Here is a 57,671-nt window from a genome sequence, read left to right as displayed (position 1 = left end):
ACCTTCTGGCGTCATGATAAGTGTTCCGGCAGCAAAGCACGGCACGTCAATGATGGCAGCAGGGTCAGTTGTGTCGGGCGCATTGGTCGGCGTGACATTCACGATGTTCATCGAGTAGGTCGTGCCGGGCACAAGAGGTTCAGAGGTAATATAGCCGCCCAATATGCCGTCAACTTCGACGCGATATACAGTAATTGTGCCTCCGCCTGGTTTGGACAGCACGTACGATTCTTCTAAGTATATTGGGCCGCTTAAAAAGGTGGTCGAACCATCGAGGGTGGTGATAGTACCGGTCTGCGTCAGGTCATCGCCGTCTTCGTCGTCAAAGCGGTCACCGTTGAAAACATCCCCTGTATCGACAACAGGTGCTCCACCTCCGTTTTGAATAAAACCACCAGCTGCGTCAGTCACACTAAACAAACGTCGATCCGTGTCGGGATCAAAATTGACATCCAACGTAACCGTGTCCGGCCCAATCGTATTCACCGTGATTACACCAGGGGTATAACCGATATAGGAATAGTTCGCCATTTTCACCCATCAATCATTGAAACGGAATTTTTCACCTTTTTCTCAGGTGGTTGAATAGGTCCTTCATGTCAAAAAGTCGACGCGAAAGTGTTCACAATTGCCTCAGATTTAAAGGCAATCCCAAGGTCATTTCGTTATTTTCGCTGTTTGCGGATGTCTGATCTCGTTCCTGAGGATACTTTAGAAGTCTTGACTTTCGTTAAGGCAGCCCTGTGACCTGCACGTCATGTTGCCTGCACTAGCTAATCTGCGCAAAGGAGAGCGCGATGCGAGAAGTCATGACAAAGAGCATGGCTCGCAATATTTTCTATGGCGGGTCACTGTTCTTCATCCTCATCTTTCTGGCTCTATCAGCCCATTCACACCTGTATATCGTCAATTCTGAAAATGCCGCGAAGCTCGACGAAAGTGTGGTTCGGGGTAAACATGTTTGGGAAAAACACGCCTGTATCAACTGCCACACGATCCTTGGCGAAGGGGCGTACTTTGCCCCTGAGGTCGGCAATGTGATGACACGTTGGGGCGTGTTGGACGACCCGGAATCGGCCTTTGAATCTCTCAAGGGCTGGATGGAGGCACAACCCACCGGCATTCCCGGTCGTCGGCAGATGCCGCAATTCAACCTCAGCGACGAAGAGATCCGGGATCTGACCAACTTCCTGATCTGGACGGACAATATCGACGCTCAGGACTGGCCGCCCAACGAGGCTGGCTGAGAAGGGGAATGGAGCAATGAAATACGAATCCCAAAAAATCGCCTATGCCTACTTTGCGGTAGCCATGGCACTGTTCGCGATACAGGTGATCGGCGGCCTGCTGGCCGGCTTCATCTATGTATTCCCGAACTTCCTGAGCGAGCTTCTGCCGTTCAACATCGTGCGGATGCTGCACACCAACGCGCTGATCGTCTGGTTGATACTGGGCTTCTTCGGTGCAGCCTACTTCCTTATTCCGGAAGAAGCCGAGCGTGAAATCCATTCGCCCAAGTTGGCGTATCTGCAGCTGATCATCCTTGTGGTCGGTACGTTGGGCGTGGTTCTGACCTATGTCTTCAACCTGTTCGAAGGCAACTGGCTGCTGGGCAAAGAAGGGCGCGAGTTCCTTGAGCAACCCAAATGGGTCAAGGCCGGTATCGTCGTCGCCGCGCTGATGTTCCTTTACAACGTGTCGATGACCGTTCTGAAGGGCAAGAAGACTGCAATCACCAATATCCTGTTGTTGGGCCTGTGGGGTCTGGCGCTGCTGTTCCTGTTTGCCTTCTACAACCCGGGCAACCTGTCCCTGGACAAGCAATACTGGTGGTATGTTGTCCACCTGTGGGTCGAAGGTGTGTGGGAACTGATCATGGCCTCAATTCTGGCCTACCTGATGCTGAAGCTGACTGGTGTGGACCGTGAGGTGGTTGAAAAATGGCTCTATGTCATTGTCGCCGCCGCGCTGTTCTCGGGCATTCTTGGAACAGGTCACCACTACTATTGGATCGGTACCCCCGGTTACTGGCAGTGGATTGGGTCGATCTTCTCAAGCCTCGAGGTGATCCCGTTCTTCGCAATGATGGCCTTTGCCTTCGTCATGGTCTGGAAGGGCCGTCGTGACCATCCCAACAAGGCCGCTCTGCTATGGTCTCTGGGATGTGCAACGCTTGCCTTCTTTGGTGCCGGCGTCTGGGGCTTCCTGCATACGCTGCACGGGGTGAACTATTATACCCACGGCACACAGATCACTGCGGCCCACGGTCACCTGGCCTTCTACGGTGCCTATGTCTGCCTCAACCTAGCGATCTTCAGCTATGCGATGCCGATCCTCAAGAACCGTGATCCTTACAATCAGGTGCTGAACATGGGATCGTTCTGGCTGATGACCAGCGGTATGGTCTTTATGACCTTCGTGCTGACCTTCGGCGGAACCGTGCAGACGCACATGCAACGTGTGGTCGGAGATTACTTCATGGACGTACAAGACCAGATCGCAATCTTCTACTGGATGCGTCTGGGTTCCGGTATCGTCGTGGTCCTTGGTGCGCTGCTGTTCATCTATTCGATCTGGGTTCCCCGGAAAGAAGTTATTGAACCCGGCGCCGCTGAAACCCCCGCGGAGTAATGGATATGGATGGCTCCATAAAACTGAAAGAGGGGGCGGCAAACGCCCCCTTCTACCTGCCCCAAGGCGATGAATGCGATGTGTTCACCGCGGCTTATAACAACGACTTGCCAGTTCTGCTGAAAGGTCCGACGGGCTGCGGAAAGACCCGCTTTGTGGCCCACATGGCCGCAAAACTTGGCCGCCCGCTTTATACCGTCGCCTGCCATGATGATCTGGCGGCTGCCGACCTGATTGGCCGTTATCTGCTGAAAGGCGGGGAAACCGTCTGGGTCGATGGCCCGCTCACCCGCGCAGTGCGCGAAGGGGCGATTTGCTACCTCGACGAGGTGGTCGAGGCCCGTAAAGACGTCACTGTCGTTCTGCACCCGCTGACCGATGACCGGCGCATCCTGCCAATCGACCGCACCGGCGAAGAGCTTGAGGCCGCACCTGGCTTCATGCTGGTGGCGTCGTACAACCCCGGTTACCAGAATATCCTGAAAACCCTGAAACCTTCGACTCGGCAACGCTTCATCTCTTTGGAGTTCGATTTCCCGTCCGCGCAGATGGAAGCCGAAGTGGTTGCACAGGAAAGCGGTCTGCCGCTGGAACGTTGCAAGCCGCTGGTGCGGCTGGCGGGAAAGCTGCGCGGGCTCAAGGGTCAGGATCTTGAGGAAGGCGTTTCCACCCGACTGGTTGTTTATGCCGCGACACTGATCGCACAAGGCATGTCCACCGACCGCGCCATTCTTGCCGCTATGATCGAACCTCTGACAGATGACGAGGATATCAAACGCGGGCTCCTCGATCTTGTTACGGCTGTCTTTGGGTGAGGCCGGCCGATGGTCAAGATCGATTTTGAGCCATGGGAACCCGAAGAAACGATCGGGAAACTGTGGCACACCCTTGCCAGCCGCCTCGATGCACCCCTGGTGCACGATGGAGCCGCGGTCGACCTCTCTGAGGTCGCGGGGCGGCTGGCCGTCCTCTTTCGAGGGCTGGGCGGTGGTCCGGGCGTAGAATTGCGCCCGGTCTCGCCCGAGGTTTCACACCACCGTCTGGGTTGGCGTCGTCGTCTGGCGACAGAGGCAGAACTGATGCCACGCGCCTCGTTCGACGGTGAAGTTCTGCGCCTACCGGACCGGCTGGCGGTTTTTCCAGCCCGCGAAGCAAACGGCGCGCTGTATGTCTGGCTGGCCGCCGCGGCTGCCCATGCTGGAACGCGAATTGATGAAGACGATCCGCTGCGCGCCGACTTGCGCGCACTGATCGCCGCGCAGAGCATGGTTGATGCGACCCTGGACGACGCCCCCGGCCTGCGTCCGCTATATACCGAGCTTTGCAAGGGCGTGCTGCATCAGCGCGATATCCCCAACCTGCCACCGGTTGAGGCGGCAGTCGAAGAACTTATCCAACATAGGCTGGGTGACCCTCAACCGCTGTCGGCGAAAGCCGAGCAGCTTCTGACACTGGACGAAGACCTGATCGCCCCCCGCGGCTATCAACCTATGCGCCCGGTTCCCCTATGGCCCGAACTGCGCGCGGTTGGCTTTTCCGAACATAACGAGGTGGAAAACCCCGAAACCGAAGGTCCGCCCGAGGAATCCGGTGAGAAAACCCACCGCGCCCGCCGTCGCAAATCGGATCAGGCCGAGCGCAGCGACAGTTTCATCCTGCACAAGTTCGAAGCCATCCTCAGCTGGGCCGAGTTCCTGAACATCAACCGCCGCATCGACGATGACGATCCCGACAACGCCAAGAAAGCGGCCGATGATCAGGAAGAGATTGGCCTGGGTCAGATATCAAAAGCCCCCCCAACGCGGCTGAAGCTGCACCTTGATCTGGCACCCGAGGATGTGAATCGCGAGCGTCTGTCCGGTCGCATCCTCTACCCCGAATGGGACGTGCGCTCGGGCCGGTATCTGCCAGATCACGTCAACGTCCTGCTGTCGGATGCAGATATCCGCGACGATGCTGCCGCGTTTGGCAAGGACCCAGCCACCGCTCGCCGCATCCGCGCGGTCAAACGCCAGTTCGAGGCGCTGCGCCCCGGTCGTGTGATGACACGCGGCCATCTGGATGGTGACCAGCTGGATATCGAAGCCGCCGTGCGCGCCGAAACTGACCGCATGGCCAGTGGCGAAAGCAACGACCGCATTTGGCAACAATCCCGCCCCGAGGCGCGCGACCTGGCAGTCTCGATCCTGCTGGATGTCAGCCGTTCCACTGAGAGTGCCGTAACCGGTCGCGCCGTGATCGACATTGAACGTGAAGCTCTAGCCGCTTTGGCCTGGGGCCTGAACGCCTGCGGCGACGATTTCGCCATTCATGCCTTCAGTTCGCTGAAACGCCAGCGCGTCTATATTCAGCGATGCAAGCGGTTTGATGAGCCGATGGGTGCCAAAGTTGAACAACGTATCGCATCGCTGCGACCCGGTCATTACACACGACTTGGGGCCGCGATCCGCCACTGTTCAAAGGATCTGGCAAGCCAGACCCGCAAACGCCGCCTGTTGCTGGTGATCACCGATGGCAAACCCAATGACCTTGACCATTACGAAGGGCGCCACGGTATTGAAGACACCTGCATGGCCGTGCGCGAAGCACGCCGCGCCGGGCAATCGGTTTTTGGCGTCACCATCGACAAAACCGGCAAAAGCTGGTTCCCGCGCATGTTCGGACAGGGTGGGTTTGCGGTTATTCCTGACCCACACCGCTTGACCATGGCCCTACCGCAGATCTACCGCCAACTGGTCGGAGCATGAGCGAAACTTCTTTCATCGACGAGCTTCCGGGCGAATTGCTGATGTGGGTTCTGATTATCAGTGAGCTGCTGGTTTTTGGTGCCGGGCTGATCGCGTTCATGGGCGTTCGCCTGACCGACCCTGCAGGCTTTGCCGAGGCGCAGTCGCATCTTTATCGAACAGGGGCAGCCTTCAATACTGCAATACTGGTCACATCTGGTTATCTGGCCGCACAGGCCCTGAACTGGCGCCGCGCAGCATTCCGGTTCAAGGCCAGGCTGGCCCTGACAGGTGCGGCTGTACTTGGGATTGCATTCCTGGTTGTCAAAAGCGTGGAATACGCTGGAAAGGCGGGGCAAGGCATTACCTATGAAACCCACCCGTTTTTCATGTTCTACTACCTGTTGACGGGGTTTCACGCGGCGCATGTTCTGGCCGGGGTGGGCATTCTGCTGCTGGTCGCGTGGCGCGATGATCCTCGTAACATCGAGGCGGGCGCACAGTTCTGGCACATGGTTGACCTGGTCTGGATCCTGCTGTTTCCCGTTATTTATCTTCTGGGATAACCAAGATGTCGGCAATTTCATCTTTTGCTAAATACTCCCTCCGGAGGCGTCCGAACTCACTCACCAGCGCATGGCTGGTGCTTCTGGCACTCAGTCTGGCCTCAACGCTTTTAACCCTGATGAAAACGCCTGGCGAACTCATTGCAGGTGGTATCCTGCTCCTTGCCTTGATCAAAGCCCGTGTGATCCTGGCCCGATATCTGGACCTGACTGAAAGCCCGGGCTGGCTGCGGGGTTTCACCATAGTTTTGACGGGGTTTTCTGCCGTGATCTTCGCACTTTACCTGATCTGAAAAAAGCCGCCCCAAAAGGGGCGGCAGGTTACCAAGCAAAGGGACGCTTAGGTTATTGTGCGGCCATTGGCATCCGCGCGATCTGACAGCGCTGCCACAGCGCCGACAATGCGCCCACCAGATGATCGATATCCTCGTCCGTATGAACGGGTGACGGTGTGATCCGCAGGCGCTCGGTTCCTTTTGGAACTGTGGGATAGTTGATCGGCTGAATGTAGATGCCAAACTCCTCAAGCAGCGTGTCCGAAATGAATTTGCACTTCACCGGGTCGCCAACCATCACCGGGATGATATGGCTGGGGTTGGTCAAATGCGGAATGCCTTCTGCATCCAAAAGGGCGCGTACCTGCGCCACACGGGTTTTTTGCAATTCACGCTCGGCACTTGAATGCTTCAAATGCCGGATCGATGCGGCGGCGCCGGCTGCAATCGATGGGGGTAGGGCAGTGGTGAAGATGAAGCCACTGGCAAAGCTGCGGACAAAATCACACAGCGCGGCTGAGGCTGCGATATACCCACCAACCACGCCGAACGCTTTGCCCAACGTGCCTTCGATGACCGTCAGGCGATCCATCAATCCTTCGCGTTCGGCAATTCCGCCCCCGTGCGGGCCGTAAAGGCCGACGGCATGAACCTCGTCCAGATAGGTCATCGCGCCGTACTTGTCCGCCAGATCGCAGATTTCCTTGATGGGGGCGATATCGCCATCCATGGAATAAACCGATTCAAAGGCGATCATCTTGGGTGCGTTGGGATCAGCTGCGGCCAGTTTGGCGTCCAAATCCGCCAGGTCGTTATGTTTCCAAATCACCTTCTGGGCACGCGAATGCCGGATACCTTCGATCATCGAGGCGTGGTTGAGCGCATCAGAAAACACGATCAGCCCGGGAATTCGCGCGGCCAATGTTCCCAAAGCAGCCCAGTTCGACACATATCCCGAAGTGAACAGCAATGCCGCTTCTTTCCCATGCAGATCGGCCAGCTCAGCCTCAAGCAGAACGTGATCATGCGTGGTGCCCGAGATATTGCGCGTACCGCCAGCGCCTGCTCCACAGCGATCCAGAGCGTCGTGCATGGCAGAGATCACCGAAGGGTGCTGCCCCATGCCCAGATAGTCATTCGAGCACCAGATCCGCACATCCCGCTGGACCGGTCCGTCGGTTTGGCGCGCGTTCGGAAACGCGCCACAGCGGCGTTGCAGGTCGATGAAAATCCGGTAGTTGCCTTCGTCTTTCAAAGTGTCGAGGCTGTGGCTGAAAAATCGCTCGAAGTCCATCTGGCGTGCTCCCCGGATAACTGAAATTTCGTTGAACCTATGCCAGTGGTTCGCGCCCTTACATGACAATAGTCAAGTTGGAGACCGAGAAAAGGGTGGCACCCCCGCGCTGGCTTTGGCATAGCATGTCACGGGGTTGATCATCCGGGGGTGTTCCCGGAACGGACGAATAAGGGGCTGCCTTCTTGTCACACGAGGCACAAAAGATAGTTGCACGGCAGTCACTGCTCTTGCGAAGCCTGCCAGAGCAACATGTCGATACTTTGCTGCGTCAGGCCGTCTGGCGGCAATACGATCGGGGCGAGACAATCTTTCTGCAAGAGGAAGAAGCCAGGGCTGTACATGTTGTACTGGCTGGTTGGGTCAAGCTGTTTCGCATTTCCCCGACCGGTGCCGAAGCCGTGGTGAGTGTTTTCACGCGCGGTGAAAGCTTTGGTGAAGCCGTTGCGCTGCGCAATGTGCCCTATCCCGTTTCGGCCGAGGCGGTATCTCCCTGCGAGATCATGCACATTCCAAGTCCGGTGCTGCTGTCGCTGATGAAGCAAGATCCGGAAATCTGCGTGTCGATTCTGGCGGCCACATTCACGCACCTGCATTCCCTTGTGGCGCAGCTCGAACAGCTCAAGGCCCAGACAGGTGCGCAGCGTGTCGCGGAATTTCTGCTGAATCTGTGTGATAGCGATGCCGGCCAGTGCGAAGTTGAACTGCCGTATGACAAGATGCTGATCGCCGGACGTCTGGGGATGAAACCCGAAAGCCTGAGCCGAGCGTTTTCGAGGTTGAAACCAGTCGGGGTGAAGATCAACCGAAACCACGCGGAAATTGCAGACATGGATGTATTACGGAATTACGCGGAAAGCGACCCGAGCGAGAAATAGAGCCGTGTGGCTGTTTCTCTGGGCAGTAAACTGGCCATTTCCGGTCTGCGATCTTTCCGGCAATCACTATCCTTACTATTCTTGCTGGATATGCCCTATTCGGCGCGATCCTGAATGGGTGAGGTGATGGAACGCAGACATGACGATTGAACAGAAACTAGCCGGTTATCCCCGCGCGAGACTGATGACAGCTGCCACGCCGGTCGAACGGCTTGATCGTTTGTCCGACCAGCTTGGTCTGGAATTGTGGATCAAACGGGATGATCTGACAGGGTTGAGCTTTGGCGGCAACAAAACCCGGCAGCTTGAGTTCTATATGGGCGAGGCACAGAAACAGGGGGCAGACACCATTCTGATCACCGGCGCTGTGCAGTCCAATTTCGTGCGCACGGCTGCCATGGCTGCGTCGAAGCTTGGGATGGAGGCCGTACTTCAATTGGAAGAGCGCGTGCCCGATATGGGAGAGCACTATTATTCCTCGGGGAATGTTCTTCTGGCCCGGATTCTGGGTGCCGAGCACATGCACTACCATACCGGAGAAGACGAGGCCGGGGCCGACAATGCCCTTCACGTGCGGGCAGATCAGCTGATCGCTGAAGGCCGAAAGCCATATGTAATTCACTTGGGCATCGATCATCCGCCCTTGGGGGCGTTGGGTTATGTGGCCGGGGCTGCCGAACTACTGGATCAGATCGCCGATTTTGACGTCGCAGTGGTGCCATCCGGCAGCGGTTCGACCCACGGCGGGTTTCTGGCCGGGCTGCGTCTGACTGGCAACACGGCACCTGTTTACGGCATCTGCGTTCGCCGCGACCGTCGCCAGCAACATGCGCGGTTGCAAAAGGTATTGGAACGGTTGGCGGGTATGATGGAGTTTGACCCGGCTCTGGTCATGAAAGACATCCTCACATGGGACGGCGCATTACCTCCTGGATATGGGCGGATAGGCCCGTCCACACGGAAGGCGCTTGCACTGATGGCGCGCGCCGAGGGTATTTTTCTGGATCCGGTCTACTCGGCCAAAACATTTGCGGGTTTGTTGGAATTACGTGAAAACGGCACCATTCAACAGGGTCAGAAGGTTGTGCTGTTGCATACGGGTGGGCAACCGGCGCTGTTTGCATATCAGGAAGAGCTGATCCCGGCCTGAGAGCCATCCGAGAAGCCACTGTATACTAAGTCGCGATTAGCCAGCCAACCCGTGGTTTCGAAGCGCGCCACACGGTGACACGTGACCTATGTCAATGACAGTACCGCGGATGTCGTGTCGGTTGAGCGAACCTAGCCCACCTTAGAATGGGTGGAAGATATGTTCGCAGAGTTGGAGGCTGGATATGGCTGATGGATGCGGCTGTGATCGACACGTGCATATGTATCTGAGCGTGGATGAGGCCCTGCACCGTGGCCTGTCCGCTGCTGATCCGATCACAGAAACGGAAACGCTGCCTTTGGCCGCTGCAATAGGGCGAATATTGGCCCGCGACTGTTTCAGCAAGGTCGATATGCCCGCTTTCGACAATTCGGCAATGGATGGTTATGCGGTTCGAACCGCAGATCTTGGCGATGACGACCTGTTCCAGATGCCGGTGGAGGGTCGCATCGCGGCGGGGGACAGCGGGTCTCATGCTGCACCTGTCGGCAGCGCGGTGAGGATTTTTACCGGAGCGCCTGTTCCTTCTGATTACGACGCCATCGTCATGCAGGAAGATTGTGATGTTGTAGAGGGGCAAATTCGCTTCAGCCGCCGTCCAAAGCCCGGGCAACATATCCGGCGTGCCGGTGAAGACCTTCATGCCGGAGCGTCGATCCTGCGGCGCGGCTGCGAGATTGGCCCGCGCGAGGTGGCAGCCCTTGCATCCGCCGGGTATGGCGAGGTCGTGGTTCTCCGCAAGCTGAAGGTTGCGATCTTTTCAACCGGCAGTGAGTTGCGCCAACCGGGTGAGCCCCTTGGCCCGGGGCAGATCTATAACTCGAACCGTTACATGCTGCTTGCGCTGTTGCAGAAGCCCTGGATTGAACTCACGGACCGGGGGCCGGTTGAAGATGACCCCGCGCTTTTGAAACAGGTCTTGCTGGACGCGACTGAAACCTCTGACCTGATCATCACGACCGGTGGTGTTTCTGTCGGCGATGAGGATCATATGCCGCGTCTGTTCACTGAGATCGGTGGCGTGACGGATGTGATGAAAGTCGCAATGAAACCGGGCAAGCCGATCATGTTTGGTCGGCGTGGCGGTGCACTTTACATCGGCCTTCCAGGTAACCCGGTTTCTGCTTTTGTGACCTGGCAGATAATCGGATCGCAGATGATGGCGCGCCGCGCCGGTCTGCACCACACCCCGCAGGCAGCCGTACAGGCAGTTCTGTCGGAACCCTTGCACCGCACCGCGGGCCGTCAGGAATATCGCCCGGTTCAGATTGACGGTCACACACCGGACGGACGGCCCCGATTGCGTCTGATGGAACCGTCCTACAGTGGTCGTGTTGCTTTGCTTGCACAAGCGGATGGATTGGCGATCATCCCGGCAGAGGTGACGGAATACCCCGAAGGACAAGGCCTTGAGCTATTGCGGTTTTAAGCCCTAAGCGCTTTTCCCGCGGCATCAAAGGGCGGTTCATGCAGGATCGTGGCCCTGTGCGGTCGCCCCAGAACCATAACCTCGACCTCATCACCTGGCTGGGCGTTTTTTACATATCCCAAGGCCAACGACATTCCGACAGTGTAGCCATAGGTGCCCGAGGTCACTCGGCCGATCCCTTCACCGTTCTTGAAGATCGGCTCACCACCTGTTGCATCCGCGTTAGATGCTGTCACATCCGCTTCGTTCAGGTGTAGAACCACCAGGTGTTCCCGGGCCGGGTTCTGCAACACTTTCTGCGCAGCCGCTTTGTTGAGGAAGTCCTTTTCGAATTTGCAGAGGCGATCAAGACCCACTTCATGCTGCCAGTACTCCGGGCTGTATTCGCGGCTCCAAGACCCATAGCCCTTTTCGACCCGCATAGACATCAGTGCCCGGCTGCCAACAGGGCCAGCCCCGAACTCTTTGCCTGCCTCAATCAAGGCATTGTACAGTCGTGCTTGATCTTGGGTGGCGCAATGCAGCTCCCACCCCAGGTCGCCAGTAAAGGAGACGCGCAGGGCAAGAACCTGAACTCCCGCCAGCTCAATCTTGGCGGACCGCATGAACGGGAAATCTTCGGTTGCGAGCGATGTGTTGGTCAGAAGTTGCAGGATGTCGCGGGACCTAGGGCCGGCCACGTTAAAGCCGCACATCGTTTCGGTTTTGCTTTCGAAAGTGGTTCCCTCAGGCAGCGGAACCTGTTTGAAGAAGCGCTTGTGATACCGCTCTGCCATGCCCGAGCCAATCACCCAGAACTCGTCATCAGCTACGCGGGTAACTGTAAAGTCGCCTGCAATACCGCCGCGTTTCGAGATCAGCGGGGTCAGGCAGGATCTGCCGACGGTTTTGGGCATGGTATTGGCAAAGACGGCGTTCAACCAGTCTGCCGCACCCGGACCCTTGCAGAGATACTTGGCGAAGTTCGAGATATCGATGATCCCGGCACGGTCGCGCAACATCCTGCATTCCTCACCCACCGGTCCCCACCAGTTCTGACGGGTAAAGCCATTGGTATCTTTGGTGCCGGGCGTTGCGGCAAACCACAGCGGATGTTCCCAACCGGCGTTCAGGCCAAAAACCGCACCCATGGCCTTCTGCGCCTCGTAGATCGGGCGAACCCGTGCCGGACGACCGGCGCTGCGTTCTTCATTGGGGAAATGGATCGCGAACCGATGACTGTACTGATCTGCCACGCGCGCTTTGGTGAACGCCTTGGTGGCCCAGTTGTCAAAACGCGCCAAATCCCAGGCGAACATATCGTATTCCGTTTCACCCTCGATGATCCACTGCGCCGCCATCAGGCCCATGCCGCCCGATTGCGAGAAGCCGGGGATGATACCGTTGCAGCAGAAATAGCCGTCGACCTCAGGCACCGGCCCCATCAGAACATTTGAATCCGGTGACCAGATCATCGGGCCGTTGATGACACGCTTGATCCCGGCTTCACCAACCGCAGGCAAGCGTTCGATGGCGTTCATCATGTTCTCTTCGATCCGCTCCAGATCATCAGGGAACAGGTCGTGGGCAAAATCCAGCGGCGTGCCTTCTTCGGCCCAGAACCTCATATCTTTCTCATAAGCGCCGACCAGCAGGCCGTTGCCTTCCTGACGCAGGTAATACTCGCCATCCCGGTCTGATACAGATGGCAGACGGGTGCCGTGGCTTTTCACATCAGCCATGGATTCGGTTACGAAATACTGGTGCTCTGTAGGTTGCAGCGGCAGTTCGATTCCGGCCAGTGCCGCAACCTCGCGCCCCCACAGGCCCGCTGCGTTCACCACCCAGCGTGTCCTGATGTCACCTTTTGGCGTTCTGACGATCCAGCTGCCATCCTCCTGCTGCTCGGTTGCAGTGACCGGCGTGAAACGGTGAATCTGCGCCCCGCGTTGACGTGCGCCGACCGCATAGGCGTTGGTCACACCCGACGGGTCCACATTGCCGCCATCGGGTTCGAACATCACGCAACGGATGCCGTCGTAATTGACCAGCGGGTTCAGCTTTTGGGCTTCTTCGATGCTGATCTCATAGAAGTTCATGCCATACAGTCTGGCCTTTGCGGCCTGTAGCTTCAGCTGATGTTCGCGCTCTTCTGTCTGGGCCAGGTATAGCGAGCCGGGCTGGAATACGCCGCAGCTTTGACCGGTTTCAGCTTCCAGCGCTTTATACAGGCTCATCGTGTAATGCTGGATGCGGCTGATATTGGTACTGTCGTGCAATCCATGAATGTTGGCGGCTGCGTGCCAGGTTGACCCCGAGGTCAGCTCGTCCCGCTCCAACAGAACTACATCGGACCATCCCAGTTTGGTCAAATGATACAGGATCGAGCACCCGATCACTCCTCCGCCGATGACCACGGCCTGAGCTTCGTTTCGCATTTTGGCTATCTCGCGCGTTTTCGTTCGCGCTTGTTCTTTCATGAAGACTGACCCATCGACAATGTCGACAAAATTCGAGATCGAATGAAGTCAGCTAAACTCAAATTTGGAGAATGCCTGACGGCGCAATACGCTTAAGCAAACGAATTCGTCAGAACGTCAATCGGTGTGCGCGGCCACGTTCAAACAGCTTTAGGTTCAACTCATCTGCTTCCGGCGCGCCATATTCCAACGCAAACACAAATGCGTGGGTCAGGTAGAAACACGAGGCTTCATGATCCTGACGTTGTTCGGCCAGAATCGCTGCTTCGTGATACAGCCGGATCAATGCGGGTACATCTTTTTCCTCATGGGCTCGCAAGAGTTGTTTATCGAGTTCGTTCAGATCCACTGTGATCCTTTCAGCGAATTCACACCAGCTGTCCTCTAGGAGACAAAAGACGCAACGCGGTCCCGTCTGCTGTTGTTACAACCGATCCGCAATCTGGTCAGTCAGGCCTAACCAGATCGACTTTTCAGGATTGCTTACGCTTCAGCGCGGGCTTTTTCGATCTGCGTGGCCACCCAATGGTGAAAACAATGGGTCGGGCCGTCCATCGCGGGCGAGAAACGACCGCCATCGAATTTCACGCCGTGACGGCCTTTCTGCATGCCTTCAACCACAAAGACGTCTTCCTCGAACACCGTCTTCCACAGTTGCGCGTTCTTGGCACGCAGTGCTTCGTGTTCGGGCGCGTCTTCGGGTTTTTTGGCGTAGTAGAGCTCAATCCGTTCGTTCGAACGCTCATGCGTGATCGGATCGATGAGGAAAGCAAAGCCGTGGTCACGCTGAACACCCAGCAGGGTATTCGGGTAAACGACGATATATTCCGCGCCGTCAGTCCACTGCTCACTCAGGTTCTCGAAATCATCCAGCTTTTCGCCATCGTGACCCTCGAACTGGCGGTAGACATAGGTGCCCTGACCCGAATACTTGCCCAGTTCGTTGATGTTGTAGTGATCTTCCAGACGCGAATAGCTGTTCAGGCCGGGGTGAACCCAAGGCAGGTGATAGCTTTCGCAGTAGTTTTCAACAGCCAGTTTCCAGTTCGAGTTCAACTCAAGATAAACCGATGCGCCAGCGCCACCGTGATACATTGGTTGATCGAATTCTTTCCAGCGTTCCATCAACTCGCCATGGACATTTTCGAATTCCGGAGCATCGCCGCTGACATTGACAAAGACAACATCCCGCCAGACATACGAGCGGATGCGGATAAGGCCCAACTCGGCGAAATCTAGATCCTCATGGGTGTTCTGCCCGGGGCCACCGACATGAGGGGCAGTCCGCAGTTCACCATTCAAGCCATAGCACCAGCTGTGATAGGGGCAGCGGATCGCGCCGCGGATTTTTTGCGGCTTGTCGACCAAAATCATGCCGCGGTGGCGACAGGTGTTCTGGAACACGCCGATCTGACCGTCGCGATCGCGTACCATCAACAGCGGCACACCCAGGAAATCGATCGGATACGCATCTCCCGCCTCTGGAATGTCTTTGCCAAAGCCGATGCCGGACCAGTTCGCAAACAAGACCGCATCCCGTTCTTCGGCAAAAACTGCGGGATCAATATAATGCTCGTTCGGCAGACCCTTTGCGGTGTTTACCGGTGTCAGAACAGACGAAAGCGGTGCGTGCTTGTTCATCGGCCACTCCTGAGTGATTTGAATGAGTTTATCGCTGCATCCATTGGCGGCCGAGGCCGCCCACGTTCAATACTAAAAAACCTAATGGCAAATTGAGGCAGGCTAAACCGAACCTTCAGACAGTTCGTTAAGCAACCAATTCTTGAGAGCCAGCGCCCCTTCCGAAAGCTGATCGTCCGGACGACCGACAAGATAGAAATTATCCGGGGCGGGCAGGCTGAATTCCTCTAATGCGACGAGTTTCCCTGATGCGAGCATGGGCTGGACCAGACGTTTCCACCCCAGCGCAAGACCCGCCCCTTTACGCGCCACCTGAAGGGCAAGCGCATAGCTGTTCACCCGCGATTCCACGGGAACAACCCCAGAAAACCCGAGGTCGTGGAACCAGGATGACCAGGTCGTCCAGGTACTGTCCTGCGTTTCAAGATGGATCAGCCGCCGCTGCACGAGGTCTTCAAGGCTGGCCCCTTTAAGGTCCGCGGCCATCTGGGGGCTGCAAACGGGTGTCAGGATATCGCGATACAGTTTCGTGTGCGTGAGTTGCGCGTTCGCGTCCCGGCCATAGCGGATGAACAAGTCGATATCCGGCCGGTCCGTGAACGCCTTGTCCTGCGCCATCTGGTTCACTTTCACGTGCGGATAATCTTGCCAGAACCGGATGACAGACGGCGACAGCCAAAGTGCGGCGACGGCAGTGGTTGACCCAACGGTTACGTGGTTCTCGACATCGTTGCTGCGAATCTTTTCAAGTACCTTTGAAATCTGCTGGAACGAAGCGCCGAGTGCCTCAAACAGGTCTTGCCCATCCTCGGTCAGTTCCACACCGCGGTGCTTTCGGACAAAAAGGGCCGCGCCCAGCTCACCTTCCAGCGCCTTAATCTGATGACTGACTGCACCAGGCGTCACGGAAAGCTCACTCGCGGCTTCCTTGAAACTGAGATGCCGAGCGGCGGCTTCAAAGGCAGATAAAGTCGTAAGTGGGGGAAGGTTGTAGTGGCGTCGAGACATGGAGGTTTATTGGCTTTTGAACTCTAGGTGAGTTCAATTCATCCGAATGTTAGAAATTTTGCAATTGAAATCTATCTTTTTTCCTGTTGTTTGCTGAACGACCCAGAATGTGCGCCGCGTGAGACCGAACAGGACAAGTGATGGATACTCAAGTTGCCCGCCTTGTGCGAAAAACACCGCTCAGCCCCGACACCTCTGACTTCTGTTTCGAGATCGAAAGCGGGCGCTTCACCAGCCTCGAGCCCGGAGCGCATGCAGACATCCATCTTGAAGACGGTCTGATACGGCAATACTCGCTGTGGAGCTGGAGCCAGGATGGACGCCTGATCAACGTGGCCGTCAAACGCGAAGACAAGGGGCGAGGCGGGTCACTGGCGATGCATGACCTCCAAGAGGGCGCGACCGTGGAAATCGGCGGCCCCCGCAACCACTTCAAACTTGAAAGCCATGATCGGCACGTCACTTTGATCGCAGGCGGCATCGGGGCCACTCCACTGGTTGCAATGGCACGTGAGCTGCTGAACCGAGGGCAGGATTTTCGTGTCTATTATCTTGTTCGATCAAAAGAATACGCGGCGATGGATGCACAATTCCGGGCGCTTGGACTGGATGAATGGTATCATTTGCATTGTGATAACACAGACGGGGTGTTCGACCTGAGATCGGTCATGCAATCGATGCCGATGGGCGCAGACGTTTATACCTGCGGCCCTGAACCGATGCTGAATGCGGTACTGGAGGCTGGTGCCTTGCTGCGCGGCGGCGCGATACACTTTGAACGGTTCGCCGCCGCGTCGGACATTGAACATGCCCCGAACGCCGATTTCCAGATCGAGATCCAGTCGACTGGTGCGATCTATCCCGTTGGCAAGGACCAATCCATTCTGGAGGTTTTGCAGGCCAATGGTGTGCAGGTTGATTTCGGCTGCTCCGAAGGGCTTTGCGGAACCTGTATCGTTGATGTCGTGTCCGGCGAAGTTGATCATCGCGACGGTATACTTACTCCGCAAGAGCAGGAAACGCATGAGTTCCTGTGCACATGCGTTTCGCGGGCCAAGTCGGACAAACTGGTATTGAAACTGTAGAAGGAACCACATTCATGCCCTTTACTTGTTCTCGCTAACACGTGTTTCGAGTACCTGTGAGCGTCGTTTCGAGTAGCATAAGGGTCGGATTCTTGGGTGAGCTGCCCTAACCTCTGTCATAGGTTTTCCCGAATTGAAGGGCGCAACCACTTCTTGCGAAGCTGCTACCAGGTTCAACGGCAGACAGACTTGCCACAACGAACCAACAGCTTTTGCAAGCGAACACAATCTGGGAGGAAAAGAGCGGTGGGCGATCCCACATGGTGTGTGGTCTTCCCCGTAAATCTCAGCTGAGTTGCAGTCAACTCGCTGATCGTTTGGTGCATTGGGCATGTTTGTTTACGCCGTCCCGCGCGGTGCACCCCAAGCAGAAATCCAAAGAACAAGAAACGGCGAACACACGGAGGAAAACGCAATATGTCGATACCCGATCCATTCACGGACGTTGAGATAAAGACGGCGGATGCCGGTTTTTATGAAAACTACAGCGTCCCAATTGCCCTGATCAGCAAGGCCATCATGGTCGCGCTGGTTCTGTGGGCATTGGTATTCCCTGCAAATGCAAACGGCACGCTTGGCAGCCTGAACGGGCGGCTGCTTGAGCTTTTCAACAGCTTCTACATTGTCATTGTCGGGTTGTTCCTCGTTTTTCTGGCCGTTGTCGCCGCTATTCCGTCCACGGGTCGCCGTGTGATGGGAACACCCGGTGAAAAGCCCGAGTTTTCAAACTTCTCATGGTTCTCCATGATGTTCGGCGCCGGCCTGGGTGTTGGTCTGATGGTTTTTGCAACCGCAGAACCGTTGGGGCTGTGGGGTTCGAACCCCGAAGTCGTGTCCGAGGCGGTCGTGGGAAATACACCCGAAGCACTGCAGTCGGCTTACCGATATACCTTCTTGCACTACGGGTTTCACGCTTGGGCCATCTATGTGGTTACCGGGTTGTCGCTGGCATATTACGCTTATACCCGCGACATGCCTCTCACCATCCGCTCGGCGCTGACGCCCCTGTTTGGCCGCTTCGTCAATGGCTTCTTCGGCCATGTGGTTGACGTTTTGGGCGTTGTTGCAACGATCCTCGGTGTTTCTGTCACCATCGGCTATGGTGTCAGCCAATTCATCGACGGGCTTTATGCCATCACCGGTATGGAATGGGTCATGGATCTGGGTGGCGAAGTTCCAACCCCAAGCAAAGTGGGTCTGATCGCCGGTCTGGTCATCATCATGAGTCTGTCGATTATTTCGGCCGTATCAGGCGTTGGTCGTGGTGTTAAATACCTGTCGAACCTGAACCTCGTATTGTCGATCATCCTGTTGGGCACATTTATCGTCTTCGGCTCGTTCGTCTTTGCCATGACCACTTATGGCACAGCAATGGTCGACTATATTCTGCATATCCTGTCGCTCAGCTTTAACGCCTATGGTCCACTGTCAGTTGAAGCCTTCGGTGCGGCTCTGCCCGCCGAAGCACAAGCCCATGCCAATGATCTGATGGGCGGAGCTACCAATGCGTGGGGCAGCTTTGACGGTTTCAAGAGCGGCCTGGAAGGGGCAGCAGCCGAGTTGGATGAAGCAACGCTGGCGGCCGTTTATGCGGCGGGTGAGCAGGGGCGTCAGTTCGGCTGGCAGTCGGGCTGGACCACGTTCTACTGGGCCTGGTGGATCGCGTTCTCGCCCTTTGTGGGCTTGTTCCTTGCCCGTATTTCGAAAGGACGGTCTGTCCGCGAGTTCATCGTGGGTTGCGTGTTCGCTCCGGCGTTGGTGTGCTTTGCTTGGATGACGGTTTTGGGCGGCACCGCGATCGACCTGGAACTGGCAGGCGCTGCAGAAGGTGCGATCGTCGGAGCATCAAACACCAACAAGCTGTTCGTGACCCTGTCTTACATGATTGACGGAGGTCTGTTGTCATTGCTGAACGTGATGTGCGTGATCCTGATCATGACATTCCTCGTCACGTCGGCAGACTCGGGCATTCTGGTGATGAACACCATCATGTCGGGCGGCAGCCAGGAGACGGGCATCAAGCACCGCATCATCTGGGGTGTCATCCTGACGGCTGTGATTGGCGCGCTGGTCCTCGCAGCGGGCGAAAACAACCCGATGGATGCTTTGCGAAACGCAATGATCATCGGAGCACTGCCCTTTACTGCTGTAATGGGTTTGATGTGTATTGCATTGGCCAAAGCTTTGTTCCGAGACAGTCAGCGTGACAAACATGCCGCTACAGGTGCACAAGCCGCCGAATAAGCAAATGCTTAGCTTATGACGTGATCAGGCCGTCTGGAATTGGGCGGCCTGATTTTTTTTGCGTAGACACTGGCCACGACCCTCAAACAACGAAAAGGTGCTGGCCAGCCCGACTGTGGCGAGACACCAAAACCATATCTCAACGAAAAAGCCCCGGTAAAAACCGGGGCTTTTGAGCATCATTTCGTGAAATTCCTACATGCAGGCTTCAACGGCGCGTTTGGTCATGACCGACACAAGATGCGCCCGGTATTCCTTGCTGCCATGTAAATCAGCGATCATGTTGGCAGGGTTAATCCGAAGGTCCATCAAGGCGTCCGGGCGGAACTCCTTGTTCAGCGCCTGCTCGGCTTCGCTCCAACGGAAGACGCCGTCCTCACTTGCCCCGGTCACCGCCACGCGCACGCCGTCCGTGAAACGGGCCAGATAGACCCCAACAAGTGCAAACCGCGACGCTGGCTGCAGGAATTTCTGATAGCTTGCCGCCTGCGGAACCGGAAAGCGGATCGAAGTGATGATCTCGCCTTCTTCCAGGGCTGTCGTGAACATGCCTTGAAAAAAGTCATCTGCCGCAATTTTACGCGCGTTGGTCACCACGGTTGCGCCCGATCCCAGCACGCCCGCCGGATAACAGGCTGCCGGATCATTGTTTGCAACCGAACCACCGATGGTTCCACGATTGCGCACTGCCGGGTCGCCAATTTGTCCAGCCAATGCCGCCAGCGCGGGATAAGATCCTGCAGCGTCGCGAGCAACGACAGCGTGGGGTGTTGCACCCCCAACTGAGACCGAGCCGTCATCATCAACGCAGACGCCTTGCATCTCGGCAATGCCGCCCATCGACACCAGTTTGGACGGTGCCGCCAATCGCTGTTTCAACGTCGGGATCAGGGTTTGCCCACCTCCCAACGCTTGCGCATCCTCTGCTGCCAATGCTGCAACCGCGTCAGCAATGGTCGAGGGCTTCTCAAACTCGAAATTGTACATTTCGTTCTTCCTTTCCGAAAGGCGCTGATCCGCCCTTCATCTGGCTATAAATATCCCGGGGAGCGCGAGGGGCTGGTCCCTCGCACCCCAATCTCTCAACCATGCATCGCCGTCCAAACGCGTGACGGGCTCATCGGCATGTCGATATGATCAACAGCCTTTCCGCCCGAGTTCAGTGCGTCCAGAACCGCGTTGACCACCGCCGGCGGCGAACCGATCGCTCCGGCCTCGCCGCAACCCTTCACACCAAGCGGATTGTGTGTACAGGGTGTTTGGCTTGAATGATCGACGCTGTAGAATGGGACGTCATCGGCGCGTGGCATCGCGTAGTCCATGAAGGACGCGCTCAGCAGTTGGCCATTCTCGTCATAGGCACAGTTTTCAAGCAAGGCCTGACCGATGCCCTGACCAATACCGCCATGCACTTGTCCATCAACGATCATCGGATTGACGATATTGCCAAAGTCATCCGCAGCCGTGAACTTCTCAATCGTGACCTGACCTGTGTCCGGATCAACCTCGACCTCACATGCATAAGCCCCTGCCGGGAAAGTAAAGTTGGCCGGGTCATAAAACGCGGTTTCTTCCAGTCCCGGTTCAACTTCCAGCGGATAGTTGTGCGGGACATAAGCCGTGAGGGTCACATCCCCCCATGCCACCGACTTGTCGGTCCCCGCAACACTGAACTGACCGTCCTTCAGCTCGATATCCGCCTCGGACGCTTCCAACAGGTGGGCGGCGATCTTCTTGGCCTTGTCGATCACTTTTTCGGTCGCCTTGACCATCGCCGAGCCGCAGACCGCCAGCGAGCGTGAGCCATAGGTGCCCATGCCGAACGGAATCTTCGAGGTGTCACCATGCACGATCTCGACCATCGACTCGTCGATGCCGATCATGTCGGCCACAACCTGCGGGAAGGCCGTCTCATGCCCCTGACCATGGCTGTGCGCGCCGACCATGACGCTGATCGAACCGGTGGCATTAACCCGAACGGTCGCGGCATCATAAAGACCCGCCCGGGCCCCCAGCATGCCAACGATGTTCGACGGCGCGATACCGCAGGCCTCGATATAGCAGTTGACACCCAGGCCCCGCAGCTTTCCGTTGGCCTCGCTTTTTACACGGCGGGCGGCAAAGCCTGCCAGATCGGCAGCAGCCTCAAGCTTGTCCATTGTCCCGTTGTAGTCCCCGGTGTCGTAAGTCAGCGCCACTGGCGTGTCATAGGGGAACTGCGTGACAAAGTTCTGGCGACGCAGGGCGATCGGATCCACACCCAACTCGCGGGCGGCCTTGTCGATGACACGTTCCAGCTGGAAGGTTGCTTCGGGGCGGCCAGCGCCGCGATAGGCATCCACCGGCACCGTGTTCGTGAACATCGCCTTCACATTTACCTGAATGACCGGGGTCTTATAGTTGCCCGCCATCAGCGTCCCGTGCAGCCACGTCGGCACCGAGCTGGAGAAGGTCGAAAGATAAGCGCCCAGATTGGCGTAGGTGTTGGTCCGCAGGCCGATGAAGTTGTTATCCGCATCCAGAGCCAGTTCAATCGTGCTGACATGGTCACGACCCTGCGCATCCGACATGAACGCCTCGGACCGGCTGGCGGTCCACTTGACGGGGCGGTTGCAGGCCTTGGCGGCAAAGGTGCAGAACGCTTCTTCCGCATAGTGGAATATCTTGGTGCCAAATCCACCACCCACATCCGGGGCCACGACGCGGACTTTATGTTCCGGCAAACCCAGAACGAAGGCGCACATCAACAAGCGGATGACATGCGGGTTCTGCGAAGTGGTATAGAGCGTATATTCATCCGTGCCCCGGCTGTATTCCGCCACGGCCACGCGCGGTTCCATCGGGTTGGCGACCAGCCGGTTGTTCACCAGATCCAGCTTGGTAACGTGCGCCGCGTTGGCAAAGACGTCGTTCACCTTTGCGTCGTCGGCCTCACCCAGCTGCCAGTCGTAGCAGATGTTGTTTTTCAGATCGTCATGAACCAGCGTCGCGCCTTCCTGCGCGGCGGATTTCATGTCGATCACGGCGGGCAGTTCCTCGATATCCAGATCAATAGCCTCAGCCGCGTCACGGGCCTGTTCCAGACTGTCAGCCACCACGGCGGCAATGGGATCGCCCACGTGGCGCACCTTGCCCTGTGCTAGAATGGGATGTGGCGGTTCCTGCATCGGTGCGCCGTGCTTGTCGGTCACTTCCCAGCCACAGGGCATTCCGCCCACGCCTTCAAAGTCTTTGCCGGTGAATATCCTGACCACGCCGGGCATACCCTCGGCCGTTGATGTATCCACGGAATTGATCCGCCCATGCGCGATGTCGGACCGCAGGAAATATACGTAAGCCTGGCCACGTACATTGATGTCGTCGGTGTAGTTGCCTGCTCCGGTCAGAAAGCGGACGTCCTCGCGCCGCTTGGAGCTGGCTCCGATGCCACTGTCTTTGGGCATTGCTTGTTCTCCTCCCATAAACGGATGCTGTTGCACCCTTCACTTGTCCCACGGGCGCAACATTTACGCCCGCAGCGGCATCATTCCGCGGCGATACTGCCGACGTCCTGGCCAGAGGCGGCCATGATCGCCTTGACGATATTGTGGTACCCTGTGCAGCGGCACAGGTTGCCTTCCAGGTATTTCCGGATTTCGGCCTCAGATGGGCGCGGGTTGTCTTTCAGCAGCGCTGCGGCGCTCATCACCATACCCGGAGTACAGAACCCGCATTGAAGGCCGTGATGATCCTGAAAGGCTTGCTGGATCACGTTCAGCGAACCGTCCGCATTTGCCTGACCTTCGATGGTGCCAACATCAGCGCCGTCGGCTTCGACCGCCAGCATATTGCACGACTTCACGGCCTGACCATTCACATGTACAACGCAAGCGCCGCACTGGGCCGTATCACAGCCGACATGCGTGCCCGTCAATGACAGTTGCTCGCGCAGAAAGCCGGACAGTAATGTCCGGCCCTCGACCTCGCCGCTTACGGCCTTGCCGTTCACGGTCATGGAAATTTTCATGACTTTCTCCTCCCTGAATTCCAACGGTTCAACCGCCCAACACGCGCTTGAACCAACCTTTTTTTGCTTCGCCTTCTTCATCTTCGGCCGAAGGTTCGGCTTGAACCTGATCCGAGGTTTCCGGATCGGGCGTTTTTTCCGGTTCGACCGCGTTCTGAAAGTTTTCAAAGAACCGGTCGGCCATTTTTCTGGCGACTCCATCAATGACCCGGCTGCCAAGCTGGGCCAGCTTGCCACCGACACGTGCGTCGACGGTATAGGTCAGCAGAGTACCTTCGGGCACATCAGACAAACTGACATCGGCCGCACCCTTGGCAAAACCCGCAGCCCCACCCTTACCTTCACCCGAGAGCTTCACGCTTTCAAGCGTTACGATATCAGAAAGGGTAACGGCCCCTTTGAAGGTCGCTTTGACGGGGCCAACTTTCTGCACCACCGTCGCTTCGAACCCGTCATCGACCGAGCCCGTCATTTCCTGACATCCCGGAACGCATTCTTTCAGAACCTCAACCGACAAAAGCGCATCCCAGACCTTGGATCGCGGCGCGGCGATGACGCGGCTGTCGCTAAGCTCCATTTCTCTTCTCCAGGTGTTTTTTCTTACGCTATGCGGTGTTTTTCGCCCTGCCTATTAGACCTTGGGTGTAGGTGTCGCCGAGCCGGTCTTATGTACGACTTTGGGCCAGTAGGCGCAGATTACTTTCGTTGTTAGGATTGGGTAAGCTGGGGACAATCTGATTGAAAAAAGGCAATACCAAATGCTTGCTGACTCCGTTGTAAGGTCTGGCTTCGAGAAAGTGCTTATCGTCGATGACCACCCCCTGTTTTGCGACGCGCTGTCGATGACCTTGCAAAGCGTGGCGCAGATCGGCGAAATCCATACCGCAGACCGACTGGAAGGCGCGATGGAACTTCTATCAGGGGGGCTGAAACCGGACGCGGTCATGCTGGACCTCAACCTGCCGGATGTGGAAGGGCTGGACGGCCTTGTCCGTCTGAAGGCTGCTGCGAATGCCCCGGTTATTGTGGTGTCCTCGATGACGGATAATCGCGTTGTCAGTCAGGTGATTCAGGCGGGCGCATCGGGTTATGTACCCAAGCATAGCCAACGCGATGTGTTTCGCCTGGCATTCGAGACAGTGCATTCCGGCAAAGTTTTTGTGCCCGAAGGATGCGTTCTGATCAATGTTGAAGAGGATGAACACGCCGACGCGGTCAATCGGCTTGCGACACTGACAAATCAGCAAGCCCGCATCCTGCAACTGATCTGCGAAGGTAAACTGAACAAGCAGATTGCCTATGACCTGTCCATTGCGGAACCCACGGTCAAAGCGCATGTCACGGCAATCATGCGGAAACTGGGTGTGCAAAGCCGGACGCAAGCCGTTCTGATTGCAAAGAAAGCTTCGTTTGCCAGCGTCTTGCAAGACCAAGGCTAAGCGTCATACTCTCACCACATCGTCGCGCTTTAGGGAGGAGGCTCGATGGACCAAGCAGTCGGGTGGGCGACAGCCCGGACCGGTGCAACAGGCATCGTCAAAACGGCTTTCGTGCGTTACGACACCGGGCAGGCGCTTGGGGTGCTCGAACGTCAAATCGGGGCTGAGCCACTTGCGCTGGTGATATTGTTCGTCAGTCCGAACGCGGACGCCGCTGCGGTCATTGCCAAAGCCGAGCAGGTGTTTGCGCCTACGCCGGTGGTTGGCTGCACCACCGCCGGAGAACTTGCGGATAGCGGTTATTGCGAAGACCAGATCGTCGCAATCGGCCTCCCGCAATCCCATTTCGACACGCGTACGGTCCTAGTTTCCGATCTGAACGATTTTGAGGCGGAAAGCATCATCAACGAGATGATCCACAACCGAAATGCCATGATGGTCACGGCGCCCGACTGGAGCCATGAGTTTACGTTCCTGATGATCGACGGATTGTCGACCAAAGAGGATGCGTTGACCTCCGAGTTGGCCGTCGGCTTGGGGCCGGTGCCATTGTTTGGCGGATCGGCCGGTGATGGAACCCGGTTCGGGCGTACCTATGTGCTGCATCAGGGCAAGGCACTGAGCAATGCTGCCATACTGACTCAGGTTCGTACGCGGTGCCCGATCAAGGTGTTCAAAACGGATCATCTGGTTCCAACGACCCGGCGTATGGTCGTAACCAAGGCGGATCCGGCAAAACGCATCGTTCAGGAGATCAATGCCGAGCCCGCCGCCCGCGAGTACGCCCGTATCCTTGGCAAGGATCCGGAACAACTGACGACATTCACCTTTGCGGCGCACCCCGTTGTTGTGCAGATTGGTGGGCAGCATCACGTCCGCGCCATTCAGCAGGTGGCGGGCAACGGGGACCTTGTCTTTTTCTCGGCCATTGATGAAGGGCTTGTGCTGACGCTGGCCGAACCAAGGGACATGGTCGAGCACCTTGAGGAAGAAATCGGCCTTCTGACCGAGAAACGGCAACCCGACACAATTCTGGGTTGCGACTGCATTCTCCGCCGACTGGAAGCGCAGGAAAAGCAAAAGACTCGCGAAATCTCGGACATTCTGGCCCGCAACCACGTTGTCGGATTTTCAACCTACGGAGAGCAGTACAACTCAATCCATGTGAACCAAACTCTGACGGGTGTTGCGATTTATCCACCGGAGAAAGAGTAACGTATGATCGAGCATCTTACAGATCCCACGGACTCGGTTGACCGCCAGAACGAAAAACTTCGCAAGATCGCCGAAGCGTTGATGCGCCGGGTTGAAGAATCCACCGATGCGTCAGGTGCAGCTTATGCGCAGTTTCAGCGCGCGGCCGTGCTTGAACAAGAGGTCCGCGCCCGGACGAATGATCTGGAGCGTGCCCTTGAATTGCTGAACGATTCCAATGCCAGGCTGGCACAGGCGAACAAGGACACAGAAGCCGCACGCGCTGACCTGGCCAATGCAATCGAAACGGTGCAAGAGGGGTTCGCCCTTTTCAATCGCGACGAAAAACTGGTGCTGTGCAACAGCCGCTTTGGTCTGCATATGCCTGACATTCAGGAGCGGCTGAGCCCGGGATTGAGCTTTGCCGAATATGTCGAACTGGTCAGCCGATCAGGGTTTCTGTCCCTGCCTGAAACAATGACACCGACAGACTGGGCCAAAAGCCGCCTGGATCGGCACACGGACGATCATGTGGTGTTCAACGTCCGGCTTGTTGGCAATCGGTGGTCACAAGTGTCCGAACACCGCACGCCGGATGGCGGCACTGTTATTCTGCAAACCGATGTGACCGATATCATGCGGATCGAACGGCAGGAGCGTGACCGGATACTGGATGACAAGGCCAGGCTGATCCGCGCAACGCTTGAACATATTGAACAGGGCGTTTGCATTTTTGACAACAAACACCGTCTGATCGGGTGGAACAACCGCGCTAGCGAGTTGCTGGCCATTCCAATCGCACAGTTTCAGACGGGAACCCGGTTTGAATCGCTGTCCAATCGCCTTGGCGCGAACATCAGGTTCCAGAAGGGGGTAACGGAAGCCGATCTTCTGAACTGGGTGACGCGGCAAACCTATCGCCGTCCTCTGCAATTTCAGATGCACCGTGGAAGGTCGAAGATACTTTCTGTTTTTGCGCAGGAAATGCCCGACCGCGGTTTTGTGATATCCTTCACCGATGTAACCGCAGAACGAAAATCCGCCCAGGCCTTATATGAGGCCAAAGAATTGCTGGAACAGCGCGTAACATCGCGCACGATGGAACTGGCTGACGCTTTGAACGAGGCCGAGCGTGCAAACGCATCCAAGTCGCGATTTGTGGCAGCGGCCAGTCACGACCTGTTGCAACCTCTGTCAGCGGCAAAGCTTTATGTTGCATCGCTGGGCAGCGGTCTGGACAAAGACGACGCAAGAACCGTTGCAGGAAAGGCTGAAAGTGCGCTGAACAGTGTTGAACACATTCTGGAAGCGCTGCTGGATATCTCGAAACTTGATTCAGGGCGGGCCACCGCGCATTTGTCGACCATAACAGTGAGTACGCTGTTTTCGCAGATGGAAGATGCGTTTCGCCCGGTGGCGCAGGCAAAAGGGCTTGAGCTGTCTTTTGTTGACACGAACGCGCGCGTGACCAGCGACGCCAGCTATTTGCGTCGGATTTTGCAGAACCTGCTTTCGAACGCGATCAGGTATACCGAGGTCGGAAAGGTTCTGGTCGGTGTGCGGCGTCGCAAAGGCGCAATTGCCTTGCAGGTCTGGGATACAGGTATCGGTATCGCGTCAGACCAAAGAGACCTCGTCTTTCAGGAATTTCAGCGCCTGCATTCTGATGCCAGCGCCGCAGAGGGTATGGGATTGGGCCTTGCAATCGTGGAGCGCGCCTGTGGGCTGTTGCAACATCCAATCCAGCTGTATTCCGAAGTAGGCAAAGGAACTGGATTCTCGGTCGAAGTGCCGTTGGCGCAGGAAGAGCAGACCATTTGCAGCAGCGCCCCTGCGGCCCGCGATCCGGGCTCCAAGGTCCTTGGTAACACGGTCGTATTGTTGATTGAGAATGATGAAAACCTCCGTAGTGCACTGACCATGACCATCGAATCCTGGGGGGTTGAGGTTCTGGAGAGCGAAAGCGAAGACGAAGCAATCAATCTACTTCGTGAAATTGACATTCTGCCTGACGCAATAGTTGCCGATTTTCAGTTAAATCACGATAGAACCGGTGTTGACGCGATACATGCCCTGACGCACGAGTTTGGCCCTCTGCCCGGCTGCATTATCTCGGCCAACCGATCACCTGAACTGGCCGAGCGTTGCAAGCGCGCCAATCTGCCTTTGCTCTACAAACCGCTAGATGCGCAACTACTGCGCTCAACGCTGGAATCGTCGATTGCACGCCGCAACTGAGCGGCGTCAATCTGTGACCGGTTCAGATTGAACCAAGGGTCTTCCCCTTGCCGAAACAGCTGGTTAAGAAGTTCTTCCAGCGTCGTTTCAGGAGGCCCCATTGGACCGTATCGCCCGCACCATCGCCACCGAGATTAATGCACGATCCGAGCAGGTCGGTGCCGCGATCAAGCTACTGGACGACGGAGCAACCGTGCCTTTTGTCGCCCGGTATCGAAAAGAAGCAACCGGAGGATTGGACGACACCCAGTTGCGTCTGCTGTCCGAGCGGCTGACCTATCTGCGCGAGCTTGAAGCGCGGCGTGAGACCATCCTGAACTCGATCAAGGATCAGGGCAAACTGACAGAAGATCTGAGCCAATCCATAGCGCGTGCCGAAACCAAAGCGCAGTTGGAAGACATTTATCTGCCATACAAGCCAAAACGGCGCACCAAGGCTATGATTGCGCGCGAAAATGGGCTTGAACCTTTGGTTGACACTATTCTGGCGGACCGCAACTGCGACCCTGAAACATTGGCCGCGGCGTACCTCACCGAGGCGGTAACGACGACCCGGGATGCATTGAACGGCGCGCGGGACATTTTGACCGAGCGGCTGACGGAAAACGCCGCACTGCTGGGCGAATTGCGCAGCTTCATGCAGCGCGAGGCCCTGCTCAGCGCAAAGGTCATCGAAGGCAAGGAAAAGGACGGCGCAAAGTTCAGCGACTACTTTGACCATGCCGAATTGTGGGCAGACGTGCCGTCGCATCGGGCATTGGCGATGCTGCGGGCATCCAAAGAGGGCATCGTCACGCTGGATATCGCGCCTGAACCGGAATTTGGTGCCGCGCGGGCCGAGACGATTGTTGCCGCTCATCTACAGACACGTGGCACGGGGCCGGCAGACGCATGGTTGCGCAAAGTCGCGGGCTGGACATGGCGGGTAAAGCTTTCGCTGTCCATGATGGTCGAACTGATGGCCGATCTGCGCAGCCGGGCGCAGGACGAAGCCATTCAGGTCTTTTCGCGAAACCTCAAGGACCTGCTGTTTGCCGCGCCGGCAGGTGCCAAGGCGACATTGGGTCTGGATCCGGGCATTCGTACGGGCGTAAAGGCTGCTGTCGTTGATGCGACCGGCAAGGTCGTTGCCACTGACACCTTGTACCCATTTCAGCCGAAGAATGATTTGCGTGGCGCACAGGCCAGTATCCTCAATCTGATATCTGCTCATCAGATCGAACTGATCGCAATCGGGAACGGGACTGCCAGCCGTGAAACCGAAAAATTGGTTGCAGACACTCTTGCGCTACTACCCAAGAAGGTGAAAGCACCAACAAAAGTGGTGGTGTCAGAAGCTGGGGCTTCGGTCTATTCCGCCTCTGAACTGGCTGCGCGCGAGTTTCCGGATCTGGATGTCTCGCTACGTGGTGCGGTCTCGATTGCGCGCCGATTGCAGGACCCTTTGGCCGAGCTTGTAAAAATCGAACCGAAATCCATTGGTGTCGGCCAGTATCAGCATGATGTGGATCAGCATCGCCTGTCACAGTCGCTGGATTCCGCGATCGAGGATGTGGTGAATGCTGTCGGGGTCGATCTGAACACAGCGTCCGCCCCTTTGCTGTCACGCGTATCAGGTCTGGGGCCAGCGCAAGCCGAAGCGATTGTCACCCACCGCGATCTGAATGGGCCCTTCCTATCGCGGAAGGATTTGCTGTCCGTCGCCCGCCTTGGACCGCGCGCGTTCGAACAATGCGCCGGCTTCCTGCGCATCAGGGACGGTTCCGAGCCGCTGGATGCGTCTTCGGTACACCCCGAAGCCTATGACGTTGCGCGCCGGGTTGTTGCCGCCTGCGGCCGTGATATCCGAAACATCATGGGCCATAATGGCGCTTTAAAGGGGTTGCGGGCGGAACAATTTGTAACTCAGGATTTCGGCCTGCCGACGGTTCGGGACATCTTTGCCGAACTTGAAAAGCCCGGACGCGACCCCAGACCCAGTTTCGTCACCGCATCATTCACCGATGGTATCGAAGAAATCACCGATCTGAAACCCGGAATGGTTTTGGAAGGCACAGTCACCAACGTCGCGGCTTTTGGCGCTTTTGTGGATATCGGTGTGCATCAGGATGGGCTTGTTCATGTCAGCCAGCTGGCGGACCGGTTTGTCAAAGATCCGCATGACGTGGTTAAGACCGGGCAGGTGGTTAAAGTACGTGTTGTCGATGTTGATGTCCCGAGAAAGCGCATTGGGTTGACCATGCGAAAACAAAGTGGCGGCGGACATCGTCGCGCGTGATCGCAAAACGACGCGTGATGAAGTGCGCTGCCTTCTTGAAACCGCGTTTTGAGGGGCGTCAGCTTAGTATCTTGCACGTGGTTCAATCCATGATTACGACTGGGACGACCGGAATGAAGGTGATGTTGGCGCTACAGAAACGGCTGTGCTAATTGATCTTTTCTTTCTTGAAAGTTCGAAAAGACCGGGGTTGTCGCGGTGGGCTGGTTCGTAGTCTCTTGTATAACGTCTGAAGCACAACCTTGGCCCAATGCGGATCTGTAAACTTCCTGAGCTTCACCTTTTCGTAAACCAGAGGGTATGCATGACACATGTCGTGACACTGAATGCCGGATCGTCTTCGATGAAGTTCGGCCTGTTCGAACTGACAGAAGACGATCCAATCATGGTGTGCACCGGTGTGGTCGAACGGATCGGCGAGCCTGAGCCAACCGTCAAGGCGCGGTCATCTGGCGGCGGAGTTCTGGCGAATGGCACGGCAGGAGATATTCACGATCATGCCGCCGCCCTGGACTGGGTACTGAACCTGTTGTCACGTGCCTTCCCCAGTTGCGAGGTCACCGCGGTTGGGCATCGTATTGTTCACGGCGGACCTGAGATCGATACGCCATTGCCGTTGACCGCCGCTGCTTTGGAGGAGTTGGACAAGCTCTCTCCGTATGCACCTCTGCACCAGCCGCACAACCTGGCTGGCGTCAAGGCAGCTATGGAACGCTTTCCAAATGCCGCCCAGATTGCCTGTTTTGACACGGCCTTTCATCGCAATCACCCCTGGGAGAACGACGTATTCGCCCTGCCGCGCGAGTATTACGACAAAGGCGTCCGCCGCTATGGTTTTCACGGGCTTAGTTATGAGTACATCTCGGACCATTTGGCCAAAACCGCGCCACTTTTGCACGCGGGGCGGGTTGTGGTCGCGCATTTGGGTAACGGTGCGTCGATGTGTGCCATGATCGGGGGGCGATCCGTCGGTTCGACCATGGGGTTTTCGTCGTTGGACGGGCTGCCGATGGGATCACGTTGCGGTCAGCTCGATCCAGGTGTTTTGTTGTATCTGATGGATCAGGAAGGGTTGAGCGCCTCAGAGATTTCCGACCTTCTGTTTCGCAAATCAGGTTTGCTGGGTCTGTCCGGACTTTCAAGCGACATGCGCACTCTTGAAAAAGCAGATACCCGTGAAAGCCGACAGGCCATCAGCTATTTCACTTTCCGCATCCGCCGCGAACTTGGGGCAATGGCCGCAATATTGGGCGGTATTGATGCCCTGATCTTCACTGGTGGTATCGGAGAAAACTCGCGTCTTGTACGCGACAGGGTATGTTCCGGAATGGGGTGGCTGGGGATTGAACTGGATCCCGATGCCAACGCGGACAATGATCGGATAATCTCGACAAATCTGTCCCGTGTGGTGGCCATGGTTATTCCGACAAACGAAGAGCTGGTTATTGCCCGTGCTGCCGCAGATCTGTTGACAAATCGATCCCATCGGAAAAGTGCTTAGCCCGGCTGGTACGTCCAGCGATACGAGGGTGGGGTCGGCCCTTTGTTGCGACCACCTTGCTGCATCTGCTCCCAGGCATGTGCCAGAATACCCACTGATCGGGACAGGCAGAAAAGGCCGCGCGCCAATGGTGGCGCAAACCCAAGCTCGGCATAAATAACTGCGGTTGCGCCATCGATGTTCATCGGGACGGGTTTACCCTTACGCCGCGCAAGCTCTGCCTCGATCTGCTGCGCAATGCGCATGACCTGCCCATCGCAAGCACCGGTTTTCACCGCTTCGGCGACCAGTTCCATCAGGCGCGGCGCACGAGGGTCTGTGGGTGTGTGAAACCTGTGACCAAAACCCGGAAGTATCTTTCCGTGGCTTTCGATCCTCGCATTGATTGCCTGCTCCAAAGTGCCAGGGTAAAGGCCCACAAAGTGGTAGAGTTCCACGGTTTGCTCGCCAGCCCCTCCATGAATGTCGCCCAACATGTTCACGGCGCTCGCCATCGCGTTGTTGAGAGGCAGGCCACAGGTCACCGCCATGCGCGCGGTCGCAATCGATGGGGCCTGCGGACCGTGGTCGACTGCCGCGACCAGCGCGGCTTCGAACAATTGGGCCTGCGCTTTTGATGGGTGGTCGCCGCGTACCATGAACCAGATCATCTCCGCGAAACCCAGGCGTCCGATCAGGTTTTGAATCGGCTCTCCGCGCAGGTCGATCCGGCCAGGTTCCATATCGATGATGGATGTTGCCCACCAATCTGACACATCGTTCATATGATCCCCTCTCTGCGCAGCGCGTCGATTTCCGCGTCGGTCAATCCGATTTCAGACCACACTGCCTTGTTGTCGGCCCCAAGTTTTGGTGGCGCGATTTGCGGCATTCGCCGGGTGCCATCCATTACGACGGGACTACCTGCAAGCTGCATCTGTTCGCCGTGAACCTGTAAAGAGCCAATCAGACCGCGATCGTAAAGTTGCGGGTCTGCAAGGGCCTCTGGTACGGTCAGAACTTGCCCAGCTGGAACACCCAAAGCGTTTAATTCACTCACCCATTCGGCCGCAGCCTTCGTTTTCAGGGTTCGTTCCAGTTTTGTACGTAAGGCGTGGCGGTTTCTTTTGCGGTCTTCGCGCGTTGCGTAATCAGCGTTGTCCAGAAGATCATCCCGCCCCAGACAGCGGGCAAGTGCCTGCCATTGCTCGTCCCGATTGGCCGCGATGTTGATCGGGCTGTCCAGCGTGGCAAATGTCCCTGAGGGGGCCGAGGTTGTGTTCTCATTCCCGTGTGCTCCGGGTGTTACGCCGCCCACCAGATAATTTGAAACAACCCAGCCCATCGTCGAAATTACGGCTTCGGACATCGCAACATCCAGATACGCGCCGCGCGGGTTGGCGTTCAATGCCGCCGCGACTGCAAAGGCAGCCGTCATCCCCCCGACCGTGTCTGCCAACGGATAGCCGACGCGATAAGGTGCCGTGTCGGGGGCGCCGGTGATTGACATCACGCCGCTGATACCCTGCACAATCTGGTCATAAGCCGGATCGCCGCGCCGGGGGCCATCCTGCCCGAACCCGCTGATGGCGCAATAGATCAGGTTGGAATTGACGTTGCGCAGAACTTCGTAACCAAGACCAAGACGATCCATTACTCCGGGCCGGAAGTTTTCCACCAGAACATCGGCTGACTGGACAAGGCGTTTCAGCAGCGCCTTGCCCTTTTCCGATTTCATGTCCAGCGTGACAGATTTTTTCCCGGCATTCTGCGCCAGAAAACTGATCCCCATCCCCGCCTTGTTTCTGGCAGGATCGGCTCCCAGAACGCGAGCAAGGTCGCCACCATCGGGGCGTTCGACCTTGATCACGTCGGCACCCATCAATGCCAGTTGGTAGCAGCAATACGGACCCGCGAGGACATTGGTCAGATCGAGAACCCGTATTCCCGCCAGCGGGTCAGTCACCTTCGGCAACCCCTTCCGCCCGGGCCTGTGCACGGCGCGCGCGGTAGCTGGGCAGGAGCACCAGAAGCGCCGCGATAACCAGCAGACCCAGCGTCATCGGGCGTTCCCAGATAAAGGCGATGCCATCGTACAACTGCATGGACCGTGAGAAGTTGTCTTCCATCATGCCGCCGAGGATGAAACCAATCAGCAGTGGTGCCAATGGGTAATCAGCGAATTTCAACGCCGTTGCGCATACCCCAAAACCTACCAGTATCAGCAGTTCGGTTGCATTGTTCTGCCCGATATAGGCCCCCATCAGAGTAAAGAACAAAATAAAGGGGATCAGATAGTTGCGCGGCACCGAGAGAACTTTGGCAATGTAGGGGATCAGCGGCAGATTCAGGATCAGAAGCACCAGATTGCCAATGAACATGGACATGATGACCGCCCAAAAGATCTGCGGCTCGTCCAGCATAAGGCGTGGGCCCGGCGTCACGTTCAGCGCAATCAATGCGCCAAGCAGGATCGCCGTCGTACCCGATCCGGGAATGCCCAGGGTCAGCAGCGGTACGAACGAGCCGGTACAGGCGGCGTTGTTTGCTGTTTCAGGCGCGGCCAGCCCTTTGATTGACCCTTTGCCGAATTCGTCCTGCTCGGCTTTTGGGGCGATGTTACGCTCGACCGCATAGCCCAGAAAACTGGCAATCGTTGCACCGGCACCCGGCAGAACGCCGATGAAAAACCCTTGGATAGACTGGCGGCCAATCACCGGAGCAATGGCTTTGGCTTCCTCCCTGCTTATGCGCAGGTCCTTGATTTCGCCTTCTTCGCCCTTAAGGTCCTTGGGTTTGAGAACAAGAAACAGAGCTTCGGGTAAGGCGAACATGGCCATTGCAAGTGTGATAAAGCCAAAACCCGACTGCAAATCCATGATGCCCATTGTGAAGCGGGGCATGTTGAACAGCGCGCCTTCGCCGACGGTTGCCATAATCAATCCAAGGATTGTCATTATGATAGCCTTGGCAACCTGACCTGTTCCCGCGAAAGCGGCAATGGCGGACAAGCCGACAACCATCAGCGCGAAATACTCGGCCGAGTGGAAAAGCAACGCAACAGAGGACAGGGCAGGAGCGAAGACCATCAACAGCAACGCACCGAACGTGCCACCTGCAAAGCTCGCAATTGCGGCAATGGTCAAGGCTTTGCCCGCTTTGCCCTGACGGGCCATCGGGTAGCCGTCAAAGCTGGACGCGACGGTACCCGCGACCCCCGGGGCATTCAGCAGAATAGAAGAGGTCGAGCCACCAAAAATGGCGCCATAATACACGCCGGCCAGCAGGATCAGCGCGGCCGACGGGTCACCCATGGAAATTGCCACCGGGATCATGATGGCGATGATCGACATCGGGCCCAGACCCGGAAGCATTCCGATGAATGTGCCGATCAGACAGCCTGCGACGACCATCAGCAGGTTTTGCAGTGAGAATGCCGTTTGCAGGCCAATCAGAAGTCCTTCAAGCATGTCAGCCTCCGAAAATGCCGGGCAAGGGGCGCATGTAAATGCCAAGGACTTCCTGAACCAGATACCAGACTGTACCGGTGGCAATCAGGGCGACGAGAAACATGAGATGCCATTTGCGTTCGCCCAATATAAATGATCCTAAGATTAGGAAGGCCGAGGTTGAGATCAGAAACCCAACAGGGCGCAGGCACAATGCGTAGACGACCATCAGAACCAGCAGCATGATCGCCTGACCAAGATGGTAATCGCCCAACCGCCGATAATCGATTTCAGGTTCGCTGGGTTCAGCCTTTTCAAAGCCCAGCAGAATGATCGTGGCCGTGATGATGCCCAAAATCGACAGCACTTTGGGAAAAGTGCTTGGCCAGATGGGATTTCTTTGCATGAAAGGAGGCAGACTACTGTCCATCGTGAACCAAGCGGCGTAGCCATATGTTAAACAAACACCCAGAAGAATGAGCGCGATCCAGCGATCCAGCGCCATGGGACCCCCTCCTTTTTTCGTCGTCAGGGATGGCAGAGCGGGTTACCGCTCTGCCCAAGTTGGATTCAGAGGAAGCCCAGCTTCTTCATCAGATCACCAATCTGTTGTTCTTGCTGCTCAAGAAATGACCGGAAATCATCGCCAGAGTTGTGGATGTTCACCCAACCGTTGCGTGCACGAACCTCTTCCCATTCCGGGGTGTCGTACATCTTTGCAATCGCGGCCTGATAGGCTGCAAGCTTGTCCTCGGGCAGGCCCGGGGCCGCGAAGAAGCCACGCCAGTTCACAAAGGTGGTGTCGATGCCCTGTTCTTTCATGGTCATCGCGTCTGGGGCGGCGTCAACACGATCTGCCGATGTAACGCCAATGATCTTGACTTCACCTGCGTTGGCCAAATCGACGGCCTCCGAAAAACCCGTAGACAGGGCTGCGATCTCACCGGACAGAAGGGCAGCCATGGCTTTGCCACCTGCATCATATGGGATGTATTTCACGCCAAGAGCATCCTTCCCAGCGGCTTCCATCACCATTGCTGCGACCAGGTGGTCCATGCCACCAGGAACTGAGCCACCGCCAATGGCCGTGTTGCCCGGGTCGGCGTCGAATGCAGCAAGTAGATCACTCATAGAGTTGATAGGGCTGTCTTTGCCGACAACAATTGCTGCGTAATCTCCAATCGTGCCCGACACCAACGTCAGGTCGCGGAAGTTGTGAGGGAACACGCCAGTCAACGAACGGATCACGATTGGCGTGGAGTTTACCATCAACGTCCCGTGGTTGCTGTCGGCGTTTTCAATCAGATAGCCGATGGCTTTGCCGCCACCACCGCCTGACATGTTTTCATAAGACGCGGTGCCCACAAGGCCGGCGTTCGTCAGCGCTTCGCCGGTGCCGCGAGCGGTACCGTCCCAACCACCACCGGCGCCGCCGGGGATCAGAAAGTGGATGCTGTCCACTACCTGGTCTTCGGCCAGAACAGGTCCTGAAAGACCTACTGCAGCAACAGCTGCGATCAGGGCGCGACGGCCCAGTGCGAAAGTTGTCATGATGTCCTCCCATTTGACAACGGGCCGCATGGCGGCTCAGATTGGGAAAACTTAAACACACCAACCTGACATCAACCTGTCATGCACGAGAATAGTGTTAAGACCCGATGAAATTTCTACTTGTCGAAGACAATCTTGACCTCGCAAACGCGATCGGCTCCCGCATGAGGTTGGACGGCCATGTGGTTGATCACGCTTCAAAACTGGACGATGCGACAGCCTTTGTTGAATCGCAGGAATACGATCTGATCCTGCTGGATATCATGCTGCCGGACGGGGACGGTCGCGATTTCCTCAAGCGACATCGCGCGAGCCATTTGGACACGCCGGTGATCGTTTTGACGGCCCGCAGTCAGGTTTCGGATCGAATCGGCTCGCTTGATCTGGGTGCTGACGATTATGTCACCAAGCCGTTTGATCATGCCGAGCTTGAAGCGCGCTGCCGCGCAGTTCTGCGTCGCAAATCCGGGAATACGAAGACAACGATAGAAGTCGGTGGCATCGTATTCGATCCCCTGGCGGGCCATCTTACCGTGGGTGACGAGACCGTGTCGCTGCGGAATCGTGAACTGCGCCTGCTGGAATTGTTCATCAGCGCACCTGGTCAGGTTTTTTCGAAACAAAAACTAACCGACCGGCTTTTTTCTTATGATGATGATGTCTCTGATAACGCGATCGAAGTTTATGTGGGCCGCCTGCGCAAGCATCTGGAACTCTCGGACCTGAAGATCACCACGCTTCGTGGGCTGGGATACAGACTTGACCATGCCTCCTGATCCCAATGTGTCAGGATCGCTGCGGAACAGGCTGGTTCTGACACTGATCGGCGGCGCGGCCATACTTGCGTTCCTGCTGTTTGTCGCAGTCCGAAACTATGCTGCGCAGGTCGCGCAACAGGGGCAAGACAACATACTTGGCGCATCAGTGGCCTCAATCCTCGATGCGGCCGCCTTGCGGGAAGGGGTGTTGGAGGTCGATATCCCGTATGCGGCCTTCGCGATGCTAAGCACCCCTGCGGACGACAGAATCTTCTATTCTATCTTTCAGGACGGGTCGTTTCTGTCCGGATACGAGGATTTTCCACCGACCATAGGACCGCATGACGGCAAGTCGCTTTTCAGGTTCAGCCAGATTCGCGGTGAAACCATTCGTCAGGTCAGCGCCAGCCGGACTTTGGTGGGATTGGATAAGCAAACCGAGCTCGTGGTCGCGCTGGGGCAAACGCAAGATGCGTTGGCGGAGACTCTGGACCAGATTTCGCGCAATGCGGCGATTCTGGGCGTAGGGTTCTTTGCCCTTGCCGCCGCTCTTTCCTTTTGGGCGACGTCCTCGACCATCGGGCAGTTGAACAGGTTGACAACCTCTGTCACCCGCCGTGGCCCACAGGACTTGAGCCCGTTCAAAAAGCCGGTACCCCGCGAAATGGCCCCATTGGTTGCTTCACTGAACTCATTGATGGGTCGGCTTGATCAGTCACTGAGCCAGTCAGAAGATTTTATCGCCGAAGCGGCTCACCGCGTTCGCACCCCGCTTGCCACTGTCAGGTCATATGCTGATGCCACTTTGCAAAGGGTTGAAAAAGAAGAAAACCGCGAGGCGCTGCGTTCGATGGTGCGCGCCATTGACGAAAGCTCACGTGCAGCTGGTCAGCTGTTGGATCACGCAATGATCACGTTCCGGGCTGATCATCTTGAGCGGGAAGACATAGACCTGAACGCCTTGGTCCGTGACCTTGTGCAGCGCCTAACACCAATTGCCGAGATGAAGGACCTGTCACTGTCGCTTTGTGGCGACCCACAGGTCATGTATTCAGGTGACCCCATCCTCATTCAAAACGCCGTACGCAACATGATTGACAATGCACTGAAATATGCTCCGGCCGACAGTTCTGTTCGCATCGAAGTCACTTCGGAACCACGGGTTCAAATCCGGGTAAAAGATCGTGGCACGGGGTTCCCCATAAACGAAATTGACACTCTCACGCGCCGTTTCGAACGGGGTAAGAACGCAAGTGGCACCATCGGGTCCGGTCTGGGCCTGACCATCGCGCGGGACGTTGCAACAGCGCATGGTGGAACGCTTGACTTGTCCAACAGGCAGGGAGGCGGCGCTTGCGTTACATTATCGCTTTAGTCTTCCTTTGGTTTCCTGCTGTCACACTGGCGCAAATCTGGGAGGATCGGCAAGTATTCAACGCCGAAGCAGACGAGGCGCATATTCGGGTCATCTCGAGCACGGATACGTTTTTGTTTGAGCCTATGATTTCCGGTTTTATCAAGGAGAACCCTGACATTTCTGTCGAGTATATGGTGACGGGTACTGCCGACATCGATCGAATCGTGCGTGCCGCACCGGAAGATTTCGATATTGTCATTTCCAGCGCTATGGACCTGCAACTGAAACTGGCCAATGACGGATATGGACGCGTGATCGATGACATATCTCTGCCGTCCTGGGCGCAGTGGCATCGCAGTCTTTTCGCCTTCACGTTTGAGCCCGCGACCATCGTGATCAACCGTGCCGCCTTTTCCGGCACGCCTATCCCGGAGACCCGACAGCAACTGATCGAAGCACTTCGAATGCGACCGGACAGTTTTCGGGGCCGGGTGGGAACTTATGACATCCGCCAGTCCGGTCTAGGGTATCTGTTTGCGACGCAGGATGCCCGTGCGTCAGAAACGTTCTGGCGTCTGATGGAAGTCATGGGCGGTTTGGATGTGCGTCTGTACTGCTGTTCGGGTGACATGATTGACGACCTTGTTAAAGGCGAGATCGCCGTCGCCTACAATGTACTTGGCAGCTACGCGGATGCGCGCGACGGGCACAAGGATACGCTTGAGGTTATTCTGCCGTCGGATTTTCAGACGACCATGATGCGCACGGCAATGGTGCTTGAAGGTACACCCGTACCTGAATTTGCCGCGTCTTTTGTCCGTCACCTTGTATCCAGTCAATCCAGCCGGGCAGGTGGCAGCCATACCCTCCCGCCTTTGGCGCCTTATGACACGGACGAAGAACGTGAAACGATCGGGCTGGATCCAGCGTTGATGACGTTTTTGGACAGATTAAAACGCCGCCGGTTTCTGGCCGAATGGGAAAGCGCGGTAATCCAAAGATAGCCCTGCCGTTATTCCCTAAATGCACGATTGAAGTAATCGGCCATCGGCTTGACAAGATAGGACAACGGAGTGCGCTCATCGGTTTTGATCAGTGTCTCAACAGGCATACCCGGCAAAAGTTCCTGACCGTTGAGACGGTCCATTTCACCATCATTCATAATCACCTCGGCGCGGTAGAAAGTGAAGCCGGACTGTTCATCCGTGAAAGTGTCGGCAGACACGTTTTTGACCTGCCCGTCCAATTCAGGTGTTTCGCGCTGATTGAAGGCCGGAAATCGCAGGGCGACAGGTTGACCCACGTGCAGCTGATCCACATGGATTGCGTCCACACGCGCGGCGACCAGCAATGGCGTATCCTGTGGGACCACATACATCATGGGTTCGCCCGGCTGAATCACCGACTGCAGGGCAAAGACCTGACTGCCGTAAACGGTTCCGTTGACAGGTGCGCGGATGTCCAAACGTGCCATCCGCTCGGACAGGGATAGTCGGCGTTCCGATAGTTCAGCAATTTGGGCCTGTACGTCTCGCAAAGTGGTAATCGCCTCCTCCCGGCGGGTTGCAGTCAGTTCAACGATCTGGATCTCGGTTGATGCGATCTGCCCTTTGAGGCGGGCGACAGCGGCTTCCAGTCGACCTATTTCACCTGTCAGGCTGGCTTCTTCCCGTTGCAGGGCCAGCACGCGACTGGTTTGGGTCAATCCACGTTTCAACAGGCTTTGCTGGTCTTCCAGCTCATCCTCGATCAACTCAACCTGACGGCGCAGGGAAACGAGTTGGGCTTGTGTGCCTTCGATCTCACTTTCGATCTGAACCAACTGCTTTTTCAGTTGTTCGTGCTGCTTGGACATTGTTTCCACCCGCGCGTCGAACAAGTTTTGTTGCCCTACAATCAGGTCGGGATCAATGCTGTATTCCTCCTGTACCTCGTGCAACTGCGCCGACAGCTCTTGCGACGAAAGCCCGTCGCGTTCGGCCTGAAGCCGGGCACGCCGGACCAGAAGTTCGAAAAGCTGCGCTTCCACAATCGTCTGTTCGGACAATAGGAAAGTATCATCCAGTCTCAGCAACATCTCGCCCGAGGCGACCACATCACCATCGCGTACAAAGATTTCGCCAACAACGCCGCCATCAGGGTGTTCGACCACCTGACGGTTGCTTTGTACCTCGATCACGCCTGAGGATACGATCGCACCAGCTAGGCGTGTCTTCACTGCCCAAAGGCCCAGTCCGCCGACCAAAATGGCAAGCGCGGCGAATCCTACCAGGGCGGGGATTCTCATACTCCAGGCCTGCGCCTGCTTCTTGGTCGTGTTTTTTGCCATTATTCACCTACGGGGCTAAGCTTGCGCTTAATCGCGCCCGCATTCTGCACCATTGCGCTGAGAACCTCGTCACGACTACCGAACTTGACCACTTGTCCTTTTTCGACAACGGCCAGATCGTCACATTCCGAAATGGCCTGCGGGCGGTGTGTCATGATGATCGCGGCTTTGCCGGCCGCCTTGAGCCCCCTCACGGCCGCGTTCAAGGCTTCGGTGCCATCCGCGTCCAGTGCCGAGTTTGGTTCGTCCAGAATAAGCAGAACAGGGTCGCCATAGAGGGCGCGGGCCAGAGCGATGCGCTGTTTCTGTCCACCTGACAACTGACTGTCATTGCCTTCAAGGAAGGTGCCATAACCTTTCTCCAAAGACAGGATCAGGTCGTGTGCATTGGCTTTTTTGGCCGCGGCCACCACCGCTTCGGAATCCGGGTTCTCCGACATTCGGGCGATGTTCTCGGCCACCGTTCCGTTAAATAGGGTAACCTGCTGCGGCAAATATCCGATATGGCTGCCCAAATCGTTGGAGTCATATTGATCCAGAGTGGCACCACCCAGCCGAATTTCCCCGGCTGCCGGATTCCAAAGCCCCAGCAACGCCTTGGCCAGTGTCGTCTTTCCCGACCCGCTTTTGCCGATGACACCCAGCGCCTTGCCCGGTTGCAGTTTCAGATTGACGTTCCGCAACGTTGGCGTTGTTGCCCCAGGGGGAATGACAGTCAGCGATTTTGCTTCCAGCTGCGCCTTCGGGATGGGCAAGCGGATCCGCTGCTCTTCGGGTGGGGTCTGATCCAAAAACCGGCTGAGGGAAGTCCAGGCTGTTCGCGCACGTTCGATCATGCCCCATTGGCCAACCGCTTGTTCGACCGGGGCGAGGGCCCGACCCAAAAGGATTGAGCCCGCAATCATCGCGCCCGGTGTCATTTCATTTTGCAGAACCAGCCACGCGCCCAAGGCAAGCATTGCAGATTGAAGAAACAGTCGTAGCGACTTGGTCAGAGATGTAAAACTGCCTGTCCAATCGCTGGCAGAAATGGTTTGGCGTAAGGCATTCGAACGCTGGTCCAACCACCGCTTTGTCACGTCCGCCTGCATACCTTGAGAGCGCACAACCTCTGCCGCTTGTCTCGCATGTTCCGCAAAGGCGTTTGCCCGCGCCGCTGCAGATTGTGCCTCGGCGACTTTCCTGCTGGTCAGCGCCTGATTGAGCAGTGCAATCACGACAAGTAGAACACCGCTTGTCACGGCCAGCCAACCCAGCAGGGGATGAAACAGGAAAATCGCGCCCAGAAAAACAGGCGTCCATGGTATATCCATCACCGCCAGCAGAACGGGGGACGAACACAGGTTTCGAATGGATTCCAGATCACGCAAGGCCGTCGCCGGGGCAGATCGTATTTGCGGCATAAGTGAACGCCGCAGCGTTGCTTCGAAGACGCGCTCATCCAACTGTGACTGGAACCGTGCGCCGAACCGGGCAACGATGCGTCCGCGGGCAAAATCCAGCATCGCCATCAGCGCATAAAGCAACGCCACCAACAAAAACAACGCTGTCAGTGTTTCCACCGCACGCGAGCCCAATACCCGGTCATACACCTGCAACATAAACAATGGGCCTGTCAGCATAAGCAGGTTCACAAAAATGCTGAACAAGAACGCCAAAGCAAGGAACGCGATCCCCTGATTGCGTACATTGCGCAGTTCATGTCGGGGGGCCGCGGATACGCGGTGTTCAGGTTTCAATGTTTTAAATCCATATTATTCGGAGATGCGACCCCGCACTTAAAAAGTTAGATCAGCCTTGCCAAGTTTGCACATCTTTTTTTGGGCAAGAAACCGCGGGTCCTTGGCGTAAAGAAGCACTATTCAGCCGTAGCTGACAAAAAAAACTAACGGCGATTATGGGCACCGTTAGGCGGGCGCTTCAGGATAACGGCAATTCGGGCGGAATACAGCAAGAAAGACGGTCACGCAAAGACCACAACCTGCCAACAAGCCGCAGGCGAGGAAGGCTGTATCGATCCGGCCGCGAAATGACCGAGACCAAATTTTTTCGACTTTATCTGTAGGGATGGCAAGTGTTGTTATATTGTCGGACATTATTGTTTATTTTGTCCTACATTAAATGTAGAAGTGAATGAAACACGAATCGGAGAAGTCGCACGTGGCCAAAAGAACGCCCCCAAAGGAAAAAGCTGAGAGTGTCGGCAACACCTTGAACGTGCTACCAGCTGGCAGCAGTGGCCGGGACGTTCTGGAAGCTCTCTCTGGAATGATCGAAGCGGAAGGTTTGAAAGTAGGCGATCGCCTGCCGCCAGAGATCAAAATTGCAAATCAGCTTGGAATCGGACGGGCGAAGGTTCGCGAGGCCCTGACAAGTTGGCAGAACATGGGCATCGTTGTGCGGAACAAGAAAGCAGGGACGCGTTTGGCAGCCGAGGTATCTGCCAACACGATCCATCTCCCACTCACGCTGAAGCTCGAAGCCGAAAGCCTTTTGCGGACACACGCCGTGCGCCGGCCACTGGAAATCGAGGCTGCAAGGTTGGCTGCATTGAATTGCTCAGACGCGCAGCGGCTTTTGATTTCGGCCCGCGTTGCCGAGCTCATAGCTGTTCATTCTGCGGGTGAGGATTGGCGACCGGCCGACTACCGGTTTCACGCGGCACTGCATGAAGCGTGCGGAAACCCACTTTTCGGGCAGTTGATACGGCAAATTCAGAAAGCATTTCACGAAGTATATGACACCCCATTCGGCCAACCACACTTGGGTCAAGCCTCAATTCCAATACATGCGCAGCTGGCTGAAGCAGTTGTCGCAGGCCGTGCAGATGAAGCCGCGCGTATTATCGGCGAGATCATGGACATGGTCGAAGCAGAAGTCCTAGAAATCATGGAAAGTCAGAATGTCTGATTACAGAGACCTTGCAACGCGTCTTGCAACTATCTTCCCGGAAGAGGCAGGTTCGGTCACGCCTCCTATTGTTCAAACCTCACTATTCACCTTTGACAATTATCAGAGTTTTGAAGACCGGATGGCCGGAAGATCAGAAACAGCCATCTACACGCGCGTGGAAAACCCGACCGTCGCCGCGTTTGAAACGCTCATGGCTGAAGCCGAACAAGGTCAGGCTGCCGTTGCATTTGCTTCCGGGATGGCGGCCATTTCCTCAACGCTGCTGGCATTTGTCAAACCCGGTGACCGGATTGCCTGCGTCGAACACGTCTATCCGGATTCATTCCGGTTTATGGAGCGCATCCTGCGCCCGTTCGGGGTGCATATCGACTACCATGCGCCGGAGCGTTTCGAGAACGACCCCGATCTGCTTGCCGATGTAACGGTGGCCTATCTGGAGAGCCCCGGATCGATTGTTTTTGAGGCGATGGATCTACGTCGTGTCGCAGAGCATGCCAGACGCCACAATGTGTTGACGATAATCGATAATTCATGGGCAAGCCCGGTGTTCCAACGCCCCCTCGCACTGGGCATCGACATCGTCATCCACTCGGCCTCGAAGTACATTTCGGGGCACTCGGACACGGTTGCGGGCGTGGTGGTTGCCTCCCGGGACCATATCGCCCGCATCCGTGATCTGACACTTCCTTTGCTTGGGGCCAAACTGGCACCTTTTGAGGCCTTCCTGCTGACGCGCGGCCTGCGCACGCTGAACGCACGCATGATGCAGCATCAAGCGACGGCCAACATGTTTGTTGATCGCCTGGCCACTGTTCCGCAGGTCAGGCGGGTCAACTCACCAGGCGCCAACGACGTGCCCGGGCTGACGGGGCGGTCCGGACTTATGTCGGTTGAGTTTGATGACAGTGTCGACATCGCCAAACTTTCTGATGCCTTGAACCTTTTCCGCCTCGGTGTGAGCTGGGGTGGCTTCGAAAGTCTGATCCTGCCTGCGCGCGTCGGACTTGCTCAGGCTGGTGAACAAAACTCAATGCAGAAATTTGGGGTCTCACCCAATCTGGTGCGCCTGAGTTTGGGGCTCGAGTCGGCAGAAAATCTATGGGCCGATTTTTCTTCGGCGCTCGCCGAAAGCACGGCTTAGAACCGTTCGCTCAATAAAATCAACAGGAGGAAAACATGAAGAAACTACTAACTGGAATGACGGCTGCGGCCGTGCTCATGGGTTCGGCATCTTACGCCGAGACCACATTGAAACTGGTCGAGGTTATTACAAGCCCCGAGCGTACAGAGGTGCTTCAGGGACTGGTTGATGAGTTTGAAGCCAATAATCCCGACGTCACTGTCGAGATTGTATCGCTACCTTGGGGTAACGCGTTCGAAAAGCTGGCAACAATGGTGGCAGGTGGCGACATCCCTGATGTGGTTGAAATGCCCGATACCTGGCAGGCTCTTTATGCTGGGTCCGATCAGCTGGTCAGTCTCAAGGATCATGTCGCCGGATGGGAACACGGGGCTTCGCTGACTGACAAGACAGTCGCTATGGGCAGCCAGGCGGGTGATCTCTATATGATCCCGTACGGATTCTATCTGCGGGCGATGTTCTACAACAAGAAACTGCTGGCCGAAGCGGGTATCGACACTCCCCCGACAACGATGGAGGAGTTCAAGGCAGCCTCGGCCGCAGTGTCCGAGCTTGAGGGCAAGTATGGGTACTGTTTGCGCGGTGGTCCCGGTGGAACAAATGGCTGGATCATGTTCGCCGCAGCCATGAACGGCACCAACGAGTTCTTCACAGAAGACGGTGTCAGCCGCATCAACGAGCCCGGCTCGGTCGAAGGTATCCAGTTCATGATCGACATGTATCAGAACGGATATGCGCCCAAGGACGCCGTCAGTTGGGGCTTTAACGAGATCGTGGCCGGTTTCTATTCCGGTACATGTGCATTCCTCGATCAGGATCCGGACGCACTGATCGCTATTGCCGAGCGGATGCCTGCCGAAGATTTTGCGGTCATTCCGATGCCTGTCGGACCTTCGGGCAAAGCTTTCCCGACCATTGGGTTCGCAGGTTGGTCGATTTTCAGCGCGACAGAACACGAGGACGAAGCCTTTGATCTGGTTGCGGCCTTGTCGACGCCCGAAGCCAATGCCGCGTGGGCAAAGCGTGTTGGTGTCATTCCGATCCACAAAGGTGCCGATCAGGATCCTCATTTCCAGACCGAGCAATTCAAAGGCTGGTTCGAAGAACTGAACGGCGAGCAATATGTGCCAACAACAATGCCAACCAACCTGGAACAGTGGGGCTATTTTGGCAGCACGCTTCTGCTGGAAACCAGTCAGGAAGCCCTGTTGGGGCAGCGCAGCGCGCAGGACGTCGCGGATGAGTGGGCTGAGTTCCTCACTGACGAACACGCCAAGTGGAAGGCAAGACAGTGATTTCGCGCGCTCAGAAAACTGTCAGGCCCGGGGAAACCCGGGCACGACGCTCGCTCTACCTACAATACATGGTCGAGCCGTTTTTCTATTTGTCACCCGCTATTCTTCTGATCGGTGCGGTGATCATGGTTCCGCTAATCATCGGAATCTCATATTCGTTCCAATCCATTGAGCTGTTGAAGCCTTTTGCTTCTGGCTGGATCGGGTTTGAAAACTACGTTGATCTGTGGGGAGACCGCAAGTTCTGGATCGCGATGGAGAACACGCTGTTTTGGACCTTTTGGTCGATAACATTCCAGTTTCTGCTTGGCCTTGGTCTTGCCATGCTTTTGAATACGCAGTTCTATGGAAAGAAACTTTTTCAGGCGCTTGTTTTCCTACCCTGGGCTGTCCCGACCTTCCTTTCTGCGCTGACATGGGCGTGGCTTTTTAACCCTGTCATCGGCCCGCTACCGCATTGGCTGGCCGCCCTTGGCATTCTGTCAGAGCCCTACAATATCCTTGGCGATCCCGAGCTTGCCATGTGGGGGCCGATCACTGCAAATATCTGGTTTGGCGTACCGTTCTTTGCGATCACGCTGTTGGCGGCTTTGCAATCGATACCCGGTGAGCTTTATGAGGCTGCAGAAGTCGATGGCGCGACCCCATGGCAGACCTTCACCAAGATCACCTTGCCGTTCCTTGCTCCGATGATCGCGATCACCGTGATGCTGCGGACGATCTGGATCGCCAATTTCGCCGACCTGATCTACGTGATGACCGGCGGCGGGCCTGCCAATTCGACGCAAATCCTGTCGACCTACATCTTCACCACAGCTTTTCGAAAATTGGACTTCGGCTATGCGTCAACCATTGCTGTGGCGCTGCTGGTGATCCTTCTGATTTACGCCGTAGTCCTGCTCTGGCTTCGTAAGAAGCTGGTCAAGATTTGAGGAGTTGGCCATGTCAGCTGTCAGGAATCCCAACCCGCTGCTGGTTTTGGGTAAATACGCAGCACTTGCGTTCTATCTGATCTTTGCGTTGTTCCCGCTTTATTGGTTGCTCAAGATCGGGTTGACCCCGGACGCGCTGATCTTTTCAGAGGGAACGCGCCTGTTCCCAAGCGAAGTGACCTTTTCAAACTTCAAAACAGTCATTTTTCAGACCGATTTTGTGGCCTATTTCCGGAACTCTCTTGTGGTGTCGCTGGGGGCGGCGTTCTTTACGACATTGTTCGCGGCTGGGGCGGGTTATGCCTTTTCCCGCTTTGTTTTCGCGGGCAAACGGATCATCATTGCCTTGATGCTAGTCACCCAGATGTTCCCGCTGCTGATGATCATCGCACCCATCTACAAGATCATCGCGGACCTGGGGCTGTTGAATTCGCTGACAAGCCTGATCGTTGTCTACACCGCGTTCAACATCCCCTTTGCAACATTCCTGATGCAGTCATTCTTTGACGGCATTCCCAAAGATCTTGAAGACGCGGCGATGATGGATGGCTGTACGCGGTTTCAGGCGCTGCGCAAAGTAGTGTTCCCGCTGACATTGCCCGGTCTCGGGGCGACGCTTGGATTTGTCTTTACTGCCGCATGGTCCGAGCTGTTGTTTGCGTTGATGCTGATTTCAAAGAACGACGCGATGACATTCCCGGTTGGCTTGTTGACATTTGTTTCCAAATTCTCGGTCGATTGGGGGCAAATGATGGCGGCCGGCGTGCTGGCACTGATCCCAAGTTGCCTCTTCTTCATCTTCATTCAACGCTATCTCGTGCAGGGCCTCACGTCCGGCGCGGTCAAAGGATAGGAGGCCAAATCATGGCACGTATTGAACTTCGTGACGTTGCAAAACGCTATGGATCCGTCGAGGTTCTGCGCAACATCAACCTTGAGATTCAGGATGGTGAGTTCATCGTTCTGGTCGGCCCGTCAGGCTGCGGCAAGTCCACTTTGCTGCGCATGGTTGCTGGTCTTGAACCGATATCAAGCGGCGACTTTCTGATCGATGGCGAGCGCATGAATGATGTGAGGCCAAGGGATCGGGACATCGCGATGGTGTTCCAGTCCTACGCTCTCTATCCGCATATGGATGTCGCTCGGAACATGGGCTTCTCAATGGAAATCCGCAAAACTCCGGTGGCTGAACGCATGTCAAAGGTCGCCCAGGCGGCAGAGACGCTGGGGTTGACCAAATTGACGGATCGCTTGCCCAAGGCCCTTTCAGGAGGTCAACGTCAGCGGGTTGCCATGGGGCGGGCCATCATCCGAGACCCACGCGCATTTCTGTTTGACGAGCCATTGTCAAACCTTGATGCGGCTCTGCGTGTCGAGATGCGGCTGGAGATCGCGCGGCTTCATCAAAAACTAGGTGCGACCATGATCTATGTGACCCATGATCAGGTCGAAGCGTTGACGCTGGCAGATCGGATCGTTGTTCTCAACGCAGGGGATATCCAGCAAGTCGGCAGTCCGCTCGAGCTTTATGAAAGGCCGGCCAACAAATTTGTTGCCCAGTTTATCGGCTCACCCACCATGAATGTTGTGCCTGTATTGGGAACCAAAACAGGTGTGAATGTCGGGAATGGGGTTGAAATCAGGATACTCGATCAACCCCTTACCGCTCAGGCGAAAGAACTGGGTGTAAGGCCGGAACATATCGATGTTGTGGACAACGGCACCGGTGATCTGTCGGCCGTGGCGGATGTTGTGGAACATCTGGGGTCGGACACGAACATCTACGTCAATGCCGAAGGGATCGGCCCCATGATGGTGCGCAAGCATGGCAATATCCCGGTGAAATCCGGGGATCGCCTCGGTTTGCGCATTCAAGCACAGAATGCACATCTGTTTGCTTCGGATGGTACAGCGTTGAGACGGGCTTGCTGAGATGGTGGATAATTTGGAAGATTGGGCTTCGCCGCATGCGATAAAACTCCATCCGCGGGATCTTTAGATGAACGATAACCAGTTATTGCTGCCGGGGTCGCAGTCCGAAGCCGGGTTTTGGGTTGAAACGTCAAGACATCGCGATTGGTTGATGAATCAGGCCATGCGGCAACTTACGTTCTTCAGCGCGAGCTGCCGGGATGAGTCCGGGTTCTATACACTTGGTCACGATGGCCGCCCGTTGCCCGGCAAGCCGCAGGAGCTGCACACGACGACCCGGTTGGTTCATTCTTATGCATTAGGACTTCTGTCCGGTTTCCAAGGTGCTGAACGGATCATTGATCACGGCATGACATATCTCGATAGCCATCACCGAGATCGCGACCACGGCGGATATCTCTGGGCGTTGGATGGGGATCAGATCAAGGATGACCGCAAGCTTGCCTATGGGCACGTCTTTGTCCTTCTTGCCTCGGCAAGTGCGAAACTGGCGGGTCACCCGGATGCAGACAAGCTAATGACAGATGTCCAAAGTGTTCTGGAAAAACACTTCTGGGACGAAGAAGCAGGCCTGTTTCGCGATGAATGGAACAGGGATTGGACGCCGTTTTCCACATATCGCGGAATGAATGCGAATATGCACGGCGTTGAGGCAATGCTGGCCGCCTTTGAAGCCACAGGAGACGAAATCTTCCTGTCCCGCGCCGGTCGCATTCTGGACTTCTTCATTGGCAAAATTGCACCCGGTGAAAACTGGCGGCTTCCCGAACACTATTCGTCTGATTGGCAGATCAACCGGGATTATGCGGGTGACCCGATGTTCAGACCTTACGGAACAACGCCGGGGCATTCGTTCGAATTGGGTCGGCTTCAGCTTCAGCATTGGGATTTGTCAGGCCGAACGAACCCCAATGCTCCGTACAGGGCGCGCCGCTTGATTGCGCAGGCTTTGAATGATGCGTGGCTGCCTGGCGGCGGGTTGGCCTATACTCTTGATTTTGATGGTCGCGTTGCCAATGCTTCGCGGTTCTGGTGGCCCATCACCGAAGCCATAGGGGCGGTTGCCGCTCTGATCGCGCTAGACAGAAGGCCAGAAGACGAGGAGTGGTACAGAAAGCTCTGGACCTATGCGAGTGAAACACTTGTGGATCATCGACATGGCGGCTGGTTTCCAGCAGTGGATGGGGCAGGGGCTGTAGTGACATCTATTTTTGACGGCAAGCCGGACATCTACCACTCGTTGCAAGCCTGTCTGTTTCCGCTGTCAGGACGTTTGTCGAGGATGATGCCGCTTTAGGTTTGGAAAATCCTCAGTTGCGGCTTGTCTTACCCGAGTAAGAATCCGGTGCAGGGTCTTGTCGAATACCCGCAGACTACAAATCGTAGCCTGCGGCGGTGTCCGAATGTCAGGAGGTCGCTCGGTTGCCCCTGCATTCCAGTGTTATGCACTCCAATCAACCTTGAACTCTTCGCGAAATGCAAAGCGTTTCAAGTGGTCTTCTATGACTACTTTCCAGGAGTTCAAATCGCCACGTGGGCCGACTGAAGCAACTATGTCCAGCCCCTCGTCCGTCGCTTTCATCGCGACCGCACACCCGTTTTCAAATGAAACTTTCCCTTCAGTTACATCAAATTCTACTTGCCCCTTGTAGGACCAGTGCTTGCATAACTGCTGAAGATACTTGCTGGCCACATCTGTTGGCGCATTTCCTGACGCGCTCTGGTCCGGCAACATTTCCAACGCAGTTTCAGCCGCCCCGCGCACAGCCTTCGCAAAAAGTGTTACGTCGATATTCGTGGCCAGGAACGTAACCCCAAGATCCACGCACTTGCGCTGCATCACAGGGTCCAACGTCAGGATGCCCGCTGCCTTGCCCGCGGCCACGATCCGTTTCAACGCGTCCAAAACCGCTTCGACCACGTCGGTGTGGCCAGCATTGCCGATGTGGCCCATATCCGCGGCCAAATCTGACGGACCGATAAATACGCCGTCGACATCTGTGGTCAGAATGTCATCCAGTGCATCCAGGCCAAGGCGGTTTTCCACCTGAACCAACAGGCAAATCTGGTCACCTGCCGTTGTGAGGTAATCCGGAATCGCCGCAAAACGCGAAGCTCGCGCCAGAGCAGACCCAACGCCTCGAACTCCATGTGGGGGATATTGCACCGCGCGCACCAACTCCCGCGCTTGATCGCCGCTTTCAACCATTGGCACCAATATGCTTTGGATGCCAGCATCGAGATATTGCTTGATCATCCAGGTCTCGCCAATTGGCAGGCGCGCTACTGGCTGGCTACCTGTTCCTTCAATGACCCTCGCTTGCTCCAGAATGGACAGTAGATCGTTTGGGGCGTGTTCCCCATCCACAAGAAGCCAGTCAAATCTGGATGTGGCGGCGATTTCGGCGGCATATGCGTTGGCCATCCCAATCCAGCATCCGATCTGGGGTTTTCCGGCTTTCAGTGCGGCCTTGAAGGGGTTTGTTGGCGCGGGCAATGAAGTTCTCCTTCAGTCGAATTTGATATTGACCGAACCGAAGGGTCCGAACTCGGCGTTGATTTCTGATCCTGGCGGGCATTCGACAGGGCGGATGAAGCTGCCTGACAGGATCACTTGTCCGGGTTCAATACTTTGACCGTATTGCGCCATGCGCCGGGCCAGCCAGACAACACTTTCGACTGGATCATTCAATACGCCGGCACCAAGGCCGGTTTCCTCAATCTCACCGTTGCGGAAGGTCAAGGCACCAACCCAGCGCAGGTCGAAGTCGTCTATCGCGTGACGTTCCGAGCCCAGCACAATGCCCGCATTGGCGGCATTGTCGCTGATCGTGTCAAAGACGGTTCGGATCTTGCCGGTCTCGGGGTCCTGACGCTGAATACGTGTGTCCAGAATTTCAATCACCGGCGCGACGTAATCGGTGGCGGATATGATATCGTCGCGGCTCACATTCTCGCCGCCGACGGCGGATTTCATGACAAAGGCGATTTCAGTCTCGATCCGGGGCTGGATGAAACGGCCTGCAGGGACCGTACCACCGTGTTCAAACGCCATGTCATCAAACAGGATGCCGCTGTCGGGAATATCGATGTTTAGCGCATATTGCATCGCTTTCGACGTCAGACCGATCTTCCACCCGATGACCCTGCGCCCCTCGGCCAGTTTCTGGCGATAGATGGCATTCTGCACCTCGTAGGCGTCGCCCATATTCATTTCGGGGTGACGCAGGCTCAGCAGACCGATCTGGTCGCCGGTGCGTTCGGCCTGAAGCAGGTCGGCTGCCGCGCGGGCGTGCTCTTCGGGTGTCATACCTTCTCATCCTCGACCGTGTTGCGCAGGGTGCCGATACCTTCGACGAAGACCTCGACCACGTCACCCGGTACAAGATACTTTGGCGGGTCAAAGCGCGCGCCCGCTCCGGTGGGGGTACCTGTTACGATAATGTCACCCGGTTTCAGGGTCATGAAGGTCGAGATATACTCGATTTCGCGCCGGATCGGGAACATCATGCGGTCGAGGGTATCGTCCTGACGCAACTCACCATTGACGCGGGTCTGAATGCGGGCGTCATCCAATTGCGCCGGGTCGGTGAAAGGCACCAGCCATGGGCCGATCGACCCTGAATTGTCCCAGTTCTTGCCCTGAGTTACGTTGAACTTGGCATGGCGCACCCAATCGCGGATCGTGCCTTCGTTGCACAGCGTCAACGCGGCGATGTGATCATAGGCTTCGTCCTGCGAAATCCGACGGCCCGCCTTGCCGATCACAATGGCCACTTCGCCCTCGTAATCCAGCGTGCGGTTTTCAGGCGGGCGGATCAGCGGGCGGTTGTGGCCGGTAAAGCCGCTGGCAAAGCGCGGGAACAGCGACATGTATTCCGGCTGCGCGCTGCCATCCTTGTATTCCGCATTCCTGTCCGGGAAGTTCACGCCGACGCACAGAATGCGAAGGGCATCCGGCATCACCATTTCATAGGTGAAATCGGAATGGGTCACCGGCTTGCCCTCGGCCGCCGCAGCCAACCGGCTAAACTCACCCGTAGCGATGACCTCATACAGGCTGGAAAACTCAGGAAAATCACCGTTCAGGGCGATCGCACCATCATCGGTAATCGCGCCAAAGAAGGTATCCCCTTCGGCGGTAAAAGTAGCAAAGCGCATTAAGCCTCCTCGGCGGTGTCGATGCCGCCCATGCACAGGTATTTGAGTTCCATGAAGTCATTCAGCCCATGGCGCGAGCCTTCACGGCCCAGACCAGACATCTTAACCCCGCCAAAGGGAGCTTCCGCGGTCGAGATCAGGCCGGTGTTGATACCGACCATGCCATATTCCAGCTTCTCGGAAACTCGCCAAACGCGAGCCAGGTCGCGGGAATAGAAATATGAGGCAAGGCCGAACTCGGTGTTATTTGCCGCAGCGACGACTTCGCTTTCGGTGTTGAACTTAAAAAGGGGCGCGACCGGGCCAAACGTCTCTTCGGTCGCGACCGCCATCTCCGAAGTGACTCCGGTCAATATGGTTGGCTCAAAGAATGTGCCGCCCATGTCGTGTGACTTGCCACCCAGAATGACATCGGCTCCTTTCGAGGTCGCATCAGCGATGTGTTCAGCAACCTTGTCGACTGCCGCCTGATCGATCAGCGGGCCGAATATGATACCTTCGTCAAAGCCATTACCAATGGGCAGAGTAGCTACTTTGTCGCGCAGCTTGGCGGCAAAGGAATCGTAGACACCGGCCTGCACGTAAATGCGGTTGGCACAAACACAGGTCTGACCATTATTTCGAAACTTGGCGATCACCGCCCCTTCAACAGCGGCGTCCAGATCAGTATCATCGAAAACAATGAAGGGCGCATTGCCACCCAGCTCCAACCCCAGTTTTTTGATCGTTGGCGCACATTGCACATATAGAAGCGTGCCGAACTCGGTCGAACCGGTAAAGGTCAGCTTCTGCACTGTCGGGTTCCCGGTCATCTCGCCGCCAATGCCACGGGCTGAGCCGGTGACGACCGAGAACAGTCCCGCAGGCAGGCCCGCTCTCTCGGCCAGAACTGCCAACGCGATAGCTGAGAACGGAGTCTGGCCGGCCGGTTTCAGAACCATAGAGCAGCCCGCCGCCAGTGCAGGGCCAGCCTTGCGCGTGATCATTGCGTTTGGGAAATTCCACGGCGTGATCGCGGCGACAACCCCGATGGGTTGTTTGATCGTCAGGATGCGTTTGTCTGGAGCGTGGCCAGGTGTGACATCACCATAGGCGCGGCGGGCCTCTTCTGCGAACCACTCTATGAAGCTGGCACCATAGGCGATCTCACCTTTGGCTTCGGCCAGTGGCTTGCCCTGCTCGGCTGTCAGGATGGCACCCAGATCGTCCTGGTTCTCCATCATCAGTTCGTACCAGCGGTGCAGAACTTGACTGCGCGTCTTGGCGGTTCGTTTAGCCCACCCGTGGCGCGCGGTCTCGGCGGCACCCAGATTGGGAACATGACCAATAACTTCGCCGGTGGCGGGGTTGGTGACGGCCAGGCCGGTGGCCGGGTCAGCTTCAATCCAGCGTGTACCTATAAGGGCAGCCTCACGCAGCAAACCGGGGTCATTCAAAGGAAACATATCGGGACCTGCATCAGTTCGAATTGGATAGATCAACGGCTTGCCCGGCCAAAAGGCATCATGAGCAAGCAATCGGAGTGGACATCGCGATCCTTAAACCGGGAATATGACGTTAGTCTGACCGGTGCCCTACCTGATCCCCCTGCATGTGCAACATACGGGTTCTGCGCCGATCAATGATATCTATCAACTGCCACCCAAGTTTGAGCGGCAAGGCATTTTGGCAGAGATCGCTCTTGGTTTTACGGCGGCGGATTTTCCTGACACAGGCCCATCCTGCATTGCCTATGCCTTGACTGCTGCAAAAGCGGCTGCCGCTGCCAGAAAAATCCTCAACATGTTCCTGTCCCGTGAGGCCAGCTTAGAATGTAAGATGTTGTCTTTGGAAGAGGCCGTTTCCACATGCCGTCAAAGGCGCGAAGATCCTATCGTTCTTGCCGATGTTCAGGACAATCCGGGCGCAGGCGGAACATCAGATACAACGGGGTTGCTGACCGCTTTGATTGAGGGCGGGGTAAAAAACGTTCTGATGGGTCTGTTCCATGATCCGGAAAGTGCCAATCAGGCCCATGCGGCAGGGGAGGGTGCGCGGATCATTCTGGCTATCGGCGCAAAGTCGAACCTGGTCGGACATGTTCCAGTCAGCGCAGAGTTTGAAGTGCTCTCCTTAAGTGATGGCGCATGCCGCTATACCGGTGAAATGTATGGCGGTGGGACAGCTGCGCTAGGCAAGACAGCTGCGCTACGTTTGGTTGGACACGACGCCGACATTGACCTTGTCGTCACAAGCATACGAAACCAATGCTTGGATCGCGCGCATTTTACTCATATTGGGTTAAACCCTTTGAGTTATTCGGTGATCTGCGTCAAAAGCACAGCGCATTTCCGGGCAGATTTCGAACCTGTTGCAAGCCATGTCTATTCGGTCGCTTCGCCCGGAGTTTTTCTCTGCGACCTCGAAAAAGTTCCTTACACTTCTGTCGCGAGAAGAGTGCCCAACAGCCGTAATGTTTCCTTTGAGGCGTCATAATATGACAGCCCTTTGATGTCAGAGCCGCCCCGACGTGCGAAGTGCTCCACTGGAGTAACTTTCTTCAGCCTCGAATGCTCAGCTTTAAGCCGCCCACATATCTCTGCAATCGGGAACTTACACTTTTTTCGCGCCCAGCCGGGTACTGCACATGACAAACAGCGGGAGTAACACCGGTACATTTAACGCACGAATTGTCGGAAACAGTTTTGCTTCGGTATGGCTTGCAGGCGCGAGAAGTTGAAGCGCAACGTACAAATCCGCACCCATCCAAAGAAGTTACTTGTCGTCTTCAGCTTGAGTTCGCAAAGGGGCCCACAAACCTTTGATTGCGGCCCCGAACTAGGTAATCGCAGCCTGTTCAGTATCTCCAACAAAGCCGGGGGTAACATCACCACCAGAAGCTGTCTTCCTCCAGCAAGGATGCAATTGTCAGGTTAGCATCCTCGTCCAACACATCAATTGCAGGTTCATGCCAAGCACCGTCCGAGTTGGTTGTAAAGGGTGCGTCAACGTTATTTTTTACGCAAGAAACAACCAACCCATAGATATCCTCATCATCTTGGTAGGTTGCCAAGTCGGGCCTAAATTCCAGATAGTCGACATCTTCGTCCCATTCGGAGGCCACGGGCTCCTCAGCCACCGTCACGGTAGTGATTTCGGATGCCAACAAAACGCTCAGCTTTGGTTGAACAGGACCAATGGTCCCATTTCCATCAACATCGTGGCCATAGAAGACCTCGACATCCACAACATTGGCAACGATAGCACCGCTTTGGTATTGTCCCGAAGCATCCGTGGTCCATTCGGCATATGATCCGTTCGCATTTTGCCACAGCACCTTGTAACCGCCACCCGACGCTTCCACCTGAAGTGCCTGCCAACCCGGCAGGCTGTCTGGCCCAATTGCATTGCCATTGTACGACAGGCCGATGGTACCGTTGATCAGATATTCACCACGAGTTGATGACGTGAATGCTGTCGACCCGCTGGTCTCGATATTGGTTGTGACGTGGCCGGTCTGGCCGTCATTGTTCAGATCAACACCATAAATGGCCTCGACATCCACGACATTGGCGATGCCGGTCCCGCTAACATATTGTCCCGAAGCATCCGTGGTCCATTCGGCATATGATCCGTTCGCATTTTGCCACAGCACCTTGTAGCCACCACCCGATGCTTCGGCCTGAAGTGCCTGCCAACCTGGCAGGCTGTTTGGCCCAACTGCATTGCCATTGAGAGTGACGCCGATGGTACCGTTGATCAGATATTCACCACGAGTTGATGACGCGAATGCTGTCGACCCGCTGGTCTCGATATTGGTTGTGACGTGGCCGGTCTGGCCGTCATTGTTCAG

General features: G+C 56.3%; 49 protein-coding genes (1 of these 49 running past the window's edge). 27 read left to right on the top strand and 22 right to left on the bottom strand.

Annotated features, from left to right (window positions below; genetic code table 11):
* On the bottom strand, nt 1-531 hold the 5' portion of the coding sequence (locus ACR0BK_RS15895; protein WP_480555369.1) for a Hint domain-containing protein. Its footprint begins 576 nt before the window's first position; only the first 531 of its 1,107 coding nucleotides appear in the window; it begins with the start codon at nt 529-531; the stop codon falls past the left edge of the window.
* A gap of 266 nt (nt 532-797) precedes the next feature.
* On the opposite strand from ACR0BK_RS15895, the gene ACR0BK_RS15890 reads away from it, so the two are divergent.
* The 6 genes from ACR0BK_RS15890 to ACR0BK_RS15865 are packed head-to-tail and all read left to right on the top strand — an operon-like array spanning nt 798 to nt 6,216.
* Nucleotides 798-1,247, top strand: a complete 450-nt coding sequence (locus ACR0BK_RS15890) for a c-type cytochrome (RefSeq protein ID WP_209597154.1) — start codon at nt 798-800, stop codon at nt 1,245-1,247.
* A 16-nt stretch (nt 1,248-1,263) separates the two neighbouring features.
* Nucleotides 1,264-2,631 carry a cbb3-type cytochrome c oxidase subunit I gene (locus tag ACR0BK_RS15885; RefSeq protein WP_480477361.1) on the top strand — a complete coding sequence of 456 codons (1,368 nt, stop codon included), beginning with the start codon at nt 1,264-1,266 and terminating at the stop codon, nt 2,629-2,631.
* A 5-nt stretch (nt 2,632-2,636) separates the two neighbouring features.
* Nucleotides 2,637-3,446, top strand: a complete 810-nt coding sequence (locus tag ACR0BK_RS15880; protein WP_480477359.1) for an AAA family ATPase — start codon at nt 2,637-2,639, stop codon at nt 3,444-3,446.
* 9 nt (nt 3,447-3,455) lie between these two features.
* Nucleotides 3,456-5,378, top strand: coding sequence for a nitric oxide reductase activation protein NorD (locus tag ACR0BK_RS15875; RefSeq protein WP_480520500.1), 1,923 nt, complete (start codon nt 3,456-3,458; stop codon nt 5,376-5,378).
* Nucleotides 5,375-5,923 (top strand): cytochrome c oxidase subunit 3, encoded by a 549-nt coding sequence (locus tag ACR0BK_RS15870; RefSeq protein ID WP_480477355.1) that lies wholly within the window; start codon nt 5,375-5,377, stop codon nt 5,921-5,923. Before ACR0BK_RS15875 ends, ACR0BK_RS15870 begins: the two co-directional genes overlap by 4 nt.
* Nucleotides 5,924-5,928: 5 nt before the next feature.
* A complete protein-coding gene (locus tag ACR0BK_RS15865) occupies nt 5,929-6,216 on the top strand; it encodes a cytochrome C oxidase subunit IV family protein (RefSeq protein ID WP_480555368.1) in 288 nt (95 codons plus the stop codon).
* A 52-nt stretch (nt 6,217-6,268) separates the two neighbouring features.
* Here the strand turns inward: ACR0BK_RS15865 and hemA are convergent, their stop codons facing one another.
* Entirely contained in the window at nt 6,269-7,492 is a 1,224-nt protein-coding gene (gene hemA / locus ACR0BK_RS15860; RefSeq protein WP_480555367.1) for a 5-aminolevulinate synthase, read from the bottom strand.
* A gap of 185 nt (nt 7,493-7,677) precedes the next feature.
* Here hemA and ACR0BK_RS15855 point away from each other — a divergent pair, with 185 nt between their 5' ends.
* From ACR0BK_RS15855 to ACR0BK_RS15845, 3 genes are all read left to right on the top strand, one after another.
* Nucleotides 7,678-8,370, top strand: a complete 693-nt coding sequence (locus ACR0BK_RS15855) for a Crp/Fnr family transcriptional regulator (RefSeq protein WP_480477349.1) — start codon at nt 7,678-7,680, stop codon at nt 8,368-8,370.
* Nucleotides 8,371-8,509: 139 nt separating this feature from the next.
* Entirely contained in the window at nt 8,510-9,520 is a 1,011-nt protein-coding gene (locus ACR0BK_RS15850; protein ID WP_480555366.1) for a D-cysteine desulfhydrase family protein, read from the top strand.
* Between the two features lie 184 nt (nt 9,521-9,704).
* Nucleotides 9,705-10,949 carry a molybdopterin molybdotransferase MoeA gene (locus tag ACR0BK_RS15845; RefSeq protein WP_480555365.1) on the top strand — a complete coding sequence of 415 codons (1,245 nt, stop codon included), beginning with the start codon at nt 9,705-9,707 and terminating at the stop codon, nt 10,947-10,949.
* On the opposite strand, the gene ACR0BK_RS15840 is transcribed toward ACR0BK_RS15845, so the two are convergent.
* From ACR0BK_RS15840 to ACR0BK_RS15825, 4 genes are all read right to left on the bottom strand, one after another.
* Nucleotides 10,946-13,366, bottom strand: coding sequence for a GcvT family protein (locus ACR0BK_RS15840; protein ID WP_480555400.1), 2,421 nt, complete (start codon nt 13,364-13,366; stop codon nt 10,946-10,948). The two genes, ACR0BK_RS15845 and ACR0BK_RS15840, sit on opposite strands and share 4 nt — an antisense overlap.
* A gap of 151 nt (nt 13,367-13,517) precedes the next feature.
* Entirely contained in the window at nt 13,518-13,757 is a 240-nt protein-coding gene (locus tag ACR0BK_RS15835; protein WP_480555364.1) for a hypothetical protein, read from the bottom strand.
* 134 nt (nt 13,758-13,891) lie between these two features.
* Nucleotides 13,892-15,049 (bottom strand): aromatic ring-hydroxylating oxygenase subunit alpha, encoded by a 1,158-nt coding sequence (locus tag ACR0BK_RS15830; RefSeq protein WP_480477339.1) that lies wholly within the window; start codon nt 15,047-15,049, stop codon nt 13,892-13,894.
* Nucleotides 15,050-15,151: 102 nt separating this feature from the next.
* Nucleotides 15,152-16,057, bottom strand: a complete 906-nt coding sequence (locus tag ACR0BK_RS15825) for a LysR substrate-binding domain-containing protein (RefSeq protein ID WP_480555362.1) — start codon at nt 16,055-16,057, stop codon at nt 15,152-15,154.
* Nucleotides 16,058-16,197: 140 nt separating this feature from the next.
* On the opposite strand from ACR0BK_RS15825, the gene ACR0BK_RS15820 reads away from it, so the two are divergent.
* Together ACR0BK_RS15820 and ACR0BK_RS15815 are read left to right on the top strand one after the other, a co-directional pair.
* Entirely contained in the window at nt 16,198-17,142 is a 945-nt protein-coding gene (locus ACR0BK_RS15820; RefSeq protein WP_480555360.1) for a PDR/VanB family oxidoreductase, read from the top strand.
* 417 nt (nt 17,143-17,559) lie between these two features.
* Complete coding sequence (locus ACR0BK_RS15815; protein WP_480555359.1) at nt 17,560-19,386, top strand: BCCT family transporter; 1,827 nt, start codon at nt 17,560-17,562, stop codon at nt 19,384-19,386.
* A 195-nt stretch (nt 19,387-19,581) separates the two neighbouring features.
* Here the strand turns inward: ACR0BK_RS15815 and ACR0BK_RS15810 are convergent, their stop codons facing one another.
* The 4 genes from ACR0BK_RS15810 to ACR0BK_RS15795 all read right to left on the bottom strand — a co-directional run bounded on the left by ACR0BK_RS15810 (nt 19,582) and on the right by ACR0BK_RS15795 (nt 23,969).
* A complete protein-coding gene (locus tag ACR0BK_RS15810) occupies nt 19,582-20,373 on the bottom strand; it encodes an FAD binding domain-containing protein (protein ID WP_480520520.1) in 792 nt (263 codons plus the stop codon).
* A 95-nt stretch (nt 20,374-20,468) separates the two neighbouring features.
* Nucleotides 20,469-22,829: a xanthine dehydrogenase family protein molybdopterin-binding subunit gene (locus ACR0BK_RS15805; RefSeq protein ID WP_480477329.1), complete on the bottom strand. Its 2,361-nt coding sequence runs from the start codon at nt 22,827-22,829 to the stop codon at nt 20,469-20,471.
* 80 nt (nt 22,830-22,909) lie between these two features.
* Nucleotides 22,910-23,392 (bottom strand): (2Fe-2S)-binding protein, encoded by a 483-nt coding sequence (locus ACR0BK_RS15800; protein WP_209507073.1) that lies wholly within the window; start codon nt 23,390-23,392, stop codon nt 22,910-22,912.
* A 28-nt stretch (nt 23,393-23,420) separates the two neighbouring features.
* The gene (locus tag ACR0BK_RS15795; RefSeq protein WP_480520524.1) at nt 23,421-23,969 is read right to left on the bottom strand and encodes an SRPBCC family protein; all 549 of its coding nucleotides are present in this window, start codon (nt 23,967-23,969) and stop codon (nt 23,421-23,423) included.
* A 181-nt stretch (nt 23,970-24,150) separates the two neighbouring features.
* Here ACR0BK_RS15795 and ACR0BK_RS15790 point away from each other — a divergent pair, with 181 nt between their 5' ends.
* The 5 genes from ACR0BK_RS15790 to ACR0BK_RS15770 all read left to right on the top strand — a co-directional run bounded on the left by ACR0BK_RS15790 (nt 24,151) and on the right by ACR0BK_RS15770 (nt 32,042).
* Nucleotides 24,151-24,831, top strand: coding sequence for a response regulator (locus ACR0BK_RS15790; RefSeq protein WP_480484332.1), 681 nt, complete (start codon nt 24,151-24,153; stop codon nt 24,829-24,831).
* A gap of 45 nt (nt 24,832-24,876) precedes the next feature.
* Nucleotides 24,877-26,046: an FIST N-terminal domain-containing protein gene (locus ACR0BK_RS15785; protein ID WP_480520526.1), complete on the top strand. Its 1,170-nt coding sequence runs from the start codon at nt 24,877-24,879 to the stop codon at nt 26,044-26,046.
* 3 nt (nt 26,047-26,049) lie between these two features.
* Nucleotides 26,050-28,263 carry a hybrid sensor histidine kinase/response regulator gene (locus tag ACR0BK_RS15780; protein WP_480555357.1) on the top strand — a complete coding sequence of 738 codons (2,214 nt, stop codon included), beginning with the start codon at nt 26,050-26,052 and terminating at the stop codon, nt 28,261-28,263.
* Nucleotides 28,264-28,363: 100 nt separating this feature from the next.
* The gene (locus tag ACR0BK_RS15775) at nt 28,364-30,541 is read left to right on the top strand and encodes a Tex family protein (protein WP_480555356.1); all 2,178 of its coding nucleotides are present in this window, start codon (nt 28,364-28,366) and stop codon (nt 30,539-30,541) included.
* A 304-nt stretch (nt 30,542-30,845) separates the two neighbouring features.
* A complete protein-coding gene (locus ACR0BK_RS15770) occupies nt 30,846-32,042 on the top strand; it encodes an acetate/propionate family kinase (RefSeq protein ID WP_480520532.1) in 1,197 nt (398 codons plus the stop codon).
* On the opposite strand, the gene ACR0BK_RS15765 is transcribed toward ACR0BK_RS15770, so the two are convergent.
* The 5 genes from ACR0BK_RS15765 to ACR0BK_RS15745 form a co-directional block, all read right to left on the bottom strand.
* Nucleotides 32,039-32,806 (bottom strand): citryl-CoA lyase, encoded by a 768-nt coding sequence (locus ACR0BK_RS15765; protein ID WP_480555355.1) that lies wholly within the window; start codon nt 32,804-32,806, stop codon nt 32,039-32,041. The two genes, ACR0BK_RS15770 and ACR0BK_RS15765, sit on opposite strands and share 4 nt — an antisense overlap.
* On the bottom strand, nt 32,803-33,987 hold the full coding sequence (locus tag ACR0BK_RS15760) for a CaiB/BaiF CoA transferase family protein (RefSeq protein WP_480520536.1): 1,185 nt from the start codon (nt 33,985-33,987) through the stop codon (nt 32,803-32,805). The genes ACR0BK_RS15765 and ACR0BK_RS15760 overlap by 4 nt, the downstream gene beginning before the upstream one ends.
* Complete coding sequence (locus ACR0BK_RS15755) at nt 33,980-35,491, bottom strand: tripartite tricarboxylate transporter permease (RefSeq protein WP_480477308.1); 1,512 nt, start codon at nt 35,489-35,491, stop codon at nt 33,980-33,982. The genes ACR0BK_RS15760 and ACR0BK_RS15755 overlap by 8 nt, the downstream gene beginning before the upstream one ends.
* A 1-nt stretch (nt 35,492) precedes the next feature.
* Nucleotides 35,493-35,975, bottom strand: a complete 483-nt coding sequence (locus tag ACR0BK_RS15750; RefSeq protein WP_480520538.1) for a tripartite tricarboxylate transporter TctB family protein — start codon at nt 35,973-35,975, stop codon at nt 35,493-35,495.
* A 65-nt stretch (nt 35,976-36,040) separates the two neighbouring features.
* Nucleotides 36,041-37,021: a Bug family tripartite tricarboxylate transporter substrate binding protein gene (locus ACR0BK_RS15745; RefSeq protein ID WP_480507960.1), complete on the bottom strand. Its 981-nt coding sequence runs from the start codon at nt 37,019-37,021 to the stop codon at nt 36,041-36,043.
* A 107-nt stretch (nt 37,022-37,128) separates the two neighbouring features.
* On the opposite strand from ACR0BK_RS15745, the gene ACR0BK_RS15740 reads away from it, so the two are divergent.
* From ACR0BK_RS15740 to ACR0BK_RS15730, 3 genes are read left to right on the top strand one after another with little or no spacing between them, the layout of a single operon-like run.
* Nucleotides 37,129-37,797: a response regulator transcription factor gene (locus ACR0BK_RS15740; RefSeq protein WP_480555354.1), complete on the top strand. Its 669-nt coding sequence runs from the start codon at nt 37,129-37,131 to the stop codon at nt 37,795-37,797.
* A complete protein-coding gene (locus tag ACR0BK_RS15735; protein WP_480555398.1) occupies nt 37,787-39,154 on the top strand; it encodes a sensor histidine kinase in 1,368 nt (455 codons plus the stop codon). The genes ACR0BK_RS15740 and ACR0BK_RS15735 overlap by 11 nt, the downstream gene beginning before the upstream one ends.
* Nucleotides 39,133-40,140 carry an ABC transporter substrate-binding protein gene (locus ACR0BK_RS15730; protein WP_480555353.1) on the top strand — a complete coding sequence of 336 codons (1,008 nt, stop codon included), beginning with the start codon at nt 39,133-39,135 and terminating at the stop codon, nt 40,138-40,140. The genes ACR0BK_RS15735 and ACR0BK_RS15730 overlap by 22 nt, the downstream gene beginning before the upstream one ends.
* Before the next feature lie 8 nt (nt 40,141-40,148).
* On the opposite strand, the gene ACR0BK_RS15725 is transcribed toward ACR0BK_RS15730, so the two are convergent.
* Together ACR0BK_RS15725 and ACR0BK_RS15720 are read right to left on the bottom strand one after the other, a co-directional pair.
* Nucleotides 40,149-41,465: an HlyD family type I secretion periplasmic adaptor subunit gene (locus tag ACR0BK_RS15725; RefSeq protein WP_480555352.1), complete on the bottom strand. Its 1,317-nt coding sequence runs from the start codon at nt 41,463-41,465 to the stop codon at nt 40,149-40,151.
* Nucleotides 41,465-43,204 carry a type I secretion system permease/ATPase gene (locus tag ACR0BK_RS15720; protein WP_480520548.1) on the bottom strand — a complete coding sequence of 580 codons (1,740 nt, stop codon included), beginning with the start codon at nt 43,202-43,204 and terminating at the stop codon, nt 41,465-41,467. Before ACR0BK_RS15720 ends, ACR0BK_RS15725 begins: the two co-directional genes overlap by 1 nt.
* 394 nt (nt 43,205-43,598) lie before the next feature.
* On the opposite strand from ACR0BK_RS15720, the gene ACR0BK_RS15715 reads away from it, so the two are divergent.
* The 7 genes from ACR0BK_RS15715 to ACR0BK_RS15685 all read left to right on the top strand — a co-directional run bounded on the left by ACR0BK_RS15715 (nt 43,599) and on the right by ACR0BK_RS15685 (nt 50,975).
* Nucleotides 43,599-44,375, top strand: a complete 777-nt coding sequence (locus ACR0BK_RS15715; RefSeq protein WP_480555351.1) for a FadR/GntR family transcriptional regulator — start codon at nt 43,599-43,601, stop codon at nt 44,373-44,375.
* The gene (locus ACR0BK_RS15710; RefSeq protein ID WP_480555350.1) at nt 44,368-45,519 is read left to right on the top strand and encodes an aminotransferase class I/II-fold pyridoxal phosphate-dependent enzyme; all 1,152 of its coding nucleotides are present in this window, start codon (nt 44,368-44,370) and stop codon (nt 45,517-45,519) included. Before ACR0BK_RS15715 ends, ACR0BK_RS15710 begins: the two co-directional genes overlap by 8 nt.
* A gap of 35 nt (nt 45,520-45,554) precedes the next feature.
* The gene (locus tag ACR0BK_RS15705) at nt 45,555-46,814 is read left to right on the top strand and encodes an ABC transporter substrate-binding protein (RefSeq protein WP_480555349.1); all 1,260 of its coding nucleotides are present in this window, start codon (nt 45,555-45,557) and stop codon (nt 46,812-46,814) included.
* A 68-nt stretch (nt 46,815-46,882) separates the two neighbouring features.
* A complete protein-coding gene (locus ACR0BK_RS15700) occupies nt 46,883-47,746 on the top strand; it encodes a carbohydrate ABC transporter permease (RefSeq protein ID WP_480555347.1) in 864 nt (287 codons plus the stop codon).
* Nucleotides 47,747-47,756: 10 nt separating this feature from the next.
* A complete protein-coding gene (locus ACR0BK_RS15695; protein WP_480546696.1) occupies nt 47,757-48,599 on the top strand; it encodes a carbohydrate ABC transporter permease in 843 nt (280 codons plus the stop codon).
* A gap of 11 nt (nt 48,600-48,610) precedes the next feature.
* Nucleotides 48,611-49,678, top strand: a complete 1,068-nt coding sequence (locus ACR0BK_RS15690) for an ABC transporter ATP-binding protein (protein ID WP_480555345.1) — start codon at nt 48,611-48,613, stop codon at nt 49,676-49,678.
* Nucleotides 49,679-49,745: 67 nt separating this feature from the next.
* The gene (locus ACR0BK_RS15685; protein WP_480520560.1) at nt 49,746-50,975 is read left to right on the top strand and encodes an AGE family epimerase/isomerase; all 1,230 of its coding nucleotides are present in this window, start codon (nt 49,746-49,748) and stop codon (nt 50,973-50,975) included.
* A gap of 144 nt (nt 50,976-51,119) precedes the next feature.
* Here the strand turns inward: ACR0BK_RS15685 and ACR0BK_RS15680 are convergent, their stop codons facing one another.
* Genes ACR0BK_RS15680 through ACR0BK_RS15665 form a run of 4 tightly spaced genes read right to left on the bottom strand, consistent with a single transcriptional unit; the run spans nt 51,120 to nt 55,284 of the window.
* Nucleotides 51,120-52,175, bottom strand: a complete 1,056-nt coding sequence (locus ACR0BK_RS15680; protein ID WP_480555344.1) for an aldolase/citrate lyase family protein — start codon at nt 52,173-52,175, stop codon at nt 51,120-51,122.
* A 12-nt stretch (nt 52,176-52,187) separates the two neighbouring features.
* Nucleotides 52,188-52,988: a 2-oxo-hept-4-ene-1,7-dioate hydratase gene (gene hpaH, locus ACR0BK_RS15675; RefSeq protein ID WP_480555342.1), complete on the bottom strand. Its 801-nt coding sequence runs from the start codon at nt 52,986-52,988 to the stop codon at nt 52,188-52,190.
* Nucleotides 52,985-53,839 carry a fumarylacetoacetate hydrolase family protein gene (locus ACR0BK_RS15670; protein ID WP_480555341.1) on the bottom strand — a complete coding sequence of 285 codons (855 nt, stop codon included), beginning with the start codon at nt 53,837-53,839 and terminating at the stop codon, nt 52,985-52,987. The genes hpaH and ACR0BK_RS15670 overlap by 4 nt, the downstream gene beginning before the upstream one ends.
* Entirely contained in the window at nt 53,839-55,284 is a 1,446-nt protein-coding gene (locus ACR0BK_RS15665; RefSeq protein ID WP_480555339.1) for an NAD-dependent succinate-semialdehyde dehydrogenase, read from the bottom strand. Before ACR0BK_RS15665 ends, ACR0BK_RS15670 begins: the two co-directional genes overlap by 1 nt.
* 124 nt (nt 55,285-55,408) lie before the next feature.
* On the opposite strand from ACR0BK_RS15665, the gene ACR0BK_RS15660 reads away from it, so the two are divergent.
* Nucleotides 55,409-56,314: an MlrC C-terminal domain-containing protein gene (locus ACR0BK_RS15660; RefSeq protein ID WP_480555338.1), complete on the top strand. Its 906-nt coding sequence runs from the start codon at nt 55,409-55,411 to the stop codon at nt 56,312-56,314.
* A 391-nt stretch (nt 56,315-56,705) separates the two neighbouring features.
* On the opposite strand, the gene ACR0BK_RS15655 is transcribed toward ACR0BK_RS15660, so the two are convergent.
* Nucleotides 56,706-57,671, bottom strand: a 966-nt coding sequence (locus tag ACR0BK_RS15655) for a hypothetical protein (protein ID WP_480555337.1), incomplete at its 5' end; no start/stop codon positions are given.

It is taken from the genome of Ruegeria sp. AF1 (assembly GCF_056542125.1).
The sequence above is the reverse complement of the archived record's forward strand: the minus strand, read 5'-3'. Positions and strand labels throughout refer to the sequence as shown.

Excerpts from the sequence above, each read along its gene's own strand:
- ACR0BK_RS15790 (WP_480484332.1), top strand. The coding sequence starts at position 24,151 with ATGCTTGCTGACTCCGTTGTAAGGTCTGGCTTCGAGAAAGTGCTTATC.
- ACR0BK_RS15665 (WP_480555339.1), bottom strand. The coding sequence starts at position 55,284 with ATGTTTCCTTTGAATGACCCCGGTTTGCTGCGTGAGGCTGCCCTTATA.
- ACR0BK_RS15870 (WP_480477355.1), top strand. The coding sequence starts at position 5,375 with ATGAGCGAAACTTCTTTCATCGACGAGCTTCCGGGCGAATTGCTGATG.
- ACR0BK_RS15785 (WP_480520526.1), top strand. The coding sequence starts at position 24,877 with ATGGACCAAGCAGTCGGGTGGGCGACAGCCCGGACCGGTGCAACAGGC.
- ACR0BK_RS15890 (WP_209597154.1), top strand. The coding sequence starts at position 798 with ATGCGAGAAGTCATGACAAAGAGCATGGCTCGCAATATTTTCTATGGC.
- ACR0BK_RS15725 (WP_480555352.1), bottom strand. The coding sequence starts at position 41,465 with ATGGCAAAAAACACGACCAAGAAGCAGGCGCAGGCCTGGAGTATGAGA.
- ACR0BK_RS15745 (WP_480507960.1), bottom strand. The coding sequence starts at position 37,021 with ATGACAACTTTCGCACTGGGCCGTCGCGCCCTGATCGCAGCTGTTGCT.
- ACR0BK_RS15695 (WP_480546696.1), top strand. The coding sequence starts at position 47,757 with ATGTCAGCTGTCAGGAATCCCAACCCGCTGCTGGTTTTGGGTAAATAC.
- ACR0BK_RS15750 (WP_480520538.1), bottom strand. The coding sequence starts at position 35,975 with ATGGCGCTGGATCGCTGGATCGCGCTCATTCTTCTGGGTGTTTGTTTA.
- ACR0BK_RS15825 (WP_480555362.1), bottom strand. The coding sequence starts at position 16,057 with ATGTCTCGACGCCACTACAACCTTCCCCCACTTACGACTTTATCTGCC.
- ACR0BK_RS15705 (WP_480555349.1), top strand. The coding sequence starts at position 45,555 with ATGAAGAAACTACTAACTGGAATGACGGCTGCGGCCGTGCTCATGGGT.
- ACR0BK_RS15770 (WP_480520532.1), top strand. The coding sequence starts at position 30,846 with ATGACACATGTCGTGACACTGAATGCCGGATCGTCTTCGATGAAGTTC.
- ACR0BK_RS15875 (WP_480520500.1), top strand. The coding sequence starts at position 3,456 with ATGGTCAAGATCGATTTTGAGCCATGGGAACCCGAAGAAACGATCGGG.
- ACR0BK_RS15700 (WP_480555347.1), top strand. The coding sequence starts at position 46,883 with ATGGTCGAGCCGTTTTTCTATTTGTCACCCGCTATTCTTCTGATCGGT.
- ACR0BK_RS15685 (WP_480520560.1), top strand. The coding sequence starts at position 49,746 with ATGAACGATAACCAGTTATTGCTGCCGGGGTCGCAGTCCGAAGCCGGG.
- ACR0BK_RS15820 (WP_480555360.1), top strand. The coding sequence starts at position 16,198 with ATGGATACTCAAGTTGCCCGCCTTGTGCGAAAAACACCGCTCAGCCCC.
- ACR0BK_RS15765 (WP_480555355.1), bottom strand. The coding sequence starts at position 32,806 with ATGAACGATGTGTCAGATTGGTGGGCAACATCCATCATCGATATGGAA.
- ACR0BK_RS15845 (WP_480555365.1), top strand. The coding sequence starts at position 9,705 with ATGGCTGATGGATGCGGCTGTGATCGACACGTGCATATGTATCTGAGC.
- ACR0BK_RS15810 (WP_480520520.1), bottom strand. The coding sequence starts at position 20,373 with ATGTACAATTTCGAGTTTGAGAAGCCCTCGACCATTGCTGACGCGGTT.
- ACR0BK_RS15815 (WP_480555359.1), top strand. The coding sequence starts at position 17,560 with ATGTCGATACCCGATCCATTCACGGACGTTGAGATAAAGACGGCGGAT.
- ACR0BK_RS15850 (WP_480555366.1), top strand. The coding sequence starts at position 8,510 with ATGACGATTGAACAGAAACTAGCCGGTTATCCCCGCGCGAGACTGATG.
- ACR0BK_RS15880 (WP_480477359.1), top strand. The coding sequence starts at position 2,637 with ATGGATGGCTCCATAAAACTGAAAGAGGGGGCGGCAAACGCCCCCTTC.
- ACR0BK_RS15710 (WP_480555350.1), top strand. The coding sequence starts at position 44,368 with ATGTCTGATTACAGAGACCTTGCAACGCGTCTTGCAACTATCTTCCCG.
- ACR0BK_RS15690 (WP_480555345.1), top strand. The coding sequence starts at position 48,611 with ATGGCACGTATTGAACTTCGTGACGTTGCAAAACGCTATGGATCCGTC.
- ACR0BK_RS15740 (WP_480555354.1), top strand. The coding sequence starts at position 37,129 with ATGAAATTTCTACTTGTCGAAGACAATCTTGACCTCGCAAACGCGATC.
- ACR0BK_RS15795 (WP_480520524.1), bottom strand. The coding sequence starts at position 23,969 with ATGGAGCTTAGCGACAGCCGCGTCATCGCCGCGCCGCGATCCAAGGTC.
- ACR0BK_RS15780 (WP_480555357.1), top strand. The coding sequence starts at position 26,050 with ATGATCGAGCATCTTACAGATCCCACGGACTCGGTTGACCGCCAGAAC.
- ACR0BK_RS15885 (WP_480477361.1), top strand. The coding sequence starts at position 1,264 with ATGAAATACGAATCCCAAAAAATCGCCTATGCCTACTTTGCGGTAGCC.
- ACR0BK_RS15800 (WP_209507073.1), bottom strand. The coding sequence starts at position 23,392 with ATGAAAATTTCCATGACCGTGAACGGCAAGGCCGTAAGCGGCGAGGTC.
- ACR0BK_RS15830 (WP_480477339.1), bottom strand. The coding sequence starts at position 15,049 with ATGAACAAGCACGCACCGCTTTCGTCTGTTCTGACACCGGTAAACACC.
- ACR0BK_RS15805 (WP_480477329.1), bottom strand. The coding sequence starts at position 22,829 with ATGCCCAAAGACAGTGGCATCGGAGCCAGCTCCAAGCGGCGCGAGGAC.
- ACR0BK_RS15865 (WP_480555368.1), top strand. The coding sequence starts at position 5,929 with ATGTCGGCAATTTCATCTTTTGCTAAATACTCCCTCCGGAGGCGTCCG.
- hemA (WP_480555367.1), bottom strand. The coding sequence starts at position 7,492 with ATGGACTTCGAGCGATTTTTCAGCCACAGCCTCGACACTTTGAAAGAC.
- hpaH (WP_480555342.1), bottom strand. The coding sequence starts at position 52,988 with ATGACACCCGAAGAGCACGCCCGCGCGGCAGCCGACCTGCTTCAGGCC.
- ACR0BK_RS15840 (WP_480555400.1), bottom strand. The coding sequence starts at position 13,366 with ATGCGAAACGAAGCTCAGGCCGTGGTCATCGGCGGAGGAGTGATCGGG.
- ACR0BK_RS15715 (WP_480555351.1), top strand. The coding sequence starts at position 43,599 with ATGAAACACGAATCGGAGAAGTCGCACGTGGCCAAAAGAACGCCCCCA.
- ACR0BK_RS15755 (WP_480477308.1), bottom strand. The coding sequence starts at position 35,491 with ATGCTTGAAGGACTTCTGATTGGCCTGCAAACGGCATTCTCACTGCAA.
- ACR0BK_RS15735 (WP_480555398.1), top strand. The coding sequence starts at position 37,787 with ATGCCTCCTGATCCCAATGTGTCAGGATCGCTGCGGAACAGGCTGGTT.
- ACR0BK_RS15670 (WP_480555341.1), bottom strand. The coding sequence starts at position 53,839 with ATGCGCTTTGCTACTTTTACCGCCGAAGGGGATACCTTCTTTGGCGCG.